Here is a 54,908-nt window from a genome sequence, read left to right as displayed (position 1 = left end):
GGTGGTTTCGCTTCCTTCTCTGCTGCGACCGGTGAACCGGGGACCGTGTGTCCCGGTTCCTTGTACTTCGTGTCCCGGTTCCTTGTACTTCGTACTTCCAGTGGATCTCCGCGCAGCGCGGGCCGGGCGTCCCTTGACGGACCCGATACGCGGCCGGCGGGATCCTTGACGGCCCCCTGACAGCCGCGCGCCCGGACGGCGGCTGTCACAGGCCGATGTCGCGCACGCTCATGTCCATCAGCGTCTCGCGGCGTACCAGGAGCCGGGCGCTGCCGTCGTGGACGGCGACGACGGGCGGGCGGCCCACCAGGTTGTAGCCGGACGCCATAGACAGGTGGTAGGCACCCGCGACCGGGACGGCCAGCAGGTCGCCGGGGCGGACGTCGTCCGGCAGTGCCGCACCGGCCGCGAGGACGTCACCGGCCTCACAGTGCCGGCCGACGACGGTGACCGGCCGCACCGGGGCGGTGGAGCCGCGGCCGATGAGCCGGGGCGCGTAGCGCACCCCGTACAGGGCGGGCCGCGGGTTGTCGCTCATGCCGCCGTCCACGGCGACGAAGCGCTGCCCGCCGGTGTCCTTGACCGACAGCACGCGGTAGACCGCGACGCCCGCGGGGCCGGCGATCGCCCGTCCCGGCTCGATGGTGAGCCGTGGCAATGGCAGCCCGGCGCGGGCGCAGCCGTCCGCGAGCTCGGTGCGGACCCGGGCGGCGAGCGCGGCCACGTCGAGGACGTCCTCGCCCGGCCGGTAGGCCACCGCGTGGCCACCGCCGAGATCGAGTTGCGGAAGCACGACGCCGTGGTCGTCCCGGATCCGGGCCAGCAGGCCGATCAGCCGGCGCAGCGCCGTGATGTACGGCTCGACTTCGGCTATCTGGGATCCGATGTGGCAGTGCAGGCCGACCAGTTCCAGCTCGGGCCGGCCGAGGATCCGGACGACGGCCTCCTCGGCGGAGCCGTCGGTGATCGACAAACCGAACTTCTGCCCGTCGGTGCCGGTTCTGACGGCCGCGTGGCCGCCCGCCGAGACGTCCGGCACCACGCGCACCATGACCTGCTGCCGGGTGCCCCTCGGCACCAGCACGGCCAGGTGGTTGATCTCCGAGGCGCTGTCGACGACGATCCGCGCGACACCCAGCCGTACGGCCGCGCTCAGGTCTTTGGGGCTCTTGGCGTTGCCGTGCAACACGATCCGCTCGGGCGGGAATCCCGTGGTGACGGCGAGCTCCAACTCGCCCGCCGAGCAGACGTCCAGGCCCAGACCTTCCTCCTCCACCCAGTGCAGCAGGGCGCGGCAGAGGAAGGCCTTGGCCGCGTAGATCACATCGGCCTCCGGAAAAGCGGCGCGGTAGGTGCGGCAGCGGTCGCGGAACTCGCCCTCGTCCAGGACGTAGAGCGGCGTGCCGAAGCGGTCGGCCGCCTCCGCCAGCGAGACGCCCGCGACGGTGACGTCGCCGTGCGCGGCGGACCGGGCGGAGGCGGGCCAGACGACGAGCGACGAAGGGTCCGCGGCCGGCGCCGTGGCCAGGGCCGGCACGAGCGAGGTGGCGGTCATGCGCAGCGCGCCCGCGTCGTGCGGTCCGCGTGGCGCCAGTTGTCCGGTGCCAGGGTCGTGGCGGGAGCGGGAGCGACGACGGCGGGGCCCGCGGCGGAGTACGCCGGGGCCGACCGGGCGCAGAGGGTGGTGCGGACGTACGGAGCCGGGTGGTCCGACGGCGCTGGGAGGAGAACGGATCCGGCCGCGAACGGTTCGGTCGGCTCGGGTTCGTCCTCGTACTGGCACAGGCACATGGCGGTCCTCCGGGGGGAGACGAGACGCTCTCCGGCGTGATCGCCGGGAGCACTCCATCGACGCTAAGCCCGCAGGTCCGGGCCCCGGCTCCGCCCTGACGCGGGCTTGACGCGCAGGCCGAAGCTTTGACGCCCTCCTGACGACGCACCCCTCCTGACGACGCGCCCCTCAGGACGCCGCTGGGCCGTGCCCGCCGTCAGGAGCGCGTCAAAGGGACCGGTGTCCGCATCAAGCACCCGTAAGGAGCGTGATCGACAACCCCTCGCGCGGGGATACCTTCATCGGAGCGGCGCCGGCGATCACGCCGGAGACCGCTTCGCCTCTCTCAAGGAGCACTGTGATGGTCGACCACCAGTACGCGGAGGATCCCGAACCTTCCGAACGCATCCCGGCCGGATCACTTCTCGTCCCTGTCCGGCCGGGTTCCGCGGGCTGTACCGCCCGCTTCTTCCGCACCCCGCTCGGCGACCGCACCGCCGTCGCCTTCACCACCGAGCGGCGGCTGGTCGCGGCGCTGGGCGCCGGCCAGGAGTGGATCAGCCTGTCGGCGACCGCGCTGCACGCCCTCGGGGCGCCGCTGGGCGTCACCGCCCTCACCGTCGATCCGTCGCTGGTCGCCCCCGCTCCCACACCCGTCGGAACCGCCACGCCCCTCGGAACCGCCGCGCCCGTCAGAACGGCCGGACCCGTCAAGGCCGCTGGACCCGCCAGAACCGTCGCGGCCACGGCCACCGCAGCGAGCGCGGCGCCCGCTCGGACATTCCGCTGAGGCGAGGAACGCTCTTCAGGCCGCCCGTGGTCAGGGACGCTCCTCGCGCCGCCCGCGCGGCACCACGAAGTCGGTCAGCAGGGCGGCGCCCGGCTCGAGGGCCGACCACGGTCCGCTCCAGGTGAGCACGGCGGTGCCGGACGTGGGGAACTTCGTCCGCGCGCGCTCCAGAGTGTCGCCGGCCGCCTCGCCGGCGAGCAGCAGGGCCAGTTCCTGGAGGCCGGGGTTGTGGCCGACCAGCAGCAACGTCCCGACGTCGGCGGCCACTTCGCGGACGACGTCGAGCAGGTCGTCGTCGTCCGCCGCGTAGAGGCGCGGTTCGTAGCGGACCGGTGGAGCGCCGTCCAGCTCGGCGGCGGCCAGTTCCCATGTCTGGCGGGTCCGGCGGGCGGAGGAGCACAGGACGAGGTCGGGCAGCCGGCCGGCCTCGCCCAACCACCGGCCGGCGGCGGGGGCATCGCGCAGGCCGCGCCGGTTCAGCGGCCTGTCGTGGTCGGGAACGCCGTCGGGCCAGGCGGACTTGGCGTGCCGCAGGATCACCAGTCGCCGCGTCCCGCTCATGCCGGTGCCCCGGCGGAGCGCGGACGGCCGATCTCTCGGACGACTTCCAGGCCGAGAACCCGGTCGAGATGGGCGAACGTCTCGAACTTGGCCCCGGCCGGTACCTCACCGGCCGTCTCCAGCCCGCGCAGCAGCCGCAGCACCTCGGAGGTGTCGAGGGTGTCCTCCAGCGCGGCCCGGGCCGTTCGCACCAGGTCGGCGGCCATCGGCTTGGACGGCTCCTCGGCCCAGTCGGCCACCGCGCGCCGCCAGCGGGCCAGCCGGCGGCCGGCCGCGGCGATCTCCTCGGACGTGACGGCGAGCGGTTCGTGGTGCGGGTGGCCGAGCAGCAGCACGCGCACGGCGAGCGCGTCCTGGTCCACCGGTTCCGGCCCTGTGGCGCTCGCCTCGCCGACCCGGAGGCCGGCGCCGCCCGCGCCCTCGTAGGCGCGATGGCTGATGTGCACGACCGGTGGGCCGCCCAGCGTCCCGGTGATCTCCTCGAGGGTGCCGGTGGCGTCGGCCGGACGGATGCCCGCCACGTCGGCCGTCGGCACCCGCGGTCCGGTCCACCCCATGAGCACGGCCCTGCCGCGCAACTCGACGACGCGCGCCAGCACGTCCGCGACGAGAAGCACCCGCAGTCCGGTCAGATCGCCCGGATCGCCGTCCTGTGGGGCATGGGCGCAGATCCGCAGCGGACCAGGGCCGGTCAGTTCATCCACGATGCTCAGCACAGGACCGACCCTAGGCGCTCCGGCGCCGTCGTGGCACGGGCTCGCACCGGCCCGTCCGGCCTGGATGCGCCGCCTGGACGGTCAGACGTCCTCGGGCGGCGGACCGCCGGCCCGGCGGCGCAGCTCCTCGTTGAGGCGCAGGGCCTCTTCGAGCTGGTCCTCCAGGATGACGATGCGGCAGGCCGTGTCGATGGCCGTGCCCTGGTCGACGAGTTCGCGCGCGCGGGCGGCGATGCGCAGCTGGTAGCGCGAGTAGCGGCGGTGGCCGCCCTCCGAACGCAGCGGGGTGATCAGCCGCGCGTCGCCCAGCGCCCGCAGGAAGGCGGGCGTGGTGCCGAGCATCTCGGCGGCCCGGCCCATGGTGTAGGCGGGGTAGTCGTCGTCGTCGAACTTGTCGGTCGTGTTCGTACGGGTTCTGGGGGTCATTGCACCTCTGCGGCGTACAGCCCACTTGGGGGGAGGCGACAGCCGGAGATCACCGACGTCCTTCATTACGTCAGAAAACCTAACAACCCGATCGGGAAATGTCTATCGTGGCCGAGACAGATTTACGCACGCCGGGAAGCCAGGTACGCTACCCTCGCCCAACCTCGCCACGGAGTCGGCCGACCCGTGGCAAGGCGGGGTGGGGGGCGACGTGAGCACACCCAGTATTTCCTCGATCTTGATCTTCGGGAGACGACCATGACTCGGCTGCAGGTGCGGCCCGTACGCCACGGCCAGGGGGATGTCGACGTACTCGCGCTGGCGGGCGAGCTCGACCTGGACAGCGAGGACGTCCTGGCGACCGCCGTGGCCGAGCTGCTCCGCGCCCGGCAGGACGGCCGGATCCGGAACGGCGAGCTGCCGGCCCAGCAGGACGGCGACGCCCGCCGGTCCCGCCTGGTGCTGGACTGCGCCGGGCTCACCTTCTGCGACTCCCGCGGGCTGGGCCTGCTGCTCACCATCCGGCAGACGCTGCAGGACCGCGGGGACGTCCTGGTCCTCGCCGACGTCAGCCCGCAGCTGCTGCGCACCCTCGAACTGACCGGTGCGGACCAGGTCCTGACGCTCGCCGACGGGGTGGGTGAAGCCCTGCTCCCGGTCGCTCCGCCCGAACCGCGCACCGACGACGCGTCCGCCTGACGGCGACAGCGAAAAGCCGGACCCCACTCGTCAGTGGGGCCCGGCGGTATTCCGGTGTCGCCGGCCAGCGGCCGGCAACGGTCAGACGGCGGTCGTACGGGGCCTGGAGGAACGATCCGGCGCACCGGCGCGACGGGCCTGGGCCGTACGGCTGCGGCGCCCGCGGGTCGAGGCGGCACTGCGCTTCGCGGCCTCGGACACCGGCGCGGTGATGACGACCGGAACGCCGGACGGGGCCTGGGCTCCGGTGATCCGCGTCAGCTCGGCCTCGCCGGAGCGGACCTGGGTCGTCTTCGGCGTGATGCCGGCGTCGGCCATCAGACGCGTCATGTCGCGGCGCTGGTTCGGCAGCACCAGCGTGACGACCACACCGGACTCCCCCGCGCGGGCGGTACGGCCGCCGCGGTGCAGGTAGTCCTTGTGGTCGCTGGGCGGGTCGACGTTGACGACCAGGTCCAGGTTGTCGACGTGGATGCCGCGGGCGGCGACGTTGGTCGCCACCAGCACGGTCACGTGCCCGTTCTTGAACTGCTCCAGCGTCCGGTTGCGCTGCGGCTGCGACTTGCCGCCGTGCAGCGCGGCCGCCCGCACCCCGCTGGCCAGCAGCTCGCGGGTCAGCAGGTCGACGGCGTGCTTGGTGTCCAGGAACATCAGCACCCGTCCGTCACGGGCGGCGATCTCCGTGGTGGTGGCGCGCTTGTCGGCGCCGTGCACGTGCAGCACGTGGTGTTCCATCGTGGTGACCGCACCGGCCGAGGGGTCCACCGAGTGGACCACCGGGTCGTGCAGGTACTGGCGCACCAGCTGGTCGACGTTGCGGTCCAGGGTGGCCGAGAACAGCATCCGCTGGCCGTCGGTGCGCACCTGGTCGAGCAGCGCGGTGACCTGCGGCATGAAGCCCATGTCGGCCATCTGGTCGGCCTCGTCGAGCACCGTGATGGCCACCCGGTCCAGCCGGCAGTCACCGCGGTCGATCAGGTCCTTGAGCCGGCCCGGCGTCGCCACGACGACCTCGGCGCCGCCGCGCAGCACGCTGGCCTGGCGGCCGATCGACATACCGCCGACGACCGTGGCCAGCCGCAGGTGCAGCGAGCGGGCGTACGGGGTGAGCGCGTCGGTGACCTGCTGGGCCAGCTCACGGGTCGGGACCAGGACCAGGGCGAGCGGCTGACGGGGCTGGGCACGCTGTCCGGCGGTGCGGCAGAGCAGCGCCAGACCGAACGCGAGGGTCTTGCCGGAGCCGGTGCGCCCGCGGCCGAGGACGTCACGGCCGGCCAGCGAGTTCGGCAGCGTCGCGCCCTGGATCGGGAACGGCTCGTTCATGCCCAGGCTGGTGAGCATCTTGAGCACCTCGACGGGCATGTCCAGCGCGCCGAAGGTGGTGACGGCGGGAAGCGCCGGGGTGATCGTGACGGGCAGGGCGAACTCGCCCTGCAGCGCGGCCGGCCGGCGTCCGGAACCGCCGGAGCGGTTCGGGGACTGCGAGCGGGAGCGGCCGGTGAACCCGGCGGTGTTGTTGCCGGAGCCGGCGGAGCGGCTGCTGTAGCTGCCGCCACTGCCCGAGCCGCCGGTGCGGCTGCTGCGGGAGTAGGGGCTGTTCGAGCGCGTGGTGCGGTTCATGCGGAACCTTCCTCGAGGCGGCGCGTGTCGAGGAAGACCCGGCGGCCGGCAGCCGCGCAAGGAATCGCAAGAAACGAACCGAAGCAAATGGCGAATGCGGAGTCCGGCGGAAATCTCCGCGCGGTGAACTCCGATGAAAACGGCGCCTACTGAGAAGTGGCGGCCGGAATGCCGGACCGATGAGGTCCGTGTGGTGAATGGTGCCCGGGGGGTCCTACGGAGTCCGGGCAACGGCCAGGGCCCGCACCGTGAGGTGCGGGCCCTGGCTCAGCTCTTGTCAGCGTCAGGCGGGAACGATGTTCTCGGCCTGCGGGCCCTTCTGGCCCTGCGTGACGTCGAAGGAGACCTTCTGGCCTTCCTGGAGCTCACGGAAGCCCTGGGTGGCGATGTTCGAGTAGTGGGCGAAGACGTCAGCGCCGCCGCCGTCCTGCTCGATGAAGCCGAAGCCCTTTTCCGCGTTGAACCACTTCACGGTGCCAGTAGCCATGTCAAATCTCCTCTGATAGGGGGCACAGCCGGAATACGCACTTCACGTGTTCCGCGTCGCCGCAATGAGCCCATCCGGAGATGACCGGAAAAACAAAATGCACCTGAGGGATGTAACCGTCAGGTGCACACAAAGTTTCATGGGTACCACAACTGCAACTGAGATCTACGATAGCACGTGGCCCGCATCCATGGCGGATGCGGGCCCTCCGGCGGCGCCCCGGGGGCGGAGCGCCCTTGTGGCACAAGGGCGGAAGCGGCCTGAGACCCGCGTCACGTCCGCCGCGCGCCGCGCAGGAACAGGGCCGCGAGGACCGCGCCGGCCAGCACGATGGCCGCGTTCACCAGGACCGCGTTCCCGATGCCGTCCAGTACCGCGCCCGTGCCGGACGAGACGGTGATCCCGGCGGTGGCGATGGCGCTCATGACCGGGGCGCCCATGGTGATGCCGACCTGCTGGGTCATGGTGGCCAGACCGGTCGCCATGCCCTGCTGGGCGTCGGGGATGCCGGAGGTGGCGGTCACCATGAAGCCGACGATCACCAGCATGTTGCCGATCCCGCCGAGGAAGGTGCCCGCCAGCAGCAGCGCCATCCAGCCGCGGTCGTCACCCAGCGCGACCAGCGCCACCGTGGCGACGGCCTGGACGGCACCGCCGGTCACGAGGGTCGCCCTGGTGCCGATCCGGCCGATCACCCGGGCCGCGACCAGACCGCCGGCGACGGTGCCCAGGCCCAGCACGCCGAAGGACAGGCCCGCCGCCAGCGGGGAGAAGCCGAGCACCTTCTGCAGATAGAGGGTCATGAGGAAGACCAGCGAGGTCTCGGTGACGAAGGCGATGAGGCCCGCGACGTTGCCCCAGATCACGGTGCGGCGCCGCAGCATCGCCACCGGCACCAGAGGGGCGGACGCGCCCTTCTCGACGACGTAGAACACGACGAGCAGCACGGCGCCGGTCGCCAGGGACACCAGGCACACCGGGTCACCCCACCCCTTCTCCCCCGCCGTGGTCAGCCCGAGGACCAGGGCGAGCAGGCCGAGGGTGACCGCGACCGCGCCGGGCACGTCCAGCCGCGGGCGGACCGCGGGGCGGCTCTCCTTGATCACCAGCGGGGCCACGATCAGCACCGCGACGGCGACCGGCACGTTGACGAAGAACGCCCAGCGCCAGGAGAGCAGCTCGGTCAGCACACCCCCGAGGACCGCGCCGGCGGTGAAGCCGGCCGACATCAGGGCGCCGTTGAGACCGAGCGCCTTGTCCCGCAGCGGGCCCTCGGGGAAGGACGAGGTCAGCAGTGACAGGCCGGCCGGGGTGACGGCCGCCGTCGCCAGCCCCTGGGCGACCCGGGCGGCCAGCAGCATGCCCGGGCTGACCGCGAGCCCGCCGACCAGCGAGGAGACCCCCAGCAGGGCCAGGCCCGCGAGGAACAGCCGGCGGCGGCCGACGATGTCGGCGATCCGGCCGAACAGCAGCGTGAACCCCGCGGCGGCCAGCGCGAACGACGTACCGATCCACTGCAGGTCCGCCAGCGGGAACCCGAGCCCCTGGCCGACCACCGGCAGCGCCACATTGAGGATCGAGAAGTCCACGGCCAGCATGAACTGCGCGACCAGCAGCACCACCAGGACCAGCCGCAGCCGGCCTGTCATCCGCCCGGGCACGGACTCCCGCACAGACCCGCCGACCGGCGCCTCCACGCCGGCCGGCACCCCTTCAACAATCGCCATCGTCCCGTTCCCTCCGGATACCGGGCCCGTCGCGCCGATCGCGCCACGGGCTCCCGGAAGGAATACTTCGCCGCCCGGCGCGGCCGACCCAGCCCCCCGTGCCACGTACGCACACGGCAGGTACCAGCGCGGTTCCTACCACTGGCGGGGTCAGGACCGGCCGCCCCGGAGGCACGGCACACGGCCGGAACGGATCAGGAGACGGGCACCAGCTGCCACTGCTGGTTGCCGCCGCCGTTCGCCGGCCACTGGACGACCGGCGCCTCGTCGGCGGTGGACGCGCCGCTGACGTCGGCGAGCTGACCGCTGTCGCGGCCCTCCAGCGTGTAGTAGCCGCCACCGCTGGGGACGATCAGCCACTGCTGGTTGGCGCCCCCGTTGGACGTCCAGAGGTCGAGTCGGGTCCCGGCGACCTTGGCGGCGCCGGGTACGTCGAGCGCCTTGCCACTGGCCACGCCGGTGACGGTGTAGTAGCCGCCCGGGGCCTGAGCGATCCTCCACTGCTGGTTGCCGCCGCCGTTGCGGGTCCACTGAATGATCGGCGTGCCGTCGGCGGTGCCCTGCTTGGCCGCGTCGAGCGCCTTGCCGCTGTTGCGGTTGACCAGGGTGTACGTCCCCGACAGGACGGCCGGGGAGCCGGGGGTGACGCTGAGGTTGTCGAACTGGGCGGCCACGTACCCGGCGGTGCCGATGCCGACCTGGCCCGCCCCGTAGGAGTCGTCGCTGACGGAGCCGGCTTTCGTGCCGTCGATCGTCGCGGTGATGGTGCGGCCGGCGAAGGTGAGGGCGAGCCGGTGCCAGCTGCCGGTGCCGGGCGCGGCGACGGTGCCGGAGGCGAGGGTGGCGACCGCTCCGGTGGCGCTGTTGCGCAGGATGGACCAGGCCCCGGTGTTGGTGAGTTTGAGGTAGTAGGCGTTGATGCTGCCCGGGGAGAAGCCCTTCTGGGTGCCGACCCGGCCCATCAGCTGGACCGCGCCCGCCTGTTCGAGCATCGCGTCGGCCGACACGGTGTAGTCGGACCAGCTCAGGTCACCCAGCGTCGCGTACGGGTCACTGCCGTCGTCCCAGGTGATGGGGGTCGTCGTGGCCATCTGCCGTATGCAGGTGCCCGTGCGGCCCGCCCCGCAGGCCGCGCCCTCGAAGGAGCCGTTCATGTCGGCCAGATACCGGGCCTCGCCGCCCTGCCGGGTGGACTGGAAGTCGTCGGAGTAGGGCAGTGCGAGCAGCCCGCGGGTGGGCGAGGCGGCCGTTCCCGCGCCCTGTCCCGTGGTGGTGGTCACCGAGTACACCCGGCCCGGCTGCAGGGTCAGCTGGTAGGCGCCGTTGACGGGTGTGAGGTCGGCGGTGTGCACGAGGTAGTCGCTCTGCCGGCCGGAGGCGAAGTCGCTGGACCAGACGTGCACCGTGCCGCCGGGCAGTCCTCCGGCGGTTTTGAGGCTGACGGTCTGCGCGGCCGTGGCGTCGAGGGTTTCGAGAACGGTGCTCCAGGCGGTCTTTCCCGGTGACCTGTAGCTGACGTAGCTGCCGTTGGCGCGGTCGCCGCCCAGGTAGCCGCTGCCGGAGTCCAGGTACTGCCAGCCCGGCTGGGTGAACTGGGTGGTGTGCGCGGTGGCCCAGGTGCTCTTTCCGACGCTGTACGTGCCGGACCAGGGCTGGGTGGCGGTCAGCATGCCGTCGGTGTTGTACGGGAGGTTCTGGTAGAGCGCGGCGGCCAGCGGCCAGTTGATGAACGCGGAGAACTTGGCGTCCAGATAACCCCTGTTGATGGCGCGGGCGATGGGCGCGCCGCCGGTGTTGTAGTCCTCGGAGCCGTTCTCGCTCGCCCACAGCTGCTTTCCGGTCGCCAGGGCGTCGGAGGTGGTGGAGCACGACGTCATCGCGGACATGTAGCCGCAGGGGTAGTGCGCGCCGACGATGTCCACGGAGGCGGCGAAGGCCGCGTCGCCGCGGATGTCCCCGGCGACCGACCAGTCGGAGTCCGCGCCGACGATCTTCGTCGATCCGTAGCCCTTCGCGGCGAGGGTGGCGTGCAGGTTCTCGTACCAGGCCTTGTTGTAGCCGCGCTCGTTCCAGCCGCCCAGGTAGTCGATCCTGAGTCCGTGCTGGGTGGCGCAGCCCATCCAGGCGATCAGGTAGTCGATCATGTCCTGGGACCAGAAGTTGCCGTTGCCGATCCAGCCGGGCGCGCCCCAGGCGAGCCCGTAGAGCTTCACCGCTGGATTACGGGCCTTGGCCTGTTCCATCAGCCACCACTCGTATCCGGTACCGCAGTCGACGGTGCCGCGGGTGTGCTCGTGACTGGGTTCGGCACCGTCGGTGGAGTTGGTGTCGCCGCCGATCTCGACCTTGAAGATCTGCAGGGCCGCGCCGTAGCCGGGCTTGAACAGGTAGTCCAGGATCTGGCCGCGCTGCGGCTCCGGATAGTCCGCCAGCAGCCGCGAGTTGCCGCCGCCGCCGCTGATCGCTCCGACTCCGTCGAAGATCCGGCCCGGGGAGTTCCCGTCGACGGTGATCGCGGTGTTCACCGCCGCGTGGGCGGGCGGGGCCTGGAGGACGGCGAACGCCGCCATGACGAGCACGAGCAGTACGGTCAGGGGCGTTCGCAGGGTGCGTAAGGTGCGCGGGGGCGCTACGGCGCGCAGTTGCGGTACGGCGTGCTGGCTTCGCATACGCGGGGCTCCTTCTTCGCGGCCGGGCACAGACGGCCGTTGAGGTTTGTGGAGAAGGGTTGCGAAAAGCGAACAGAAGACAACTCAGTCCACCGCCATCGGACGGTAGAACTGTGACCGTGTCCCGTCAACAGTTCGGACAACAGCGGATGCGTCCCCGAACGGGGGTATACGGCCCGCAGAGAAGCCCGTACCGCGCACCCGGCGGTTAACCTGGCGCCTTCCTGATGTACCGCGCCACCTACACCGACAGGGAGGACGAAGATCATGCCCGGCACCACCAGCGGCCCGAGCCAGTCCACCGACAGTCCGCAGCAGAAGCCCGCGCCCGTACCCGTCCAGCGCTCCGACTCCGCCCAGTCGGCGCACCGCCGCTTCATGCAGCGCTCGAAGTGGTAGGACGCGGCGCTCCGCGCTGACCCGCGCCCCGCGCACCGGCCGCGCCCCTGGCCGCGCCCTCGGCCCCCGGCCGCGCCCCGGCGAACGGTCAGATGTGATCACGCGATGACCAATCGCGACCCTTCCTGAAAACGGAAGGGCAACTTCCTTACGCCATCGTTCACTTCCGTCGGCGCATGCCGCGCCCGGAAGCAGACTCGCTAGCTTTGCCACGACTCCGGTCCGCGGGAACAGCGGTACGGGTCGCAGAAAGCGAGGGGCGATGCCTGTCTGGGATGAGGTCCATCCCGCCACGATCTCCGTGCAACGCATGCGAGCTGGCGACCACTGCTTCGTCAGTTACGGCGACGACGAGTCGAACTGGGACGTGCTGACCACCTTCGCGTGGACGGGTCTGGCCCGCGGCGAGAAGGTGATGGTCTTCGCGGCCCCCCGGGTGAGCGATGACGAGGTGTGGTCCCGGCTGGAGGCCGACAGCCCTTCGATGGCCCGGGTCAGGGCCCGCGGCCAGCTGGTGCTGACCAGCATGCGGTCACTGATCCGCCCCGACCGCGACTTCACCCCCGAGCGGCAGTGGCAGCGGATCCGCGAGGAGACCGCCCTCGCGGGCCGGCAGGGGTACACCGGGCTGCGCACCTTCATCGACATGCACTGGGTGCCGGATCTGGACGCCGACATCGATGTGATGACGCATCGCGAATCCCACGCCGGGCATCTGTTCACCGACGGCTCCTACAGCGAGATCTGCGCGTACGACCGCCGCTGGTTCGACGAGGACGTCCTGGCGCGGATGTGCCGGGCGCATCCCGTCAATCTGCTCACCCGGCTCGGCGAACTGCGGGCGGTGTACGGGGACGGCTCCCTGCGGCTGATCGGCGAGGCGGACCTCGCCACCGGCGAGCAGTTCGGCGCCGCCGTCGGCGAAGCGCTCACGCGCACCGCGGATGCCGGGAAACTCGTCGTGGATCTGACGCGGTTGAGCTTCCTCAGCGTCCGGTGCGCCGACGACCTCCTCCGGCTGGTCCGCGCCGCCGACGGCCACGACCGCGTCGAGGTCTGCTGCGAGAGCGGCCAGCTCCGCGTACTGCGCGCACTGGGCGAGCACGGCTCGGCCCGCCTGGTGCTGACCGGAACGGAGCGCCGATGATGACCGGGCCGGCCGGCGGCCCTGCCGGCGAACCGGCGGAGTGCCTGCTGCAGGTCGCGTTCACCGGCGAGGACCTGCCGCGGCTGCGGGTCCTCATCGAGCAGCGCGCGTCCCTGGCGGGGCTGTCGGAACCGCGCCGCGGCGAGTTCGTCCTCGCCATGGACGCGCTCGCCTCGAACGTGGTCGAGCACGCCGGCGGGGACGGGGCCCTGGCGCTGACCAGGGTCGGCGACGAACTGGAGTGCCGCATCAGCGATTCCGGGCCCGGCTTCTCCGAGGACGTCATCCCCGAGCTGGCGCCCGGGATCAACGGCGGCCCGGTCGGCCGCGGGCTGTGGCTCACCCGCCTGCTCACCGACCGGCTGGTGATCGCCACGGCCTCCCCCGGCGCCGTCGTGACCTTCGCGATGCGACTGGCCTGAGCGGAACCGGCCCCTCGCATCGCGGCACGACCGGCGAGCTACAGGGCCGCGACGGCCGGCTCCAGCGCCAGCTCGCGGACCACGCCCATGTCGCTGAACGGGAGCAGCTCGTCCCCGATGATCTGGAACGGCTCGCTGCCCTTGCCCGCGACGAGCACGACGTCGTCGGGACCGGCGACGGACAGCGCGTAGCGGATCGCGTCCCGGCGGTCGGTGATCCGCTGGAACGGGATCCCGGTGTGGACCAGGCCGGGGGCGATCTGGTCGAGGATGCCCTCCGGGTCCTCGTAGCGCGGGTTGTCCGAGGTGAGGACGCACAGGTCGGAGAGCTCGCCGGCGATGGTGCCCATGGCGACGCGCTTGGTGATGTCCCGGTCGCCGCCGCAGCCGAAGACGGTGATGACCCGGCCGGTCGCGAAGCTGCGGATGGTGGTGAGGACCTTCTCCAGCGAGTCCGGGGAGTGCGCGTAGTCGACGATCACGCAGGAGCCCTGCGGGGTGGTGTAGCGCTCGAAGCGGCCCGGGGTGGGCGGCATCCGGTCGAGAGCGCTGACGAGGCCCTGCAGGTCATGGCCGAGCAGATGGCACGCCGCCACGGTGGCCAGCGCGTTCGCCACCGAGAAGCGGCCGGGCACCGGGATGGCGGCCGGGTACTTGCGGCCGGCGTGGTGCAGCGTGAAGCGGCTGCCCGCCGCGTCCACGACCAGGTCGGTGGCGCGGTAGTCGGCCGGGGCGTCCAGGGCGTACGTGGTCACCGTCTCCGGCATCAGCGCGATGATCTCGGCGCTGACCGGGTCGTCGGCGTTGACCACCGCGCGCCGGCAGAGCCCCTGGAACAGCCGCATCTTGGCGTTCTTGTAGTGCTCCATCGTGCCGTGGTCGTCCAAGTGGTCCTGGGTCAGGTTGGTGAAGACGCCGACGTCGATGAACACGCCCTCGACCCGGCGCTGCAGCAGGCCCATCGAGGTCGCCTCCAGCACCACGCTGGGCGTCGCGCGGTCGCGCATGTGGCCGAGCAGGTACTGCAGGTCCGGCGCCTCGGGGGTGGTCAGCACCGACCTCGGCATCGGGATCGACTCGTCGCCGATCCGGCTGCCCGAGGTGCCGATGACCCCGACCTTCACGCCCTCGGCGATCCGCAGGACCGCCTCGACCATGTACGAGACCGAGGTCTTGCCGTTGGTGCCGGTGATCGCCACGACGTCCATCGCGCGGCCGGGCTCACCGTAGTAGCGGGACGCGACGACCGCGGCCAGCGCCCGGATGTCGGTCACCCGGACCACGCAGACCGCCGCGGGCAGGCCCGCGAGGTGCGGTGCGTCGCCCTCGGCCAGTACCGCGACGGCGCCGAGCTCCAGCGCCCGCCCGATCAGCTCGGGGCCGCCGTCCTCGTGGCCCGGTACGGCGATGTACAGCGAGCCGGCCGTCACCCGGTGGGCGTCGAAGCTCATTCCCGCGGTGATCGGCGTCGCCAGGTCGCCCTGGAGTACGTGGTGGTCGTGCCCGTCGAGCAGTGCACTGAGTTTCACAACTATCCCCTCGGAAGCGGCCGGTGGTGCGCTGCGGGTGGCCCGGCCTGTCGGCAGGGGTGAGGGCAAACCGGATACCGCGATGATGACCATGACCCGGCGTCCCGGCACCGGTCGTCCGGTGCCCGGCTGCCGGGGATCGTGCTGTCGGCCGGGTGCGGACCCGCTCCGGCGCAGTGCGGTGCACATGCGACGCGGAAGCCGGGGCACCGGCGGTGGTACGCGTGAAGGCGAGCGGTCCCCACAGGGGGGCGATCTGCGTGCGGACCGAAGGGCCGGATCGGCCGAGGACCGCTACCTGTCACTGCGCAACAACTGCGGCATGCGTCCGGACCGGCTCAGGACCCGTTCTGGGGTCGGCCGAAATCCGGGCGGCAGCACTCTCTGGTCTGGCCGCAGACGGTTGGATACAGGTGGTGCATACAGGTGGCCGGGCGGAGCAGGGACCTGCCCGACACCACTTCAGTGTACGTCCGACCCTGCCACCTGCGGCCATGGTGCCAAATGCTGACATTTCGCCATGCTGGATTTCCCTCGCCGAGTTGCCGCGGGAGCGTCCCGGCCTGCCCTCAGCGGTCGACCGCGGTGAGGTCCACCCGCCAGTCGTTGCACCGGATCGGGTTCCCCGGCGGGTACTCGAAGTCGCAGACGGAGACCAGGGTGAAACCGGCCTTGCGGCAGATCGCGTTCGAGGCGGGATGGTCGACGGACGGGTACGCGTGCAGGGATTCGTGCGTGCGCCGGGCAGCGGCGTCGGCGATGACCGCCGTGGCGGCCGCCACCGCGATCCCCCGGCCCTGGTACTCGGGCAGCACGCCCCAGCCGGTCTCGTACACCGGTTCGCCCTGCCAGACCCGGTCCCAGTACCCGATGGTGCCGACCGTCTCGCCCTCCGGGAGCAGGACGACGCTGAACATCCGTCCCGTTCCCGCAGCTTCGGTGTCCAGGTAGCGCCGGTGGCGTACGAGCAGCTTCTCCTCGGGCTCGGGACCGCCCAGGTGCTCCGTCATCTCCGGGGAGTTCGTCAGCCGCAGCAGCTCCAGATCCCGCTCCGCCCAGGTCTCGAGCCGCACCCGCACCCCGGCGACCGCGTCGCGCCGTTCGGGCATCCCGCCGGTTCCTCTCCCCGGATCCTGAGCCGTCACCCGCCCGCCCGGTGCTCCTGGGGGCGGATGCCGCGGACCCGCTTGAAGGCGGTGCTCAGGGCGAACGCGCTTCCGTAGCCTACCTTTCTGGCCACGGAACCCACCGTGGCATCGGGCTCCCGCAGCAGGTCGGCGGCGAGCGACAGCCGCCATCCGGTGAGGTACGCCATCGGCGGCTCGCCGACGAGTTCGGTGAACCGCCGGGCGAGCGCCGCGCGCGACACCCCGGTCTTCGCCGCGAGCGTGGCCACCGACCACGCGTGCGCCGGGTCGTCGTGGAGCAGACGCAGCGCCCGGCCCACCACCGGGTCGGCCAACGCCACGTACCAGGTGGGTGCTTCGGCCTCCGGACGGGAGAACCACGCCCTGACGATGGCGATCAGCAGCAGGTCCAGCAGCCGGTCGAGGAAGACCTCCTGGCCCGGCTCGTCCCTGACGATCTCCTCGCTCAGCAGGGCGACGAGCGGGCAGTCCCAGGAGTCGGCGGACAGCACCAGGAGCGTGGGCAGGGCTTCCAGCAGCCGCCGGCTGATCTCGCCGTCCATCGCATAGGTGCCGGAGAACATCATCGTCGCGCCGTCCGGGCGATCGCCCCACATGCGCAACCCCAAGTCCATGACCCCGCAGAGCGTTTCGCCCGCCGGGGTGGTGGAGAGCTGGCCGGGGTGGATCACGATCTGCGGGGGTGTGTCCGGGGTGTCCGCGACGGTGTACGGGTCCGGGCCGCGGACGACGGCGACATCGCCGGCGCGCAGGCACACCGGGGCGCCGTGCTCGGGCAGCACCCACGCCTCGCCGCGCACCAGGGAGAGCAGCGTCAGCGGAGCGTGGTCCTCGATCCGCAGCGACCACGGCGGGTCGAGTATCGACCGCATCAGGAATGCGCCCCGGGCCCGGGGCCCGTCCAGGAGACCGGCGAGTGCGTCCATGGCTCTCAGCCTAGACGCCCAGGTGGACGCACGCGTATGGAGTTGAGGGTCTGAATCATGGCCGGTCCCGGCCGTTGCGACTTGACTTTCCTCATGACCGATCAGCCGCACGGCGGTCCGGCGGTCCGCTGAGGGAGGTTCGACGATGGACGAGTTCCGCACGGTGGCGCTGGTGGCCGCCACGCTCACCACCGGGTTGATCGCGGGCCTGTACTACGGCTTCGCCTGCGCCGTCATGCCCGGTCTGCGCAGGACCGGCGACCGGACGTTCGTCGACGCCATGCGGTGGATCAACGTCCGGATCCTCAACGGCTGGTTCGCCCTCGGTTTCGGCGGCTCACTGGTGCTCACCGTCCTGGCCGGGGCGCTGCACCTGCCCGGGGACGCCCCGGACGGTCCGCTGCCCTGGATCGGCGGCGCGGCCGCCCTGTACGTGCTGACGCTGGTCTCCACGTTCGCCGTGAACATCCCGCTCAACGACGAGCTCGCCGCGGCCGGCGACCCGGGATCGGCCGGCGCCTCCGCTCTGGCAGCGGTCCGCGAGCGCTTCGAGACGCGGTGGGTCCGCTGGAACCTGCTCCGCGCGGTGGCCGCCACGGGCGCGCTCGGCTGCCTGATCTGGGCGCTGGTGCTCTACGGGCGGGCCACACCGTAGGTCCTGTCGCGGGCCGGGGCACCGACAACCGGGGTCGGTCAGGGCGGCGACCGCGAACGGTGCGGTGAAGGCCATGTCGTGGCCGCTGTCGAACGTCGATCCGTTCAGGTGGTAGCCGGTCACGATGCCGGCGGGGTTGCCGCCGGTCTTGGTCCTGATCCAGGCGTTGAGCTTACGGGCCGAGGCGAGGGACGCCGGGAGAACCGTTGGCCGATCGCGGCGAACGGCCCTCCCGGGGCGCCCCGCTACCCCACGTCCAGATGGTCGAGATCGGGTGCGCCGGTCGCCGTGGTCGCGGTCACCCGGACGGTGTTGGTCCCCGCGTGCAGCGCCGCCGTCAGCGTCGAGTCGGCCCAGGTGTTCCAGTCCCCGGTGCCGTTGAACGCCCTCGCGGACACCACGGTCGTGCCGTTGACCGCGATGTCCATCGGACGGTTGACCGTGGTGCCGTTGGCGTAGCGGACGGCCAGCGGTACGTTGCCGGCGGCCGCCGCGTCGACCGTCCATTCCACGTAGGCGCCGGACGCGTTGCCGGTGTTGACGAAGCCGGTCCCGGTGTACCCGGTGTGATCGGAGTCGACGGTGCTGCCCGCGGAGAAGGCGGCGGTCTCCGCCTCGTAGCGGGCCGGCGGCGGACCGGTGCTCGCGGTCGCGTACCCGGACCCGATCCAGGTCTCGTCGATCCGCAGCCGCTTGTAGCGCGCGGTGTCGGTCGAGGCGGCGTAGGTGCTGGTCACTTCGAGGCGGACATGGCGGGTGCTGACGGCCGGGATGTCGATGGTCGCGACCCCGCGGGCGCTGGGCAGGGTGCCGGACTTCACCGGGCTCCCCACGTGCTGCCGTCGCTGCTGACGTACACGTTGTAGCCCTTGATGCGCGCCGACTGCTCGGTGGCGGAGCGGGCGTAACTGACCGAGTCCTCCCGCTGGTTGATGCCGACGTAGCGCACCGGCTTCGACGCTCCGAGGTCGAAGTCGAGCCGGACGGGCAGCGTCTGGTTGCTGTCCCAGTACGTCAGATAACTGCCGTCGGCCGCCGCCTGAGCGCCGTGTCCGCTCGCCGAGGCGCTGGCGCTCATCGTGTATGAGGAGGCCGGTTGGATCCCCGTGCGGCCGTCGGCGGTCACCTTGAAGACCGTGTCGTACGGGTCCCAGCCGCCGAGCCCGGTCAGCGTGAGACTGCCGCCGGACTGGCTGAAGGCGATGGGCGCGCCGGTGCGCAGGTTGCTGACGGCGGAGATCCGGTACCCGTTGTCGCGCAGCCGCAGGGTGCTCGTCGACGGCGGGGTGATCACGTGGATGTACTGCCGGCCGGGGTCGGACGTGCTGATGGTCGTGACGCCGCGGGCGCCGTCGTTCCAGGCTCCGGGCTGCAGGCCGCCGTACAGGTAGCCGCCGCCCTCGGTGCCGTGCAGCGATTCCCAGATCGGGTTCAGATAGCCGTTGGCGAAGGTGTTGAAGGCCTCCTGGTTCGACGGGAACCTGCCGTTGACCTGCGCGGTCTCGGCCATCAGCGCCTTCACGGACGATCCGGCGTTGGTGACCAGCCGGCCGAGGGTGAGGGCCCGGTCGACGGCGGGGTTGGAGCCGTCGTACCACCAGGCCCCGGTGGAGGGCAGTTTGAAGTCGGCCTCGGTCAGCCGGGGGCCGGCGGTGTAGAGCGCCTGCGGGTAGTCGTACGCCGGGGACATGCCGGTCTTCTGCTCGTTGCTGATCATGTCCATGATGGGCGTGTCTTCGTTGTTGTTGCTGATCGTGTAGTTGGGGCGCTGCTGGTAGATCTGGGCGTAGAGGTCGTGGCTCTCCCAGTAGGCGTTGTCGTTGTCGATCCAGAAACCGCCCAGCGTGGGATAGCGGTTCATGACCTCGAAGAAGTTGTCGTAGGAGAACTCTCCGAAGCCGTCACGGGTGGTGAGGTCGACGGTCTTGCCCTTGTACGCCGAGTACGCGCCCGAGTTGAGCCACTCATGGCCGCCCTCGGAGTGCCACTGCGGGTCGTCGGACATGTAGAGGATGACCTTCAGGCCCTTCGCGCTCGCGGCGGTGATCAGCTCGCCGAGGAAGTCGCGGTGGGTACTGCAGCTGCCCGGGATCGCCGACGGCCACGGCCGGGCGTAGCCGAGCCGGCTGTGGAACGTGGCGAGCACCAGGTACTGCGCATGCAGCTTCTGGGCCTCGTTCACCCAGTACGCCGGGGTCCAGCCGCCGTTGGTGACATCGGACTCCCACTGGGCGCAGTCGGTGTGCGCCGGGGCGGTGCGCTCGCCCCAGTGCAGGAACAGCCCACTGGTCGAACTGCGCAGGAAGTCCTGCCGCGGGTTCTGCAGATCGGCGCGCGCCGCGGTGCCGGGCAGCAGCAGGGCGCCGAGGATCAGCGCGACCACGGCCAGCAGCCGCACGAAGGTCCTCCGGTCCGTCCTCCGGTCCGCGTCTCTGTGCATCGCGTTCATACCGGACCGTCCAGGTAGTCGAGGTTGGGGCAGCCCGCCGCGGTCGTCGCGGTGGCGCGGATGGTGTTGGCTCCCGCGCGGAGCGGGACCGCGACGACGGCGGTGTGCCAGGTGTTCCAGCTGCCGGTGCCGCCGAAGGACGTGCCGGCCGGAACCGTGGCGCCGTTGACGGTGAGGTCCATCGGACGGTCGGCCGTGGTGCCGTTGGCGTACCCGAGGGTGATGTCCGCGGTGCCCGCCTGCGCCGCGTTCACCGTCCACTGGACGTAGGCGCCGTCCGCGTTCGCCGAGTTCACGAACCCGGTCCCGCTGTAGCCGGTGTGGTCGGTGTCGACCGTGCCGCCCGCGGAGTACGAGCCGTCCTCCGCCTCGTACCGCGCGGCGGACGGCGGCGCGCAACCCGTGGTCGAGCCGGTGGCGTTGACGCGCAGCGCCCCGCCGGTGGTGTTGGCGCTGTTGGTGACGCAGTACCCGGTGAGGCTCTGGAAGCCGAGGTCGTAGGGGCTGTTGGTGCCCCGTTGGGCGGTGAAGTGGTCGAACGTCACCGTGCTGCCGGTGTTCGCCAGGACGGCGGGCCGGCCGTCGTTGGCGGCGAAGCGCACCGAGCTGTCGGTGAAGGTGATGTGGTCGGCGTTGTGCAGGTACCAGCCGTAGGCGGGGCGGGTGCCGATGCTGTTCGGGTTGTAGTCGGTGGGGTTGTTGGACGGGACGGTGACCGCCGTGGTGCCGCTGCCGCCCGGGACGGTGATGTTGACGTTCCGGAATGTCACGCCGTCGATGTGGTTGCCGCCGGACTCGCCCCACAGGGTCGGGCTGAAGGCGGACGAGGCGCCGGTCGCGGTGATGTCGTCGTAGGTGATGTCCCTGATGTGACCGACACCTGGGCTGTTGCCGCAGCGTTTTCTCGTGCCGATCTTCTGCATGATGGGTGAGCGCACACCGGTCATGGTGATGTCGCGGTAGTGGACGTCGGAGATGTCGGCGCCGTCCATGGAGACCATGCCGAGGCCCGACTTGTCGGCGCCGGTGATCGTGATCGCCTGGAACCGGTAGTCGGTGAAGTCCCCGCAGGTCTCGGAGCCGAACATCAGGGCGTTGCAGCAGCGCGCCGACAGATGTGAGTCCTGCACGACGACATGGCCGTTGGGGAGCTTCGCGCCGAGCGCGTAGTCGCTCTTGAAGACGAGCGCGTCGTCGTTGGCGGCGATGTCGGCATGGGTGATGACGGCGTTGGTGGTGCTGATGATGTTCCAGCCGTCCCGGTCGCTCGCGGTGTCGATCGTCAGACGGTCCGAGGTCACGTTGGAGCAGCCGTTGATGAGTGCGGCGAAGTGGCCGCCGCGGCGCAGGGTGATCCCGCTGAGGGTCAGGCCGTTGCAGCGCGTCAGCGAGACGATCTTGTCTGCCTCGCCCGCCTTCGGATTGCCGGTGATGAGGTTGCCGCCGCCGTCGATCGTCCCGGATCCGGTGAAACCGATGTTGGTGAGCCGGTCGCCCCAGATCATGGCGTCGTGGAAGTGGCTGTGCCCGAAGTCCTGGTACCCGTCGTAAGGGTTGGACTCCGCCGCGTCGTAGGTGTCGGCGCTGGAACCGGTGAGCGTGGCGCCCGAGTCCAGCTGGAGGGTCACATTGCTCTTGAGATGGATCGAGTTCGCCGACTTGTAGCTGCCCGAGGGGAAGCGGACGGTGGCTCCGCCGGCGGCGTTGGCGGCGGTGATCGCCTTGTTGACGGCGGCGGTGTCGTTCGTCGAGCCGTTGCCCGTCGCGCCGTAGTCGCGGACGTTGAACTCGGCGGCCACCCGGGCCGCCGCGCCGGGTGCGGAACCGGGTGCGGAACCAGGTGCGGAACCGGCCGGGCTTCCCATGGCGGGTGCCTGCGCCAGTCCGAGGAAGACGAACAGGGCGAGTCCCACCAGAACAGCGATGCGCTTCATCACGTCACTCCCCGGCCTTCGGCGAGCCGCTGCCGGTGGTCCTCCGGAGCTGCTCGTTCATGATCAGGAAGGCGCCGAGGCCGTGGAAGTCGTTCGTGGCCCGGGTGCGCCCGATGTAGTAGGAGTAATCGCCGACATTGGTCCCGATGGAGACGTCGGAGAGGTCGGTCCGGCCGTCGCCGCCGAGCGCGACCTTGGCCAGCACACCCTGGTAGCCGCGCTGCGCCACCGCCGCGTAGTGCGGGTCGATGTAGCCCTGCTCCGCCGCGCGGGACAGGGTGAAGGTGAACATGCTGGAGCAGGACGTCTCGGTCCAGTCGTCCGCGTGGGTGCCCTTGTCGGCGACCTGGAACCAGCGTCCGGTGGCCGGGTCCTGGTAGTGCTCGATACCGGCCGCCAGGTTGCGCAGGATGGTCAGCAGCCGGTCCCGCCGCGGCTGGTCGGCCGGGATGGTGTCGAGGACGTCGACGGCCGCCATGCCGTACCAGCCGACCGCCCGGCACCAGTACTCCGGGGCCAGTCCGGTGGACGGGTTCGCCCAGCTCGCGGTCTTCGACTCGTCGTAGGCGTGCTTGAGCAGGCCGTTCGGCTGCTGGAGGTGGGTTCCGTAGACCACCAGTTGCTTCGTCGTCTCGTCGTCGGCGTACGCGGCGTCGTTGAACTCCCGCCCGTACTCGACGAGGAACGGGTTGACCATGAACGTGCCGTCGGCCCAGAGCTGGTGGGCGCGGCTGTCCGAGGTGGAGTGCCAGAAGCCGCCGTCGGAGGTCCTGGGGTACGTGGCGAGCCGGTTGCGGATCTTGGTGGCGGCCGTCTTGTACTTCGCCTGGCCGGTCTCGTGGTGCAGGATCACCAGCAGCCGGCCGGCGAGCATGCTGTCCAGGTTGTTGAAGCTCTGGCCGATGGTGCCCTTGCTGTCGACGAACCGGTCCACCCAGCTCTTGATGTACGCCAGGTCCTTCGGGTTGTGGGTGCGCTGGTAGACGAGGTACTGGCCGTAGAGGTAGAGGCCTACGGGGTACGACCAGCCGCCGATCTGGCCGGGAGTGAAGCGCGCCATCGTCGAGTCGGTCATCGCGACCGACCAGTCGGTACCGGCGGCGGAGACGCCGGGGGCGGACATCGAAGCCGGGGCCAGGGCCGGAGCCGGGGCCAGGGCCGGAGCCGGGGCCGAAGCCGGCTTGGGTACAGCGGCCGCCGGTGGACCGTTCAGCGCGACAAGCGCGGCACAGGCCGCGAGCGCGGCCGTCAGAGCACGTAATCCGTTCATGATCCCCTCACCCTGAATCCCCTGCATTGGGGGCCGATCGGGTAGCAAAGGTTGGACCTTTAAGCGGAATCTAGCAGCGCTGAAATATCTGTCAATAACCCTAACAATTATCGTCGAACCAACAACTGGCTGGATCTTTGACCCTTGGAGTGACCCCTGAGACGAACCAGCGCCTCGATGATTCGGACATGCCAGACATCAGATGTCGGATGTATTACCAAGAACCATAAGTCGCCAGAAATGCGACGCGCGGGGACGATGAGTTCTGCGGCAGCGGGTCGTCTACCTCACAGACGGCCGCGCCCGAACTCCGCGCCGGGCAGGCACCGCGAACAGCTGGAAGGAACCCCCCATGCTCTCCACCGACTACGTCCCGGGCGCGCCGAACTGGCTCGACCTCGCCAGCCGCGACATCCCGGCGTCCGCCGCGTTCTACAACGCGGTCTTCGGCTGGGACTTCCGGTCCGCCGGCCCCGACGCCGGCGGCTACGGCATGTTCGTACTCGACGGGAAGACCGTCGCCGGCGTCGGACCGATCATGGCCGAGGGCGTGGAACCGCGCTGGACGCCGTACTTCATGTCGCCCGACGCGGACGCCACCGCCAAGACCGTGGAGCAGGCGGGCGGCGCCGTGCCGTTCCCGGCGATGGACGTCTTCACGATGGGCCGGATGGCCGTCTTCACCGACCCGGCCGGCGCCGCGTTCAACGTCTGGCAGCCCGGTGACAACAAGGGCCTCGACCTGGTGACCGCCGACAACGCGCTGTGCTGGGTCGAACTGCACACCACCGACGCGGCCGCCGCGAAGACCTTCTACCACCAGGTCCTCGGCTGGGACTACAACGACGCCCCGATGCCCGGCATGACCTACACCCTCATCCGCCCGGCGGGCACCGACGCCGAGGCGGAGCACGGCGGCCTCATGGAGCTGCCCCCGGGCGGCACCGGGCCCGGCAGCACCCCGAACTGGCACCCGTACTTCGGGACGGCCGACTGCGACGCGACCTTCGCCACGGCTGTCGCGCACGGGGCCACCGCCATCATGCCGCCGGACGACGCGCCCGGGGTCGGCCGGCTGGCCATGCTCCTGGACCCGGCGGGCGCCCAGTTCGCCCTGCTCACCGGCGAGGCGCCGGACGCCGGCTGACCACACCCACCGACGGCCGTCCCACGGCAGGAACGCTCACCGGCACCCGCTCCCACGGGGGAGGGGGTTCCGGTGAGCGTTCGCGTCGCGGGCCATGCGGTCACGTGCCCGGATGCCGTCCACATCAGCCGTGCCGGTCCCGTCAGCCGTCTCTGTCCCGTCAGCCGTGCCGGTCCCGTCAGCCGATCGGCAGGCCGGTGTAGTTCTCGGCGAAATCGGTGGCGGCGGCCGTGGACCCGGCGATCCGGTCGAGCTGGGCGGTCTGCAGCCGGGTGGTGAACGGCGACTGTCCGGGCTCGTTGTGCAGTGTCGTCGTCAAGAAGTACGAGAAGTGCTCCGCGCGCCACACCCGGCGCAGACAGGTCCGGGAGTAGGCGTCGAGCAGCTCCGACGACCCGGTGTCCCGCAGCGCCGCCAGCGCCCGCGCCAGGACGATCACATCGGCGGCGGCCAGGTTCAGGCCCTTCGCACCGGCCGGGGGCACGATGTGCGCGGCGTCCCCGGCCAGCAGCACCCGCCCGTACCGCATCGGCTCGGTGACCGAACTGCGCATCGGCAGCACGGACTTGGCGGTGATCGGCCCCCGATCCAGCTTCCAGTCGCCGTCGATCGCGAAGCGCGCGTCGAGCTCGTCCCAGATCCTCGCGTCCGGCCAGTCGGCGGGATCCTCGCCGTTGGGCACCTGCAGATACAGCCGGCTCACCAGGGGCGAGCGCATGCTGTGCAGCGCGAACCCGCGCGGTGAGTGGGCGTAGATCAGCTCGTCGCACGACGGCGCCACGTCGGCCAGGATCCCGAGCCACGAGTACGGGTACACCCGCTCGAACGTCTGCCGTACGCCTTCGGGGATCGCGTCGCGGGCGACGCCGTGGAAACCGTCGCAGCCCACCACGTAGTCGCACTCCAGGGTCCGCTCGCGGCCCTGGTGAGTGAAACGGATGACGGGCGTGCCGGTGTCCGCGCCCTCGACGGCGGTGGCCCGCGCCTCGAACAACAGCGGTGCGCCACCGTCCAGTCGCAGGGCTATGAGGTCCTTGACCACCTCGGTCTGGGCGTAGACCATCACCCGGCGCCCGCCGGTGAGGGACGGAAAGTCGATACGGTGCGCCCGGCGGTCGAACCGCAGCTCGACACCGTCGTGGACCAGCCCCTGCCGGTCCATCCGCTCCCCCGCCCCGCACGCGCGCAGCGCGTCCACGGTGGCCTGCTCGAGGATTCCCGCGCGCTGCCGCTGCTCGACGTAGGCGCGGTCGCGGGCCTCCAGGACGACGCTGTCGACGCCTGCCAGCTGGAGCAGCCGCGCCAGCAGCAGTCCGGCGGGACCGCCGCCGATGATGCCGACCGTGGTGCGCATCAGCGCTCCAGGACCAGGGCGAGCCCCTGCCCCACCCCGATGCACAGGGCCGCGAGCCCGGTACCGCTGCCCGCGGCCTTCAGCTGGTGGGCGACGGCACCGGCGATACGGGCGCCGGACGCGCCAAGCGGGTGGCCGATCGCGATGGCGCCACCGCGCGGGTTGACGACCGCCGGATCGAGGCCGGGCCATTCCGCGAAGCAGCCGAGGGCCTGGGCGGCGAACGCCTCGTTGAGCTCGAAGGTGCGCAGGTCGCCGAAGCCCCGGCCGGCCCGCGCCAGCGCGCGGTTGACGGCCTCCACCGGGCCGAGCCCGAAGTACTGCGGTTCGATGCCGGACACGGCGCTCGCCCGGATGCGGGCCAGCGGCTCGCGGCCGGTGGCCGCCAGCCCCTCCTCGTCGGTGATCAGCAGAGCGGCGGCGCCGTCGTTGAGCGGGGAGGCGTTGCCCGCGGTGACGGTGCCGCCCGCACGGAAAACCGTCTTGAGCTTGGCCAGCGATTCCACCGAGGTGTTGTCGCGGATCGTCTCGTCCCGTACGAGGGCGGTGCCGTCGACGGGGACGACCTCGGCGTCGTACAGCCCGTCCTTCCAGGCGCGCGCCGCCTTCTCATGGCTCGCGACGGCGAAGGCGTCCTGCTGCTCGCGGGTGATGCCGTGCTTGTCGGCGATCAGTTCCGCGCCCTCGCCCAGCGGAATCGTCCACGCGGGTTCATGGCGCCGGTTGACCATGCGCCAGCCGATGGTCGTGGAGTACATCTCCTGATGGCCGGCCGGGAAGGCACGGTCGGGCTTGGGCAGCACCCACGGAGCGCGGCTCATCGACTCGACGCCACCGGCGACGGCGATCGACACGTCCCCGAGGGCGACCGCCCGGTACGCCTGGACCACCGCTTCCAGCCCGGACGCGCACAGCCGGTTGACGGTCACGCCCGGCACCGAGACCGGCAGGCCCGCGAGCAGCACGGCCATCCGCGCGACATCGCGGTTCTCCTCGCCCGCGCCGTTGGCGTTCCCGAGGAAGACATCGCCGATCCTGGCCGGGTCCAGTTCCGGCGTGCGGTCCACCAGCGACCTGAGGACGTGTGCGGCCAGGTCGTCGGGGCGGACGCCGGACAGCGCGCCGCCGTACTTCCCGACGGGGGTGCGGACGGCGTCGACGATGTAGACGTCACGGGTGTTCGACACGTTCGGCACGCTCGCCATATGGGTCACCGGTCCCTTCCTGCGGCCTTCGGGGCGCGGCGCGGAGAGTTCTTCGCCGGCGTCGGGTGCAGGATACCGAGCCGGGTGATCACCACGACCGGCGCCCGGCGACCGGATCCGCGGAGGCTCACGCCGGTTGGCCGCGGACTGCCGGCGGCGCAGCGGCGACCTGGCGCGCTACATCACCACCGACCAGACGGTCCGCGACATGGACCTGTTCCGTTCGCTGCTCGGCGTCCGGAGGATCACGTACTACGGGCCCTCGTACGCGACGATGATCGGCGCCTACTACGCGACGGAGTTCCCCCAGCGCGTCGAACGGGTCGTGCTCGACAGCAACATCGCGTTCACCGGCAGCTGGGAGGCGTTCATGACAGGCCAGCCGATGAGCTTCCAGCGCCGCTTCGAGCAGGACTTCCTGCCCTGGCTCGCGCTCCACGACTCCGTCTACCACTACGGCACCACCGCCGCCGCGGCGAAGGCCCACTGGGAGGACTCGCCTTCGCCGCCACCTGCGCGGCCTGGCCGTCGCCCCCGGCACCCGAGGTGAAGGTCACCGGCGCGGGACTGCCGACGATCCTGATGGTCAACTCCGTGCACGACCCCGCGACGTCCTACGAGGGCGCCGTCGCGGCACACCGGCAGCTGCGGGGCTCACGCCCGGTGACGGTCACCGGCGGCGGTGACCACGGCCAGTACCTGAACGGCAACGCGTGCGTCGACGGCATCGTCACCGGCTATCTGCTCACCGGCGCCGCTCCGGCCCACGACACCAGCTGCCCGGCGAACCCGCTCCCGGCGCCGGGCCCGGCGCTGACGAACTCGTACGCCCTCAGCTGAGCGGCCGCAGCACCTCGGCGACCTGTTGGATCCCGGTCCTGTGGGTCTTGACCCGGTCCACCAGATCGCCGAGGGCGACCGTGTCCGGCAGCGTCTTCCAGCCCGCCGCGGCGCAGTACGAACGGGTCATGGCCATCGCGTAGAACTCGTTCATCGGCGATTCGAGCGGCGGGCACACGGTCAGGGTGTGCAGCAGCGCGGCGGCCCGCCAGGCCGTGTCGTGGCCGGGGCTGTCGGGCGCCATGACGAGGTCTGAGGCATGACGCGCTATGGCGGCCTCGATGCCCGAAGGGTCCCAGACCGTGGGGTCGGACGGCAGGTGATGGGCCAGGACGTTCCAGGCCCAGGTCAGGTCGATCTTCACCGAATTCCTCCGAGGATGCCCCGGCATTGAGACCGGGGAGGGATCGGACTCCTGCGGAGCAGGTCAGGAGACGGGTACATCGCCGTCAGGGCGATTCATCATCTGCCTGGGGTTGCCACGCTGAACCTCCAGGCGATGAAGGATTTCGGAGTTGAGGGACCGTCGGGCCTTCTTTGCCTCCGCGGCCAGCCATGCGTGGAGGGCTGCGGGGAGCCTGAGCGTGATACGCACTTCGTCATCCACGCACCCGATCGTAGTAGTAGTTTGGTGTCATGGCGACACCACCGGAGGCGGCGGGTGCCGGGTACGCCCGGTACACCTACCGCCTACGCGTGTCGTCCACCGCGCTTGCCGCCTTGTCAGGGGAATGGGAGCGCTGCCGATGGGTCTGGAACGAATGCTGCGCCCGCTCCCAGAAGGCCGACCGGGAGGGCGAGAAGTGCGGTCCGGCCCGGCTTGACACCATGCTGACCGAAGCGCGCAAGGGCTTGGAATGGCTTCGTGAGGGCAGCAGCGTTCCGCGGCAGCAACTCATCCGCGACTTCGGAAAGTCCCGCGCCAAGGCCTTGAAGGACATCAAGGCGCGGCTACCGATGCGCCGGCGGGCCGGGATGCCGAAGTACAAAAAGAAGAACTCGGAGGATCCGAGCCTGAACTACACGCGGCGCGGTTTCCGCCTCAAGAGCGGGAAGCTGTGTCTTGCGGGCGGCATCACCCTGACCGTGGTCTGGTCGCGGGATCTGCCCGCAGATCCTACGAGCGTGCGGATCTACCGGGACAGGCTCGATCACTGGTACGCCTCGTTCGTCGTCCCTGTCCAAGTGCAGCGGCTTCCCGCCACGGGCAACGTGCTCGGCATCGACTGGGGAGTGAAGGAGACCACGACCAGCGACCTGCACGACCTCCCCTATACCGGGCATGAGAAGAAGGCCGCCAGGAAGCGGCCGACGCGGCTATCTCCTCGACGAAGCGCGAGCTGATCAACATGGCGCGCAAATACGGCCGCATCGTCCACCTGGTGCACCCCGCTCACACCAGCATGGACTGCGCGCAGTGCGGAGCGAGAACCAAGCACGCACTGCCTCTTTCGGAACGTACCTACACCTGCACCGCCTGCGGAGCCGTATCCCCCAGGGATAAGAACTCCGCCCGCGTGATGCTGCTCCGGGCTGGCCTCAACCCGGCTGGTGCTGATCGTGCAAGACCTGACGGACCGCCGGTCCACAGGCAACGTGAGCCGGCAATCCCCCTCCCCTAGGAGAGGGAGGAGTCAAGACTTGGGGCCGAACCTCTCCTGGACGTACGCCCAGTTCTCCTCGTTGTTGAAGTCCGCCGCCGCGGCCAGGAACCGGTCACGGTTCTCGTCCAGCTCGCGCCTGGCGGCCTCGGTGATCAGAGCGGTGACCGTGGTGCCCTGCTCAGCGGCGCGGACCTTGAGTCGCTCGAGGAATTCCTCGTCAAGGCGGATCGTCACATGCTTCGACATTGCACCAGCGTACAGCGATAGTGCTGTACGCGGCGAGGGGATCGTCACGCGCGACGCGGCGAGGCCAGCAGGAAGCGGCCGGCCGCGCCGGCCGGATGCTCGGTGACCTGCCAGCCGGCCTGCTCCAGGGCGGTCGCGCAGGTGGCCGTAGCGAGCGCGGCGGACTCGGCGTCGCCGCCGGTCCACTCCACGCGCACGGCCTCGGGCTGCTGCGCGGGGCCGACCCGATATCCGCCCTCGCCCGCCACCGCCGGGGAGCAGCCGGCCGCCTCCAGTGCCAGGGCGGCGCCGGAGACGAGGTGGGCGCGTTCCCACGGGCAGGGCTGGTCGGTGATCCCTCGGTTGGTGACGCGGCGCAGCTCCAGGAGGCCTTCCCAGGCGACGGCGACCTCCCGGGTCCGGCGCGGATCGTCGGCCGTCGCCGGCTCGTCGCCGGTGCGCGCGGCGAACGTCTCCACCTCGGGCGGCGGGTCGGCGGGGCGCTCCGGCGGGGGCGCGAGCAGTTCGGTGCGCAGTGCGAGTCCGGCCGGGGTCAGATAGCAGCGATGGGGCGCGCGTGGGTGCTTCACGGCGAGCCCCTGGCCGCAGAGCGCGTCGAGCAGCGCCTGCGAGCCGCGGAGCAGCCCGGTGTTCGGGTCGGCGGCGGTGATCAGGCGGCGCTGGGCCACGGTCGGCTGCTTGGTCATGTCCACCCCCGTCCGGAGTCGGTCGTGCGGCGGGACGCGCGCCGGTGCTGCGGCCCGCTGTCCCGTGCGATGACAGTACCGACCGGCCGGCCGGACGCCTGTCCCGGCCGACTGTCCGAGGGGCGGAGCACACTGGAGTCATGTGCCGAAGCATCAAGACCCTCCGACCCCCGATGACCCCCGACGTCGATGACGACGACATCAGGGCGGCGGCGTTGCAGTACGTCCGCAAGATCTCCGGATTCCGCGCCCCGGCCGCCCACAACCGCGAGGTCTTCGACCAAGCGGTGGACGCGGTGGCCGAGGCCACCCGGCAGCTCCTCGCCGAGCTGACCGTGCGCGGCGCCCCGACGCCGTAACCCGACCGCCGCCGCGGCCGGCATCGCGGACAGCACCTGACCGCGATGCCTCCTGGTGTCAGACCCACAGGTAGCGGGTGATCCGCCGCCCGCCCGCGGTACGGGCGGACGGGCGGCGTACAGCGGAGGCCGGAACTCCGGTGGTCGGGGCGTCAGCCGATGGTGAGCCCGTGCCCGAAGGGGAAGAGCGGGTCGCCGGAGTCGTTGGGCATGTCCTCGTGGCCCGCTTCGACCTGGGCCATGGACCGGGGCAGTTCGAAGGGCAGCCGCCCCTCGGGCACGGCCCTGCCGAAGAGCACGTCCAGCACCGCCGCGTCGGAGGCCCCGAAGTTGCCCACCAGGGCCGCCGCCTGCTCCGCGATGCCGGGGATCACCGCCGGCCGGTCGAGGAAGATGTCGACGACCGTGGGCACCGCCGCGGCCACGTCGAGGATCGGACGGAGCTCGTCCTCGGTGAAGTCCAGCCGCCCGGCGCGGAAGAAGGATTCGAAGCCTTCGGTGCGCCGGTCGAACGGGGTCGCTATGCGCAGCACCGCGACATCCGCCTCCTGCGGGGTGGCGACCACGGTGCCGTAGCGCGCCGCGACCTCGGGGGCGACGCCCTCGGTGTACAGCCGCAGCCCGGCGGTGAGCGGCAGCAGCGGTGCGGCGGACGCGGCCGGGCGGTCGGTCAGTACGGTGACCGAGCGGCTCTGCGCCGCGGTGCCCGCGTCGCTGAACTCCTGGCTGCCGCAGATCCGGGCGGCCTCGTCCGGGTCCACGAACGGATCGTCGAACAGGCCCAGGACGAACTTCTCGCGCAGCAGCCGGACCGCCGACTCGTCGATGCGCTCCTCACTGATCCTGCCGCCGCGCACCAGCTCGATCACGAGTTCCGGGCAGGCCTCGCCGCCGAGCTGGTCGGCGCCGGCGTCCAGGATGCGCTCGACGCGGGTCAGCCGGTCCAGGTGCTCGGCGCCCCAGGCCCGGGCGGGGAAGGGCGCGCCGAAGATCTCGGAGTCGGTGACCAGTCCCCAGTCGGTGCAGACGATGCCGTCGAACCCGTAGGTGCCGCGCAACAGCCCGGTGATGACGCCCTTGTTGAAGCCGAAGCCGATCTCCTCGTACTCGGTGCCGACGGGCATCGCGTAGTACGGCATGATCTGCGAGGTCCCCGCCTCGAACGCGGCCTCGAAGGGGATCAGGTGGTGCTTGAAGTTGTCGCCGGGGTAGACCTGCTCACGGCCGTACGCGAAGTGCGCGTCCTCTCCGTTGAGCTGTGGTCCGGCGCCAGGGAAGTGCTTGGTCATCGCCGCGACGCTGGTGGTGCCGAGAGTGTCGCCCTGCAGCCCGCGGATGTAGGCGGCGACCATACGGGCGGCCAGTCCCGCGTCGGATCCGAAGGTGCCGACGACGCGCGCCCAGCGGGGCTCGGTCGCCAGGTCGGCCATGGGGTGCAGGGCGAGCCGGATACCGACGGCGAGGTACTCACGGCGGACGATGTCCGCGTGTCGCCGCACCAGTTCCTCGTCACCGATCGCGGCGAGCCCCGGCGGCTCGGGCCACAGCGAGAAGCCTTCGGTGTGCACGCTGGCGGCCGGGTTGTCCATGAACCCGTTGCGCGGGTCGGTGGAGATCGTCACCGGAATGCCGAGCCGGGTGGTCGCGGCGAGTGCCTGCAGGCGGTTGTTCCACTCGGCCATCCGGCGCGGGGCGGCGGCGCCGAACAGGTTGAAGTGGTTCATCAGCTTGCCGGTCACCATGCGGGAGGTGGAGGCGCGCATCGGGTCGTCGTCGGCGGCGCCGCTCTCGGGCTCGACGAGGGTGCCGTCGGGGTTGATCCCGACCATCGTCTGGAAGAGCAGCCCCGCCTTCTCCTCCAGCGTCATGCGACCGACGAGGTCGGCCGCCCGTTCGCCGGCCGGCAGCCGGGGGTCCTCGTACGGTTCCATGACGCCGTTGCCGTTCAGGTCCCGGAAGGGTGTGCCGTCGGGTGCCTGGAGCAGGGGTGCGCGGGTCGGTGGGCGGGTCGTCGGGTGCTGGGACACAGGGTTCGTTCCGTTCTGTCAGCTCGGTCGGCTCTGTCAGCTCTGTCGGCTCTGTCGCTTCGCACGCCGAGCACGAGCGCCGCCCGCCGTGCGGAAGGCCCGTCGGGTCGGCAGTGGGGCGCGCCGCCTTCCGGCCCGCGCATGACGGTGGTGCGGTCCGAGGGCACCGGCACCGGCACTTCCCCTCCGGAGTGCCGGGGCCGGTGTCCTCGTCCGGCCGCTGAGGTCAGGTCAGCGGCCGGTCCTGACGAAGTGTTCGAGCCGCCCGGCCTCGCGGCCCTCGAACGTCCGGTCAGGAGTGATGGGGGTGACGGTGACGTCGCCCTGCTGCAGCAGCCGGTAGTCGGCGTCGCGCTTGGTCTCGGGACGGCACTTGGGGTTGTCGGCGGCGCAGAGGGCGCCGCCCACGGTGAACGTGTCGCCGTTCGGGGCGGTCTGGGCGTAGCTGGGCTGGATCAGCTTCTGGCTGCCCACCGACGACCAGACGGTGCTCCGGGGCCGCTGTCCCTCGGCGAGGTACGGGTAGTTGACGTTGACGACGAAGTCGGTGGTCAGCAGCCCGCGATGGTGGAGGGAGGCGATGAAGGCGGCACCGAAATCGGCCGTCTGCCGATAGGTGCGGTCGGCGACCTCCAGGGAGGTGGTGACCGTCGGGTCGTAGGAGCTGTTGAGGGCGACGGCGGGCGTGCCCTCCTCGATCGCGGCGAGAGCGGCGCTGACGGTGCCGGAATCGTTCACCACCGAGGCGACGTTGGGACCGAAGTTGCTGCCCGTGACCACGAGGTCGGGGGCCTTGGTCCAGCCCGCCTTGGCGGCGAGGCCGCCGTTCAGCGCGAGCCGGACGGTGTCGACCGGGGTGGCGCTGACGCTGGTGGCGTCGCAGGCGGTGGCGCCCTTGCACACCCCGAAGACGGCGCCGGCGGCGGGCGCGCCCGCGCAGTCCTGGCCGTATGCGGCGGGCAGGACCGTACGCCGCTGCACGGTGAGCGCGCCGCTGCCGGCGGCGCCCGTACCGGCGCCGCTCTGGTTGGCCCAGGGCGCCATGACGACGACGTCGGCTCCGGCGGAGCACAGCGCGCGGCGCACCTCGTAGAGGCCCTTGCCGTCGGAGGCGTTGGGGCGGGCCATCTGCATGGAGTCGTCGTTGCTCATCAGGATCCGCATCCCGGCGAGCGGCCTGCTGTCGTGGTGGTCGCCGGTTCCGGCGTTCGCGCTGCCGCTCAGCGGCAGGACGAGCGTTCCGGCGGCGAGCAGCGTCGTGACGGTGCCGCGGTGGTCACGGAGTCTCATCGCACACCCCGCACGCGCAGCACGAGGACGGCTCCCGCGAGGGAGACGACGGCGGCCACCGGGAACAGCGCCTCGTACCCGGCGGCGCTGACGATCCAGCCGGCGACGGTCGGGGCGAGGATCTGCGGGCCGGCGTTGGCGATGTTGATCAGGCCCATGTCCTTGCCCGCGTCCGCGGTGGCCGGCAGGACCTTGGTGATCAGGGCCATGTCGACGGCCATGTAGACGCCGAAGGCGACGCCGCCCGCGACGTTGTAGGCGACCATGCCGCCCTCGGTCGGCGAGATCATCGGAATGGTCAGCGCCAGCGCCGCCCCGATGCCGGAGGCCAGCACGAACGGCTTCATCCGGCCGACGCGGTCGACGAGCGGCCCGATCAGCACCACCGCGGCGATCGTGCAGACCGCGTTGACGATCATCAGGAACCCGACCGTCGGCAGCAGGTCCTGCGGCGGGATCTTGATGTAGTCGGCCAGCAGGTACATGTTGTAGGTCAGGACGACGAAGTAGCCGAGCATGACCCCCAGCCGGGACAGGAAGGCCCAGATGAAGTCGGGGTGTTCCTTCGGGTTGACCCAGAAGTTGGACAGGAAGGCCCGCAGGTCGAACTTCTGCCGCGGGAGGTCCCGGGCGGAGGCGTCGGGCGACACGACGGTGAAGATCAGCGCGGCCACGACGACACACGCCGCGATCAGGTAGTAGCCCTTCTCCCCCGCGAACCGGCCGCCGAAGCCGCCGATGACCCCGTCGAGTCCGAACTTGCTGCCCGGCACACCGCCGATGACCAGCGCCGCGACGATGGTGCCGAGCGGCACGCCGAGTCCGACGAGGGCGGAGAACGTGCCGTACTTGGACTGCGGGACCCGGTCCGGCATACAGGCGGTGAGCGCCGCCTGGTAACCGTTCATGATGAACTGCACGACGCCCCAGCTCAGTCCGAGCATGGCGATCGAGTTCGCGTGCGCCTGGCCGATCAGTGCCAGCGCGCCCATCCCCGCGCAGAGCAGGATCCACGGGGCGCGGCGCCCGAAGCGCGATCGGGTGCGGTCCGAGAGCTGGCCGAATATCGGGTTGCCGACGGTCGCCAGGATGGCGCCCGTGGTGCTCGCCGTGGACAGCGCCCCCGTGTCGTTCGTGCCGGTGATCTGCGCGACCTGGATCGGCAGCAGGAAGCTGCCCACGCCCAGCCACAGCAGGTACAGGGCGACGTTCGCGAGCGGCAGCGTGACGTACAGCGGGCCCAGGCGGTAGCGGTTGACGGGGCGCATGACCTCGTCTGGACCTCCGGTCATGAGGACCGAAGACCCTTCTTCGGGAAGCAGTGTGCTCATCGGTGGACCCTTCAACGGAAGAGACAGCGGAACGGGGGCAGAGCGAGGAGAACGCGCGCCAGTAGTCGAACCGACCGGCTCCGGAAGCCGCGGCGGGGGCGTTGTCGGTGAGCGTAGATGACACGTGTCAGCAATGTAAGAGGTCGGTTCACGAAGCAATGGATCCGTGATGCACGACTGTGTGTTCAAGAAGTGAACACATCATTGCCACAGCGCCCGTTCCCGGCCCTGCTGTCCCCGCCCCCGTCCGAGCCCCTTCCAGGGTTCGGGCTACCCGATCGGAGCCGCGTCCTGCGGCGGCGCGGCGGCCAGCCGCCGCAGGGTCCGGCCGCAGTGGCGGGCGTAGAGGCGCTGGCAGGGCGGTACGAGCGGCCCGGCCAGGCGGGTGTACCAGCGGCCCGGGCGGCTGAACGCGGTGACGGTGAACCGTACGGACTCGTCGGGAAGGAGCTCCACGACGAAGGACTCCTCACCGCACTCCGGATGCCCGGTCAGCGTTCCGTAGGCGAAGCCGATCCGCTGGGCCTCGTAAGCGGTCCACACCACGCGGCAGGGAGCGGCGACCCGGAACGGCCCGACGCCGATCGCGCATTCCACCGCGATCCCGGGCTCCGCGCGCAGCGCTCCGGCCCGGATCCGGACACCGGCCGCGCGGTGCATCCGCCAGCTGGTGACGGCGGCGCCCGCCCTCTCGAAGACGTCCCGGCCCCGTCCGATCACGACCTGGTGGCGCAGGTGGTGGTATCCGTCGGGCAGTTCCTCGTGCCGGGTGGCGCCGAACTCGGGATAGTTCGGGACCGGGTCCCGACCGGGACCGGCGTTCGTGACGGGCTTCCGCCCGGGGTTCCGCGTCATGCGGGGGTACCCGCCGTCGGAACGCTCCGCACGGCACCGCCGCGGGCCGGTTCCGGCCCGCCGTCCGGCTCCGGTCGTCCACCGGGTACCAGCCGTCCGTCCGGCCGATCCGCCGTCCGCTCGACCGGTTGTTCATCCCGCCGCTCATCCGGCTGTTCGTCGCGCAGGCGGCGCCAGGCGAGCACCGAGCACAGCGCGAAACCGAGGGCGTTGCCGAGGCCGTGGGTCGCCGCCATCCAGGTCAGCGTGGGGTGCGGAATGCCGGTGGCCTCTCCCAGGGCCCAGCTCAGGGCGAGCAGCATCGTCACCAGGAGGACGGCCGCCGACGTGCCGAGCAGACCGCGGGTGAGCCGGTCGGGGGCGCCGGTGCGGATCTCGCGCCAGGTGAGCAGGCCAACGAGCCAATGCCGGCGGTGAGGACGACCGCCCCGGCGAGCTCCGCCCAGTCGTCGATGAAGTAGCCGGCCAGGACGAGCAGCGTTCCCACCGGCACGCTCAGCGCGGCGAGCCGGCCCGTGACCCGGTCAGGGGTGGCGCGGCAGACCAGCCCGGCCATCAGAGCGGCGGTGAAGCCGGCGAAGTGGAAGTGCGGCACGGTGAGCTCGAGGATCTTCAGATCGAAGCCGAGGAGCCGGTGGCCCGAGCGCTCGGCGACCAGCGCCAGTCCCGCCACCGACGGGGTCACGAGCGCGGTGAGGACCGCGATCTCACGGGGTGCGAGCGACCGGGTGCGGGCCAGCCGCAGCGGAGCGGTGACGGCGAGGACCACGGTGGCGGCCGCGTAGACGGCGGCGAGCCCGGTCGCCGGACCGCCGCGCGGCAGCCACAGCGCCACACTCCCCGGCACGGCGCCGACCAGCCAGAACGTACGGACCGTGGTGATGCCCGGCCCGTGGATCAGCGTGAGTCCGCACGGGACCACGACGAGCATGCCCAGCATGACGATCAGGTTCACCAGAGCCGTCACGGCGCCCCACCCCTACGTTGAACGCGTTCAATTCTCCCGTACGACGCCGACTGTACGCCGCGAACTGAACGCGTTCAACATGGCGTGGACGAAGCACCCGGACACCGCTCCGACGGCGTACCAGAACAGGTCGGGCGCGTTGAAGGTGGAGCCGAGGACCAGCCGCGCGAGCGTGCTGCGCGCGGACAGTTCGCCCGGCACCGGGCTGAGCTGCGAGAACTCGACGGCCCAGCTGACGCCGAGCGCGACCGCGGCGGCTGCCGGCGGCCTCACCCGGGGCGCGGCGAGGACGACCAGTGCGTGGAGCAGCACGGTGTACAGCGCGTCTCCGGCGTACTTGCCGACCGCACCCGACGCGCCCGTGGCACCCGTGGCGCCCGCCCTGATGCCCAGGGCCACCGCGACCGTGAGAACGGCGGCGCCGGCCGCGAGCAGCCGGGTCGACAGTGGTCCGCCGCGTCTCCAGGAGTCGTTCATGCCGGAGACCCTATGCGGCGTGAGGGGCGGCGGGCGGCGGACGGCCGCCCCGCAGGCCGGCGCCCGCCGGACCGGGATCGGGTCGGCGCCGGCCTGGGGTCGGATCGGCGCCGGACCGGGCCCCGGATGTCGCGTGCCCGCGCGACGGGGGCCCGGTTCGGCTACAACGACGCGGTCGTCCCGAAGACCCCGTCGTGGTGCACCAGCCCGGGGCCGGTGGCCGGGCCGCCGCAGGTCTCGACTTCGCCGACGACCTGCAGATGGTCGCCGATCCGCTGCCGCAGCGTCACCCGCGCGGTGAGCCAGGCCGGAACGCCGCCGAGGATCGGGACGCCTTGGGGGGACTGCGTCCAGGGGACCCCCGCGAACCGGTCCGTGCCGCTGCGGGCGAACTGCTGCGCCAGCGCGGCGTTCCCCGGGCCGAGCACATGTACGGCGAAGTGCCCGGCCTCCTGGACGGCGCGGGCGGTGGAGGCGGTGAGCCCGAGGTAGAAGGTGACCAGTGCCGGATCCAGCGAGACCGAGGTGAAGGACGTCGCGGTGAATCCGGCGGGACCGGGGACGGTGATCACCGTGACTCCCGCGGCATGCCGCCGCAGCGTGCGGCGCAACAGCGCGGCGGCGTCGGCCGCGCCGGCGGTGGGGGCGGACGGGACCGCGCGTTCAGTGGTGACGGTCATTCCGGGATCCTTCCGAGGACGTGGTGCGGGTCGGTCTCGACGGTGAGAACGGGGCTCAACTCCGCTCCCCCGCGCAGGCGTTCGAGCCACTGGACGACGGCTGCGGCCACGGTGCGGTGCGACGCGTCGTTCAGTACGTCGTGCAGTCCCCCGTGGACGATTCCGACGACCGCCCGCGGGAACCCCTCGGCCCGCCGCCTCGCCTCGTCGGCGGGGGTGAGCGGGTCGGCGTCGCCGTGCAGGACGAGCGCGGGGAGGGCGCGCGCCGTCAGCGACGTCGGTTCGAGCAGCTCCGCGCCGACGGGCGCGGACAGCGCTCCCCTGACGAACTCCGGGTCCGAGCAGAGGCGCTGGCGGTGCACCGGACAGGCGGTACGGGCACCGAGTTCGTCCTGCCAGCCGGGCCCGTCGCCGGGCCGGTAACCGGCGGAGTCCCCGCTGGACACGATGCCGGACACGGCGGGCTCGGCGGTCCGGCCGGGGACGGCCACGGCAGGTTCGGCGGAGGCGATTCCCGCGAGGACCAGTCCGTCCACCGGCAGCCGCGGGTCCCCGGCGGCCCGCAGCGCCAGCAGCGCCCCGGTGTCCGCGCCGACCAGGACCAGCGGAGCGACGGGATCGGGCCCCGCCGCGTCCAGCAGCGCCCCGCCGACGCCGTCCGGTGTGTCCTCCAGGCCCGGGCCCGTCGTGTGGACGGCGTACCCGTCGGCCGCGAGACGGCGGCCGAAGCGTTCGTAGACGCCGCCGTGTTCGCCGCGTCCGGGCAGCACCAGGAGGGTGCCGCGGGTGGTGACGCCCCCCGGTGGGTGCCAGCTGTGCGTGACCGAGGTCGCGGTGGTGGTCAGGACGTCGGTCATCGCGCGCTGCCCGCGGTCGCGAGCGCGGCCGGCTCCGTACCCGCCGGAACGGTGCCGGTCGAAGCATTGGCGGCCTCACGGCGGGCGAGTTCCCGGCGGACCAGCGGGATGAGGTGGCGTCCGTAGTCGATGGCGTCGTCGAGCGGGTCGTAGCCGCGGATGAGGATGGTCGTGACGCCGATGTCGATGTAGTCGAGCAGGGCCTGCGCGACGGTCTCGGGGGTGCCGACCAGGGCGGTGGAGTTGCCGCCCGCGCCGGTGGCCTTGGCCGGAGCCGTCCACAGCGCCCGGTCGTGGCGGTCCGCCTTGGCGGCGGCCGCCAGCAGCCGCTGGGAGCCGACGTTCTGCGGTCCCTGGTCGCCGGTGAAGCGCCGGAGCTTGCCCACGAACGAGCCGCCGTTGCCGCCCTTGATGGTGTCGAGGATGCGGTGCGCGCGGTCCCAGGCGAGTTCCTCGGTCGGGCCGAGGATCGGACGGAACGAGACGCTGATGCCGGGGACGTCGGTGCGGCCCGCCTCGACGGCCGCCGCCCGGACGGACGCGATCTGCTCGGCGGTCTCGGCCAGCGGCTCGCCCCACAGCGCGAACGTGTCGGCGTGCCGGCCGCCCACCCGGTACGCAGCTTCGGAGGAACCTCCGAAGAACAGTGGTATGCCGGAGGCGCGGACCGGCAGGACGTCGCTGCGGTAGTCCTCGAACCGGTAGTGCTCACCCTCGTGGCTGAAGGCCTCGCCGGAGGTCCAGGCGCGGCGCAGGATCCCGAGATATTCGTCGGTGCGCGCGTAGCGGTCCTCCTTGCCCAGGTAGTCGCCGTCGCGGCGCTGCTCGGTGTCGTGTCCGCCGGTGATGGTGTGGACGGCGACCCGGCCGCCGGAGAAGTGGTCCAGCGTCGCGAAGCTGCGGGCCGCCAGCGTCGGCGCGATGAAGCCCGGGCGGTGCGCGATGAGCAGGCCGAGGCGGTCGGTGCGGGCGGCGACGTGCGCGGCGACCTGAACACCGTCGGGGCTGCCGGAGCTGTAGCCGATGAGGATGCGGTCGAACCCCGCGTCCTCGTGGGCGCGGGCGAAGCGGACGGTGTAGTCCGTGTCGATGGCCGGGCCGTGGGCGGGCCGGGTCTCGGAGACGTCCTGGGTGCCGATCATGCCGATGAATTCGACGGACATGGGGATCAGTTGCCTTTCGGTGCGGCGGAGGGTGCGGAAGCTGCGGAGGATGAAGGGGAGTCGGAGGGCGCGGGTTCCGGGCGGTGGCGGGCGAGTGCGGTCCGGCCGGCGGCCAGCAGGACCGAGTCGTCCTGCGGGGTGTGCACCCGGCCGCAGAGGACGTCGCGGAAATGACGTTGCAGGGGGTTGTCGAGGGTGAGGCCGTGATTGCCGATCAGGGCGACGGCCTGTTCCACCGCGGTGATCGCGGCGCGGACGCCGAGGAGTTTGGCGATCCCCGCCTGTCCGACGGCTTCGGTGTCGCCCGTGTCGATCCGCGCGGCGAGCGCGTCGACCAGTGTGTCGGCCCCGACGAGAGCGGCTTCGATCTCGCCGACCGCGCTCCGGAAGCGCGGCAGGGTCGCCAGCGGCGCGCCGAGTGCGGTGGGCACGCGTTCATGGAGGAAGCCGGTGAGCCAGTCGCGGGCGGCGCCGGCGACGCCGAGGTAGAGGGCGGCGAGTCCGAGCGCGCCCCAGGCGCCGGCCACCGGGTCCGGGGCGGCGGGCCCGGGTTCCGCGAGCACGACGACGTCGCCGAGCGGGACGCGGACGGAGTCGAGGAGCACGTCGTCACTGCGGCTGGCACGCAGCCCGAGGTGGTTCCAGGTCCGCTCGACGGTCAGGCCGGGGCTTCCCGCCCGGACGATGAAGGAGCCGACGCGTACCGGGTCCTCGTCGGTGCGCGCCCAGACCAGCAGCCGGCTGAGCCCCACCGCCCCGGTGGAGTAGATCTTGTGTCCGGTGAGCAGCCAGTCGTCGCCGTCCCGGCGGGCGGTGGTGGCGGGCAGACCGCCGCGCACCGGGCTTCCCAGCTCCGGCTCGACCCGCAGCGCGTTGACGAGGGCGGGACCGGCGGCGGCCTCGGCCAGCAGCTCCGCGTACCCGGCCCGGGGCCAGTTCGCGGAGCGCGCCTCGGCGGCGTGGGTGAACAGCGTCATGGCGGTGACCAGGGCGACGGCCGGATCGCCGCCGCCCAGCGCGCGCAGGATCCGGACGGTGTCGGCCAGTCCCGCGCCGGGGCCGCCGTGCCGGGTGGCCACGGTGGCGGTGAGCAGGCCCGCGTCATGAGCGAGCGCGAAGCCTTCGGTGGGGAAGGAGGCGTCCCGGTCGTGTTCGGCGGCCCGCAGGGCGAGCCGGGCGCGGATGCCGGGAAGCCGGTCGAGGTCCAGGGGCGGCAGGGCGGTCGGTGCGGCGGTGGTGGGCACGGTGCCTCCTTCCGGTCGGGGCGGGTGGTGGACATACGGCGGATGGGGAGGCGGGAGGCGACGTGGGACGGGATCAGACGAGCTCGCTGCGCCAGGTCGTGGCGTGATGGCAGGCGACCGAGCGCGCCCCGGGCCCGTCGGAGTCGACGGTGCCGAGCCCGTCGGACAGGGCGGTCCCGGGCCCGTCGGACCGCACGGTGGCGGGCCGTTCACGGCACTCCGGTCCGGCGAAGCGGCAGCGCGGCGCGAACGCGCAGCCCACCCCGTCCGGCCAGCGATCCCGGTCGCCGGTGGCGCGCAACTGCGCGGGCAGCAGCCGGTGTTCACGCCGGACGCTGGGGGCGGACGCGGTGAGCAGCGCCGTGTACGGGTGGCGCGGGTCCTCCAGCACCTCGCTGATCGGTCCCTGTTCGACGAGTTGGCCCCGGTAGAGGACCGCGACCCGGTCGGCGATCCCGGCGAGTGAGCTGAGGTCGTGCGAGATGACGATGATCGCGAGGTCGAGTTCCCGGCGCAGCCGGTCCAGCAGGTGCAGGACGAGGTTGCGGTTGGAGGCGTCCAGCGCGCTGACCGGCTCGTCGGTGATGAGCAGCCGCGGACGGGTGACGATGGCGCGCGCGACGCAGACCCGCTGCCGCTGACCGCCGGAGAGCCGGCCGGGGGTGCGTGCTCCCAGGGCGGCGGGGTCGAGCCCCACGCGGCTGAGGGCCTCCGCCACACGGGCGGCGCGCCGGTCGCGCGGGACACCGGCCACGACGAGCGGCTCCCCGACGATGCGGTCGACGGTCAGCTCCGGGTCGAGCGAGCCCAGCGAGTCCTGGAAGGTGAACTGGACCTGCCCGGTACGGCGGAAGGCGCGCAGCGCGCCGCCGCGCAGGGCCGCGAGGTCCTGGCCGTCGAAGCCGATCCGGCCGGCCTCGGGCCGCACCAGGCCGACGGTGGCACGGGCCAGTGTGGTCTTCCCGGAGCCGGTCTCCCCGATGATGCCGAGGATCTCGCCGGACCGGGCCGCGAGGTCGACGCCGTTCAGGACACGGGTGTTGGCGCCGCGGCGGCCGTACGACACGCTCAGCCCGCGGATGTCGAGCAGCGGCGCGGCAGTGGTGCCGGGTGCGACGGCGGGGGCGCTGTCCGTGGCGGTGCTCATACGGTGGCTCCTTCCTTGTACGTCGCGGCCCGCGACGTCTCAGCGGATCCGGACCCAGCTCCGGATCCTGACCCGGATCCCGCCTCGGCCACGCGCAGGCAGCGGGACCGGTGGCCGTCGCCCGCGGTGTGCAGGGGAACGGGTGCCGCGGTGCAGGCGGCGGTGGCGTAGGCGCAGCGGTCGGCGAAGCGGCAGCCGGGCAGTTCCGCGCCGGCCTCGGGTGGCCGGCCGGGGATGACGTCCAGTTCGCGGCGTCCCCAGGTGCCGAGCGAGGCGACGCGCAGCAGCGCCTCCGTGTACGGGTGCGAGGGCGCGGCGAGTACGTCCGCGGTGGGTCCGTCCTCGACGATCTCGCCCGCGTACATCACCAGAATCCGGTCGCAGACCTCGGCGACGACGGCGAGGTCGTGGGTGACCAGCAGCAGGGCGAGTCCGTGCTCGGTGCGCAGCCGGTGCAGGAGTTCCAGGATCTCCGCCTGGACCACGACGTCGAGTGCGGTGGTGGCCTCGTCCGCGATGAGCAGTTCGGGGTCGCAGGAGATCGCGATGGCGATGAGGACGCGTTGCAGCATGCCGCCGGAGAGTTCGTGCGGGTACTGGTGGTAGACCTCCTCGGGGTGGTGCAGCCCGACGTCGGTGAAGAGCTCGACGGCCCGGGCGTGCGCGGCGGCGCGGGACAGCCGCAGGGTGACCCGCAGTTGTTCGGTGAGCTGGCGGCCGACGGTGAGGGACGGGTTGAGGTAGGACGCCGGGTCCTGGAAGACCGCTCCGAGGCGGCTGCCGCGGACGCCGTCCCACTGACGGCGGGTCAGCGCGGTGAGTTCGACGCCTCCTTCAGCGCCTTCGGCGGAGCCGTCGGCCGCGGTCCCGGTGAGGACGACCCGTCCTCCGGCGACCTCGCAGCCGGGCGGCAGCACGCCCAGCACGGAGCGGCAGGTGAGGCTCTTTCCGCTGCCGGACTCCCCCACCAGCCCGACGGATTCGCCGCGCGCCACCGAGAAGGACACCTCGCGGACGGCCCGCGAACGGCCGCCGCCGACCGTGACGGTGAGCCCCTCGACGGACAGCGCCGTCGCGCCGCGCTCGACAGCGCTCGCGGTACCTCGTTCGGTGACGCGCTCAGGCGACGGGGACTGCGGCATCGGCCTGCTCCTTCCTGCTGGTGCGGGGCTCCTGAACGGCGGTGCGGAGGTCCGGCACCGGCTCGTCCCGGCCGGTGGGTCCAGCGGGTGCGGCGGGTGCGGCGGCCGGTGCGTCCCGCGGCGGCTCGGTGGCGGCGCCGCTGTCGCGGATCGCGTCGGCGAGGACGTTGAGCGCACCGACGGTGATCATGATCACCGCGGCGGGGAGCAGCGGGGCCCAGGGCTGCTGGGCGAGGAAGCCCAGGTCGGCGGCGAGCATGCCGCCCCAGGTCGGGGCGGGCGGCTGGACCCCGAGGCCGAGGAAGGTGAGGGAGGCGACGACGAGGAGGGCCTGGCCGACGGCCTGGGCGGTGGTGACGGCGACGGTCGGCAGGATCTTGCCCCAGATGTGGACGCGCAGGATCCACCAGCGGGAGGCGCCCACGAGTTCGGCGGCTTCGACGTACTGGGCCTGCTTCAGGCCGAGTGCGGCGGCCCGGGTGACCCGGAAGAACAGCGGGGCGAACAGCACGCCCAGCGCCAGCATCGCCTGGTGCATCCCGTTGCCGAGCGCCCCGACCACCGCGATGGCGAAGACCGTGAACGGCAGCGTCATCAGGGCGTCGACCGCCCGCAGCGCGGTCCACTCGACCCCGCGGCCGAGCCAGACCGACGCCAGGCCGGGCAGGATGCCGAGCGCCATCGCGGCGCCGACCGCCTCCAGCGCCCCCGCCACCGACAGGCCGGTGCCCGACAGCAGCCGGCTCAGCACGTCGCGCCCCAGGTAGTCGGTGCCGAGCCAGTGCGCGGCGCCGGGACCGTGCAGCATGTTCGCGGTGTCCTGGGCCAGCGGGTCGTAGGGGCTCAGCGCCCCGCCCGCGACGGCCAGCACGGCGACACCGGCCAGGACGAGCAGGGCCATCCTGGCCGCACGCACCCGCCACGCCCGGCGCAGTGACCTCATGATCCGTTCCCTTCGACGGCCGGTGCGGCCCGCCGGGCCGCCGGGTTGAGGGCGGTCAGTGCCGCGTTCACCGCGACGTTGGCGATGAGCACGACGGTGACGGTGACGAGCAGGGTGCCCTGGATGACGGGGATGTCGTGCTGCTGGGCGGACTGCAGCGAGAGTTGTGCGATCCCCGGCAGATTGAAGATCCGCTCGGTGACCACCGCCCCGCCGAGGATCACCGGCACGCTGATTCCGAGGACGGTGAGCGCCGGTCCCGCCGCGTTGCGCAGTACGTGCCAGAACAGCACTCGCCGTGCGGAGAATCCGCGCATCACCGCGCCGGTCACGTAGTTCTCGTCGAGTGCGCCGACGAGTGAGGTCCGCAACTGCCGGGCGATGGACGCTGCGGCGTCGACGCTCAGTGCGAAGGCGGGCAGGATCGCGTAGCGCAGCCAGCCGGCCGGGTCGGCGGAGAAGGCGACGTAGCCGCCGCTGGGCAGGGCGCCCAGTTGGACGGAGAACACGACGATCAGCGCGATCGCCACCACGAACGCGGGCAGCGTGCCCAGGACCGAGCAGACCAGGGTGACCCAGCGGTCGATCCGGCCGCCGGCGTGCAGCGCGGCGGTGATTCCGGCGGCGCCGCCGAGCAGCACCGCGATCAGCAGGGCGAGTCCGGCGATCGACAGGTCCACCGGCAGCGCCTGACCGATGCTGTCGGACACCGGGAGGGTGGTGAACCAGGAGCGCCCCAGGTCACCGGTGAGCGCATGGCCCAGCCAGCTGAAGTACTGGACGATCAGCGGGCGGTCGAGACCGAACTGGTGCTGCATGCGGCTGATGTCGGCGGGGGTCGCCGTCTCCCCCAGGACGGCGGCCGCCGGGTTGGCGCCGGACAGCGCGCCCAGGCCGAAGGTGAGGAACGAGGAGAGCAGGAAGACGGTGCCGCTGACGGCCAGCAGCCGGCCGAGCGGCCGCGGGGCCGCGGCGGCCCGGCGCGCGAGCCGCGGCAGCGATGCCCGGAAGGCAGGCGCTGAGGCGCTCATGACGCGGTGACCCCCTCGAAGCGCTGCACCACGGTGAAGGCGGGGATCTCGGAGACCTTCGGGCTGCGGGCCAGGATGCGCGGAACGGTGTAGAGGAAGACGTTGGGCATCGACCGGACGGCGATGGAGGTGGCCTTCTGCAGCAGCCCGGGATAGTCCGGGGACTCCAGCGGAGTGCGCCGTACGACGTCGAGCGCCGCGGTGAGTTCGGGGTCGACGGTGCGGCCCGGGTTCATCAGGCCCTGTTCGCCGAAGAGCACTTGGAAGGCCTGCACGGCGGAGTCACGTCCGGCGAACTGGTCGGTGAACAGCGCCCGCGAGTGCTGGATGTAGATGATCTGGGTGGCCTGGGCCGCCGGTATCACCTCGATCTTCGCGGTGATGCCGACCTTCTTCAGCTGCGCCTGGACGAGTTCGGGCACACCCTGCGCGGCCGAGGTCGTGATGGTGAGTTCGACGCCGTCGGCGTGCCCCGCCTTCGCGAGCAGTTCCCTGGCCTTCTGCGGGTTGTACGGGTAGAGGTCGTCCAGTTCGTCGTTGTGGCCGACGTAGCCCTTCGGGAAGGGCTGGTAGCTGACCTCTCCATGGCCGAACGCGGTCGCCTTCAGGAGTTCCTGCCGGTCGATGGCGTACTTCAGCGCCAGCGCGACATCCGGGTCGGTGAAGGGCGCCTTCTTGATGTTGACGTCGAGTGTCGCCACCACCAGCGACGGAATCACCTGCACCTGGAGCCCGGCGGCCTTCGCCGCCTCGACCTGACTGCCGGGGATCTGCGCGACGTTGTACTGCCCCGACTGCAGGGCCGCCACGACGGTGGAGGGTTCGGGCAGCGGATAGACCTCGAAGTTCTCCGTCTTGATCCGGGCGGCGTCCCAGTAGGTCGGGTTGCGGCGCAGTACGGCGCGGGAGTTCTGCACGTACGAGGTCAGGGTGAACGGTCCGGCGCCGGCCGGCTTGGTGGCGAGTGCGGCGGCGTCGGCTCCGGCCTCGAAGGCCTTCGGGTTGACCACCATGCCGGTCTTGCCCGCGAACAGGGCCGGGAGTTGGAAGTCGGGCCGCGCGAGGGTGATGGTGACGGTGCCGGCGTCGGGTGCGGTGACCGTCTTGATGTTCGCCAGCTGTGCGGCGATGAGTGACTTCGGGTTGTCCCGGCCGCGTTCGATGCTCTTCTTGACGGCGGTGGCGTCGAGCGGGGTGCCGTCGCTGAACGTCGTCCCCTTGCGCAGTGTGAAGGTGACCGAGGTGCCGTCGGCGTTGTACTTCCAGGACTCGGCGAGGGCGGGAACGGGGTCGCCCTTCTCGTTCTCCTTGGTGAGTCCGGCGTAGACGAGCGACAGGACGTGCACGTCCCAGCCCGCCGAGGACGTCACCGGGTCCCATGAAGTGGGCAGCGCCCAGCCCCACTTGAGGGTTCCACCGGTGCCGCCGGCGGTGGCCGGGGTGGCGTCCGAGCCGCAGGCGGCCAGGGTGAGGACGGCGCCCGCGCCGAGGGCGAGCCCGAGGAACGAGCGTCTGCCGAGGCCCGCGGGGAGCGTGCCGGGCCGGTCGGCGTCTGCGGTGGTGGAGGGGGTGCGGAAGATCTGCATGGGCGTGCGCCACCTTTCTCGGCCGTGCCGGACATGCCGGGCGGGGGCATGGGGGCAGGGCCGTACGGCGCCTCGTCGGGTACCGAGGGCGCGGAAGGATTCGGAGTGAGGGTGTGCGGAACGTGCGGAATCGGCGGACGGATGCGCGGGTGCACGTGCAGCGGTACGGCGACGAGGAGGGGCCTGGAGCAGGCGGCAGCGGCGGCGCCGTCAACAGGGGGAACGGGGACGCCACAGGACTCGCACGGACGGCCGTCCGGCGTCCGGTGGGCGGCCGGCCCGCGTCAGCGGGTCAGATGCCGGTCGGGCTTCGCCGGGGCTGGGGGCCGGGTGGAGAGGGCGGGGTCAGCGACAGAGTGCGCTGGAGGTACGCCGGTAGTCCACGTATCGGCACACCACACCGGGGTGCGTCGGGTTCATGCGCACATACTGGCGGCGGGTCCAACGCGCTGTCAATGGACACCTTCTGGTGTCTCATGGGCCGAGATCTCGCCAACCAGGCACATCACGCCACCCCCGACACCGCCGGGTGGGTACGCGCCTCGTCCGGGTGCAGCCACAGCGGCCCGTTCCCCGTCACGATCCGCACCGCGCCCCCGGGCGCCCGGCCATCCCCGGTGAGCAGGCGCAGTTCCGCCTCGGTCAGGGTGCGGTAGCGCTCCAGCGCCTCGTCCGCGGCCATCAGGTCCGCGGACAGTGTGATCCCGGGCGCGGCCCGCAGGACCGCGTCCGCGTACTCCGCGTAGGGCCGCCAGCCGGGCACATGGACGCTGCCGCCGGGTCCGGTCAGCCGCAGGGTCGGCAGGGCGTAGCGGTGCCGGCCGTTGACCAACTTCGCCCGGCCGCCGTGCGGTCCCGGCCCGTCGGTCTCCAGCACACAGCGCGCCGGGGCGCGGGTCTCCCGCCAGTCCCGGCGGACCGCCAGTACGGTGGCCGGATCCCGCATGTCCCGCAGCAGCCGCTCCGGATCGAGTTCGGGCACCCCGGTGACGGTCTCCCGCACACCGCGTTCGCTGTCCGCGGGCGTCCCGACGACGAACGTGGACTCGCGCAGCCGTCGCAGCACCCGCTCCGCGACCAGTGCGCCCTGCGCCTCGGCCGACTTCGCCGCGAGCGACGCCGGCCAGCTGCTGACGGCCACGCGCTCCAGCCGGTGCGCGAACGGCGCGGCGGTGTGCTCGGCGATCCCCGCGACGAACTCCCGGTACCAGCGTGCCTCCGCCTCGGGGTCGGGAGCGGGGTCGTCGCCCTCGTCGAAGAGGATTCCGCAGACCCGGCGCCAGGAGACGTGCCCGGCCTCCTCCGCGCCGCTCAGCGCGTGCCGCAGCCTGCGGAATGTGGGTTCCGAACCCCAGGCCCAGGGGCAGGCCGGATCGGTGAACTCCACGATCTCCAGGGTCGTTCCGGTGCCACGCGTCACGCCGGTGCCACCGCACCCGCGCGCGGCGCGAACAGGTCCACCGGCCCCGGCCCGGCCGCCGCTCCCCCGTCCAGCAGCTCGGCGACGGTGATCCGCCCGAGCAGGTCCTCCGCCGCCGCCTGGACCGCGCGCCACACCGAGGGCAGCTGCCGGGCCGCGCCCGGATAGTCCAGTGCGTCCAGGCGCTCGCCGCGCAGGGTCATGAAGTCGCCGTCGACCGCGACCATCACCTCGGCCAGGGTGATCAGCCCGGCGTCACGGCCGAGCCAGTAACCGCCCTCGCAGCCGCGCTGGCTGCGGACCAGTCCCGCCCGGCGCAGATCGCCGAAGACGGACTTCAGGAAACGGAACGGAATCTCCTGCGAGGAGGCGATGCCCTCACAGGTCAGCGGCCTCCCGCCGTCGGCGGCGAGCTCCACGAGCGCCCGCACCGCGTAGTCCGTCTTGGCCGAGATGTGCATGGGTACCGTCTTCCTCGTGAGGGTGCGTCCCTGAGCGGCAAGGGGCCCCGGCAAACGGCGTACCGCCAGGCCGGCGCTAATGGACACATCTTGACATCCATTCAACCCGCTCTCTACGGTCGGGGCCAGGGCCGCCGGGCCCCGCCGTTCGCCCACCGCTGCCGCCTCGTGGAATGTCGGCAACGCCGGCCGCCGCGCCCGCATTCCTGGACGGCGGCCCGACCGCGCGGCGCCGTCCGCATCCGAGCTGTCGAACCCCGGGCAGGAACCACGATGACCTCGCACGCGCACCACCCTCCGCAGCCGGATCCGGCACGCACGCCGGAACGGACGACGGAAACCGGCCCCGGATCCGGCCCCGGATCCGGCCCCGGATCCGCGTCGGCCGCCGCTCTCGACGGCTTCCACCCGGATCTGCCCGACCCCGGTCCCGCGGCGGGAGCCGACAGCTCACTGCCGCTGCACGCCCGGCTGCACCACATCCGTGCCGGCTCCCTCGACGGCGACACCGCGCAGACCGGCGGCATGCGCCGCTTCGCCGCCATCAGCGGCCGCACGGTCGGTTCAGAACGCATCTGGATGGGGCAGACGCACGTCGCCCCCGCCACCGCGTCCTCCGACCACCACCACGGCGCCTCCGAGACCGCGATCCATGTCGTCAGCGGCCACCCCGAGTTCGTCTTCCTGGACGAGTCGAACGGCGTCAGGGAAGAGGTCAGGCTGCGCACCTCCCCCGGCGACTACATCTTCGTGCCGCCCTTCGTCCCGCACCGCGAGGAGAACCCGAGCGACGACGAGGAGGCCGTCGTCGTGATCGCCCGCAGCACCCAGGAGGCGGTCGTCGTCAACCTCCCGGGGCTGTACGTCCTGGGCGACCCGGGCACCGAAGCGGCGCCTTGAGCCGTGGGCCGCACGGCCCGCCGGATCAGACCGGGAGCATCTGTTGGGGCAGGAACTTCGCCTCGGTGAGGTACTTGCGGGCACCGAGGATCGCGGAGGACATCGGATCGGCCGCCGGGAGGACCGGCATGCCGACCAGTTCGGCGAGCAGTTCGCGCAGGCCGCCCATGAGCGAGCCGCCACCGGTCAGCACCAGACCCTGGCGCGCGATGTCGTCGGCGACGCTGGCGGGGCTCTGTTCGAGTACCGCGCCGACCGTCTCGGCGATCATCCGGACGTAGGGCGCGACGACCTCGGTCAGCTCGGCCCTGGTCACCTGTACCGTACGGGGCCGCCCGGTCTCGCCGTCGCGGCCGGTCACCGACAGCGAGGCCGGGCCCGGGGCGCCGGCGGTGCCGCTCAGTTCGGTCTTGATGTCCTGCGCCCAGCGGACGCCGAGCGCCAGCCCGTGCCGGCTCTCCAGGTGCGCGGCGATCACCTCGTCGAAGGTGTCTCCGGCCGCTGCGGTGGACGACGACGCGACCATGCTGCCGAAGGCGAACCCGGCCACGTCGGTGGTGCCCGCTCCGACATCGACGACCATGCACCCGTCGCCGTCCCACACCGGCAGCCCGGCGCCGAGCGCGGCGGCCATCGGCTTGGGCAGCATCCGCACCTGCCGGGCGCCGGCCGCGTGCAGCGCGTCCTGCAGCGCCCGGCGCTCCACCGAAGTGGCCAGGACCGGGACCGTGACCATCACCCGGGGCGGCGCCCACGCCGTCCACTGCCGTCTGCGTCCCAGCACGTGCCACAGCAGCCGCGACGCCGCCTCGAACTCGGTGATCGCCCCGTGGCGCAGCGGGGAGGTGGCCACGATGCCGGGCGGGGTGCGGCCGAGCATCTTCCGGGCGTCCTCGCCGATCGCCAGCACTTTGTTGGTCCCGGTGCGTACGGCCACCACCGAGGCGCCCTCGCTCACCGGGCCGTTCCTGCTGTGCACCCGGGTGGTCGCCGTTCCCAGGTCCACCACCAGGTCGAGGGCGCCGGAGGCCCCGTGCGGGACGGGCGAGTCGGTCTGCTGCCGGCTGGTGAAGACGTTCAGCAGCTGAGGGAGCGTCATGGTGACTCCTCGGAGGGATACCTGGGACGGGCCTGACCTGTCGTCATGAAGGCATGCCCGCCTTCACGCGCGCGGTGGTGCCCGTTGCGTGTTGTCCCTCGAAAGAGTGAATCCCGTCGCCCCGGCGGCCGATGGCCGTGCCGGGACGGCCCGGCGCCGGGTGCCCGCGGTCCGGCCGGCGTCAGATGCTGACGCCGTGTGCCCGCAGGTAGGTGAGGGGGTTGATGTCCGAGCCGTACTCGGGCCCGGTGCGGATCTCGAAGTGCAGATGCGGTCCTGTGGCGTTGCCGGTGGAACCGGAACGGCCGATCTGCTGACCGCGGTTGACGGGCTGCCCGGCCCGTACGGACAGTTGCGACAGGTGCCCGTACTGGCTGTACCTGCCGTCGGGGTGCCGGATGACGACCTGGTAGCCGTACGCGCCGCCCCAGCCGGCGGAGACGACCGTCCCGTTGCCGACGGCCTTCACCGAGGTGCCCGTGGAGACCGGGAAGTCGACGCCGGTGTGGTAGCCGCTCGACCAACTGGCGCCGGAGGCGTGGTACGGGGTGCTCGGGCTGACCCCGCTGACCGGTGCCATGAAGGTCTGCGATCCGGACTGCGCCGGCCTCTGGGCCGGCTTCTGCGCCGCCTTGTGGGTCGCCACCGGCTTGGCGGGGGCCTGGGCGGGTGCCGCTTTCGCGTGCTGCTGCGGCTTCGCGGCGGGCGCCTGGGTCCTGGCCACCGGTCCCTTGGTACCGGTGAGGCTGAGGTGCTGGCCGGGGAGGATCAGGTCCGGGTCGCCGCCGACGACCTGCCGGTTGGCGGAGTACAGCTGGGGCCAGCCGCCCTTGGTGTGATGGTCCGCGGCGATACCGGACAGCGTGTCGCCGCTGACGACCACGTACGCGTCGGCCGTGGTCCTGCCGGGCGTCGCGGGCGAGGAGGGCTTGGCGGCCGGCGCCGGCTTGGCGGGCGCGGCCTTGGTGGAGACCTTCACCGGTGTCTTCACGGGGGTGGTCTTCTTCGGGTGCGCCGGGGCCTGTTGCGGGGCCGCGCTGTCGCGGGTGAGCCCGGCCCGGGGGCCGCACACCGGCCATGCTCCCGGTCCCTGGCCGCGCAGCACCTTCTCCGCGACGGCGATCTGCTCGGACTTCGACGCGAGGTCGGCGCGGGAGGCGTACGCGGTGCCGCCGTAGGCCTTCCAGGTGCTCGACGCGAACTGCAGCCCGCCGTAGTAGCCGTTACCGGTGTTGATGCTCCAGTCCTGGGTACTCTCGCACTGCGCGACCTTGTCCCAGGTGCTGAGCGGCGCGGCCGCCGCGCCGCTGACGCTGATCAGCGGCAGGGCGAGACCCGCTCCGCCGGCGGTGACGGTCAGGGAGGCCTGCGAGACCCGGCTGGGCCGGTAGCGGCGGTGACGACCACGTAAGGGCATAGACCTCGTCCTCTTCCACGACCGGGGGCCGGACTGGCGCCCCACAGGGTAGACGCAACGATTTGGCCACCACAAGGGGCGCACGTGGAGCGGCTGTTGGGGCGGGCCGCACCGGATGGCCTCCGGTGCGGCCCGCCCCGCCGTCGATCAGTTGGCGATGTTGTAGCTGTCGCCGTAGACCTTCCAGCTCAGCGGCGGGTTGAGGTCGAAGTTGCCCTTCTGGAGGAAGACGCGCTGTTCGGTGTCGACACGGCTGGTGTCGCTGTGCGCCTCCTCGGTCTTCATCGCGGCCTTGCGGGCGTCGAGGAAGGCATTGAGGTACGTCGTCTCGTTTCCGCCCTGGGCGGGGGTCTTGGCCTTCTTCATGGCGGTCTTGCGGATGCCGCCGAAGCTGGTGCTGTCGTCGCCCGGGCCGTGCATCACGATCGCGTCGTAGTAGGCGAACTGGCCGAGCGCGCGCAGCCCGTCGGACTTGGCCTGGTTGACGGCCGGGTTGAAGTACACCCGGTCGCGCTCGTCGTTCTGCGCGGTCTGGAACGCGGCGTCCTTGGCGGCGGTCTTCCAGGCGCTCTCGAAGGCGGAGCCGAGGCCCGAGTGCGATTCGGTGCCGTTGACCTTGCGCAGCGCGGGGAGGTACTTGGCGAGGGCGTTGCCGGGCTTGCGGTCCGTGTACAGCTGAACGAGGTCCAGCATGTCGCCGGTGCCGGAACAGAAGCCGATGATGCCGGCGGTGTAGCCGCGGCCGTCGCCGATGTCCTCGATGTACTTGTACTGCGACTTCCAGTCCAGCGAGGAGTTCTCGGCGCTGGAGACCAGCTGCATCGCGATGTCCTTCTTGTGGGCGTCGTCGAGACCGACGCCCGCCGCGGCCTTGACACCGGCACTGTGCGCGGCCACCGGCGTCGCGGCGTTGCCGTTGGCCGCGATCACCAGGGGGGTGGCGCCTGCTGCCAGCAGTCCGGTGGCTATGAGAAGGGTCAGGCGCTTACGGGATCGTCCTGCGCGGTGGTCGTTCACGTGCTCTCCGCTTCCGGCCGGGGGGCGGCCACTTCGGGGCTCGGGAGGTTACTCACGCCTTAGTTAGGAAACTTTCCTAACCGGGCGGGTGTATTCAAGCACCGCAACGAAGGAACGCCAAGATGCAGTTCGATGATCAATTCCGGATCCGTTCGGGTTCGGCCCGAAATCGGCTCCGGATCGGCCCCGAATACGATCGGGGCCGACTCCGGTTCAGCTCCTGCGCAGTTCCTCGAACCAGCTCAGGATCTGCGGATAGGCCACGAACGGCGTCGACAAGTGCCCCGCATCGCCCGCAGGGAGGAGGGGCGCGTGCACCCCGTTCGCCCGCAGCTGCGCCTGGCAGTGCTCGCTGTTGGCGACCGCCACGTCCCGGTCGGTGCCGGAGGCGAAGATCCGCACCGGCACCCGCGGCGTCCAATCCGAGCAGGTGGAGTCCCCGACGCGCAGCGCCTCGGCGAAGGCCCCCGTGGGGTGCCGCAGTGTGTCGATGAAGGCCGGGGTGAACAGCTTGCGCGGGTCGCCGGGCAGCGCCCCGAGGATCTCCGCGTCGCTGTGGCTGCCGTCGAAGAGCTGCTCCACGGTCCGGTCGTAGGGCGGCAGGAACGCCTCGGAGGTCGAACCGTAGAGCGGGTGCAGCCGGTTCCAGGACGTCGTGAAGTAGCCGAGGTAGTAGGCCGCGATGGCCGGGTCGAGGCGGCCATCGAACGCGGCAGGAAGCTCCGCGCCGCGCGCGTCGAACGGGCCGCTGACCGGGGCGAGCGCCTGCAGCCTGAAGTACGGGTCGGCCCCGCCCTGCAGCGCCCGGCCGAGCCCCATCGTGGCCACCCCGCCCTGGGAGAATCCGGTGACCAGCACCTGCCGCTCCAGCGTCCGGCCGTGGCCGGCGGCGAACGTGCGGGCCGCGCGCAGCATGTCTAGCGAGGCGCTGGTCTCCGTGCCGATGTCCATGTACGGGTGGTGTCCGGGGCCGGTGCCCAGTCCGAGGTAGTCGGGGGCGACGGCGGCGAACCCGGCGCCCGCGAACAGCACCGCGACCGCGCGGTCCGCGGTGTCCGGGTCCGTGGA

At 71.9% G+C, this 54,908-nt stretch carries 53 protein-coding genes and 2 pseudogenes (1 of these 55 cut by a window edge); 12 read left to right on the top strand and 43 right to left on the bottom strand.

What is annotated here, in order from left to right:
• Window positions 1–205: 205 nt before the first annotated feature.
• Both lysA and LNW72_RS36465 read right to left on the bottom strand, forming a co-directional pair.
• Entirely contained in the window at window positions 206–1,555 is a 1,350-nt protein-coding gene (gene lysA, locus LNW72_RS36470) for a diaminopimelate decarboxylase (protein ID WP_250979312.1), read from the bottom strand.
• On the bottom strand, window positions 1,552–1,791 hold the full coding sequence (locus LNW72_RS36465; protein WP_250979311.1) for a hypothetical protein: 240 nt from the start codon (window positions 1,789–1,791) through the stop codon (window positions 1,552–1,554). Before LNW72_RS36465 ends, lysA begins: the two co-directional genes overlap by 4 nt.
• A 341-nt stretch (window positions 1,792–2,132) precedes the next feature.
• Between LNW72_RS36465 and LNW72_RS36460 the strand changes: the two genes are divergently transcribed.
• Window positions 2,133–2,561, top strand: coding sequence for an SAV_915 family protein (locus LNW72_RS36460; protein ID WP_250979310.1), 429 nt, complete (start codon window positions 2,133–2,135; stop codon window positions 2,559–2,561).
• A 30-nt stretch (window positions 2,562–2,591) separates the two neighbouring features.
• On the opposite strand, the gene LNW72_RS36455 is transcribed toward LNW72_RS36460, so the two are convergent.
• The 3 genes from LNW72_RS36455 to LNW72_RS36445 all read right to left on the bottom strand — a co-directional run bounded on the left by LNW72_RS36455 (window position 2,592) and on the right by LNW72_RS36445 (window position 4,264).
• Window positions 2,592–3,122: a histidine phosphatase family protein gene (locus LNW72_RS36455; protein ID WP_250979309.1), complete on the bottom strand. Its 531-nt coding sequence runs from the start codon at window positions 3,120–3,122 to the stop codon at window positions 2,592–2,594.
• Complete coding sequence (locus tag LNW72_RS36450) at window positions 3,119–3,838, bottom strand: hypothetical protein (RefSeq protein ID WP_250979308.1); 720 nt, start codon at window positions 3,836–3,838, stop codon at window positions 3,119–3,121. Before LNW72_RS36450 ends, LNW72_RS36455 begins: the two co-directional genes overlap by 4 nt.
• Before the next feature lie 81 nt (window positions 3,839–3,919).
• Window positions 3,920–4,264, bottom strand: coding sequence for a MerR family transcriptional regulator (locus tag LNW72_RS36445; RefSeq protein ID WP_250979307.1), 345 nt, complete (start codon window positions 4,262–4,264; stop codon window positions 3,920–3,922).
• 258 nt (window positions 4,265–4,522) lie between these two features.
• On the opposite strand from LNW72_RS36445, the gene LNW72_RS36440 reads away from it, so the two are divergent.
• Window positions 4,523–4,963, top strand: coding sequence for an STAS domain-containing protein (locus tag LNW72_RS36440; protein ID WP_250979306.1), 441 nt, complete (start codon window positions 4,523–4,525; stop codon window positions 4,961–4,963).
• A gap of 81 nt (window positions 4,964–5,044) precedes the next feature.
• Here LNW72_RS36440 and LNW72_RS36435 read toward each other — a convergent pair whose 3' ends face one another.
• The 4 genes from LNW72_RS36435 to LNW72_RS36420 form a co-directional block, all read right to left on the bottom strand.
• Window positions 5,045–6,583: a DEAD/DEAH box helicase gene (locus LNW72_RS36435; RefSeq protein ID WP_250979305.1), complete on the bottom strand. Its 1,539-nt coding sequence runs from the start codon at window positions 6,581–6,583 to the stop codon at window positions 5,045–5,047.
• A 283-nt stretch (window positions 6,584–6,866) separates the two neighbouring features.
• Window positions 6,867–7,070: a cold-shock protein gene (locus tag LNW72_RS36430; RefSeq protein ID WP_037915390.1), complete on the bottom strand. Its 204-nt coding sequence runs from the start codon at window positions 7,068–7,070 to the stop codon at window positions 6,867–6,869.
• 272 nt (window positions 7,071–7,342) lie between these two features.
• Window positions 7,343–8,719 carry an MFS transporter gene (locus tag LNW72_RS36425; protein ID WP_250980445.1) on the bottom strand — a complete coding sequence of 459 codons (1,377 nt, stop codon included), beginning with the start codon at window positions 8,717–8,719 and terminating at the stop codon, window positions 7,343–7,345.
• Window positions 8,720–8,991: 272 nt separating this feature from the next.
• The gene (locus LNW72_RS36420; RefSeq protein ID WP_250979304.1) at window positions 8,992–11,466 is read right to left on the bottom strand and encodes an RICIN domain-containing protein; all 2,475 of its coding nucleotides are present in this window, start codon (window positions 11,464–11,466) and stop codon (window positions 8,992–8,994) included.
• Window positions 11,467–11,733: 267 nt separating this feature from the next.
• Here LNW72_RS36420 and LNW72_RS41410 point away from each other — a divergent pair, with 267 nt between their 5' ends.
• The 3 genes from LNW72_RS41410 (at window position 11,734) to LNW72_RS36410 (ending at window position 13,434) form a co-directional block, all read left to right on the top strand.
• Complete coding sequence (locus LNW72_RS41410; RefSeq protein ID WP_285369875.1) at window positions 11,734–11,865, top strand: hypothetical protein; 132 nt, start codon at window positions 11,734–11,736, stop codon at window positions 11,863–11,865.
• A gap of 310 nt (window positions 11,866–12,175) precedes the next feature.
• Entirely contained in the window at window positions 12,176–13,012 is an 837-nt protein-coding gene (locus tag LNW72_RS36415; RefSeq protein WP_250979303.1) for an MEDS domain-containing protein, read from the top strand.
• Entirely contained in the window at window positions 13,009–13,434 is a 426-nt protein-coding gene (locus tag LNW72_RS36410) for an ATP-binding protein (protein ID WP_374117375.1), read from the top strand. Before LNW72_RS36415 ends, LNW72_RS36410 begins: the two co-directional genes overlap by 4 nt.
• A gap of 38 nt (window positions 13,435–13,472) precedes the next feature.
• Here LNW72_RS36410 and LNW72_RS36405 read toward each other — a convergent pair whose 3' ends face one another.
• The 3 genes from LNW72_RS36405 to LNW72_RS36395 form a co-directional block, all read right to left on the bottom strand.
• On the bottom strand, window positions 13,473–14,963 hold the full coding sequence (locus LNW72_RS36405) for a UDP-N-acetylmuramoyl-L-alanyl-D-glutamate--2,6-diaminopimelate ligase (RefSeq protein ID WP_250979302.1): 1,491 nt from the start codon (window positions 14,961–14,963) through the stop codon (window positions 13,473–13,475).
• Between the two features lie 569 nt (window positions 14,964–15,532).
• Window positions 15,533–16,072 carry a GNAT family N-acetyltransferase gene (locus LNW72_RS36400; RefSeq protein ID WP_250979301.1) on the bottom strand — a complete coding sequence of 180 codons (540 nt, stop codon included), beginning with the start codon at window positions 16,070–16,072 and terminating at the stop codon, window positions 15,533–15,535.
• A 32-nt stretch (window positions 16,073–16,104) separates the two neighbouring features.
• Complete coding sequence (locus LNW72_RS36395; protein WP_250979300.1) at window positions 16,105–17,037, bottom strand: AraC family transcriptional regulator; 933 nt, start codon at window positions 17,035–17,037, stop codon at window positions 16,105–16,107.
• 145 nt (window positions 17,038–17,182) lie between these two features.
• Between LNW72_RS36395 and LNW72_RS36390 the strand changes: the two genes are divergently transcribed.
• Window positions 17,183–17,692, top strand: coding sequence for an anthrone oxygenase family protein (locus LNW72_RS36390; RefSeq protein ID WP_250979299.1), 510 nt, complete (start codon window positions 17,183–17,185; stop codon window positions 17,690–17,692).
• A 245-nt stretch (window positions 17,693–17,937) separates the two neighbouring features.
• Here the strand turns inward: LNW72_RS36390 and LNW72_RS41825 are convergent, their stop codons facing one another.
• The 4 genes from LNW72_RS41825 to LNW72_RS36375 are packed head-to-tail and all read right to left on the bottom strand — an operon-like array spanning window position 17,938 to window position 23,345.
• Entirely contained in the window at window positions 17,938–18,513 is a 576-nt protein-coding gene (locus tag LNW72_RS41825; RefSeq protein WP_308402092.1) for a carbohydrate-binding protein, read from the bottom strand.
• A complete protein-coding gene (locus LNW72_RS36385) occupies window positions 18,510–20,132 on the bottom strand; it encodes an alpha-L-fucosidase (RefSeq protein WP_308402090.1) in 1,623 nt (540 codons plus the stop codon). The genes LNW72_RS41825 and LNW72_RS36385 overlap by 4 nt, the downstream gene beginning before the upstream one ends.
• Window positions 20,133–20,137: 5 nt before the next feature.
• The gene (locus LNW72_RS36380; RefSeq protein WP_250979298.1) at window positions 20,138–22,075 is read right to left on the bottom strand and encodes a glycosyl hydrolase family 28 protein; all 1,938 of its coding nucleotides are present in this window, start codon (window positions 22,073–22,075) and stop codon (window positions 20,138–20,140) included.
• A gap of 4 nt (window positions 22,076–22,079) precedes the next feature.
• On the bottom strand, window positions 22,080–23,345 hold the full coding sequence (locus LNW72_RS36375) for a glycoside hydrolase family 88 protein (protein WP_250979297.1): 1,266 nt from the start codon (window positions 23,343–23,345) through the stop codon (window positions 22,080–22,082).
• A 352-nt stretch (window positions 23,346–23,697) separates the two neighbouring features.
• Between LNW72_RS36375 and LNW72_RS36370 the strand changes: the two genes are divergently transcribed.
• Window positions 23,698–24,492: a VOC family protein gene (locus LNW72_RS36370; RefSeq protein ID WP_250979296.1), complete on the top strand. Its 795-nt coding sequence runs from the start codon at window positions 23,698–23,700 to the stop codon at window positions 24,490–24,492.
• 178 nt (window positions 24,493–24,670) lie between these two features.
• On the opposite strand, the gene LNW72_RS36365 is transcribed toward LNW72_RS36370, so the two are convergent.
• Entirely contained in the window at window positions 24,671–25,846 is a 1,176-nt protein-coding gene (locus tag LNW72_RS36365; protein ID WP_250979295.1) for a 4-hydroxybenzoate 3-monooxygenase, read from the bottom strand.
• Window positions 25,846–27,051, bottom strand: a complete 1,206-nt coding sequence (locus LNW72_RS36360; protein WP_250980443.1) for a thiolase family protein — start codon at window positions 27,049–27,051, stop codon at window positions 25,846–25,848. The genes LNW72_RS36365 and LNW72_RS36360 overlap by 1 nt, the downstream gene beginning before the upstream one ends.
• Before the next feature lie 136 nt (window positions 27,052–27,187).
• On the opposite strand from LNW72_RS36360, the gene LNW72_RS36355 reads away from it, so the two are divergent.
• Together LNW72_RS36355 and LNW72_RS36350 are read left to right on the top strand one after the other, a co-directional pair.
• The gene (locus LNW72_RS36355) at window positions 27,188–27,601 is read left to right on the top strand and encodes an alpha/beta fold hydrolase (protein WP_250979294.1); all 414 of its coding nucleotides are present in this window, start codon (window positions 27,188–27,190) and stop codon (window positions 27,599–27,601) included.
• Entirely contained in the window at window positions 27,598–27,891 is a 294-nt protein-coding gene (locus LNW72_RS36350) for an alpha/beta hydrolase (RefSeq protein ID WP_250979293.1), read from the top strand. The genes LNW72_RS36355 and LNW72_RS36350 overlap by 4 nt, the downstream gene beginning before the upstream one ends.
• Here LNW72_RS36350 and LNW72_RS36345 read toward each other — a convergent pair.
• Together LNW72_RS36345 and LNW72_RS36340 are read right to left on the bottom strand one after the other, a co-directional pair.
• Window positions 27,884–28,255: a hypothetical protein gene (locus tag LNW72_RS36345; RefSeq protein WP_138355235.1), complete on the bottom strand. Its 372-nt coding sequence runs from the start codon at window positions 28,253–28,255 to the stop codon at window positions 27,884–27,886. The two genes, LNW72_RS36350 and LNW72_RS36345, sit on opposite strands and share 8 nt — an antisense overlap.
• Window positions 28,256–28,318: 63 nt before the next feature.
• Complete coding sequence (locus LNW72_RS36340; RefSeq protein ID WP_374117438.1) at window positions 28,319–28,486, bottom strand: Arc family DNA-binding protein; 168 nt, start codon at window positions 28,484–28,486, stop codon at window positions 28,319–28,321.
• A 41-nt stretch (window positions 28,487–28,527) separates the two neighbouring features.
• Here LNW72_RS36340 and LNW72_RS36335 point away from each other — a divergent pair.
• Window positions 28,528–29,513 (top strand): annotated as a pseudogene (locus tag LNW72_RS36335) (RNA-guided endonuclease InsQ/TnpB family protein).
• Between the two features lie 12 nt (window positions 29,514–29,525).
• On the opposite strand, the gene LNW72_RS36330 reads toward LNW72_RS36335, so the two are convergent.
• Together LNW72_RS36330 and LNW72_RS36325 are read right to left on the bottom strand one after the other, a co-directional pair.
• Window positions 29,526–29,741 carry a ribbon-helix-helix protein, CopG family gene (locus LNW72_RS36330; RefSeq protein ID WP_138355234.1) on the bottom strand — a complete coding sequence of 72 codons (216 nt, stop codon included), beginning with the start codon at window positions 29,739–29,741 and terminating at the stop codon, window positions 29,526–29,528.
• A 44-nt stretch (window positions 29,742–29,785) separates the two neighbouring features.
• Window positions 29,786–30,427 (bottom strand): hypothetical protein, encoded by a 642-nt coding sequence (locus tag LNW72_RS36325; RefSeq protein ID WP_250979291.1) that lies wholly within the window; start codon window positions 30,425–30,427, stop codon window positions 29,786–29,788.
• 140 nt (window positions 30,428–30,567) lie between these two features.
• Between LNW72_RS36325 and LNW72_RS36320 the strand changes: the two genes are divergently transcribed.
• Complete coding sequence (locus LNW72_RS36320) at window positions 30,568–30,786, top strand: DUF2277 domain-containing protein (protein ID WP_250979290.1); 219 nt, start codon at window positions 30,568–30,570, stop codon at window positions 30,784–30,786.
• 152 nt (window positions 30,787–30,938) lie between these two features.
• Here LNW72_RS36320 and LNW72_RS36315 read toward each other — a convergent pair whose 3' ends face one another.
• From LNW72_RS36315 to LNW72_RS36235, 17 genes and pseudogenes are all read right to left on the bottom strand, one after another.
• The gene (locus LNW72_RS36315; protein ID WP_308402089.1) at window positions 30,939–32,813 is read right to left on the bottom strand and encodes a glycoside hydrolase family 3 N-terminal domain-containing protein; all 1,875 of its coding nucleotides are present in this window, start codon (window positions 32,811–32,813) and stop codon (window positions 30,939–30,941) included.
• Window positions 32,814–33,044: 231 nt separating this feature from the next.
• Window positions 33,045–34,103 (bottom strand): 5'/3'-nucleotidase SurE, encoded by a 1,059-nt coding sequence (locus LNW72_RS36310; RefSeq protein ID WP_250979289.1) that lies wholly within the window; start codon window positions 34,101–34,103, stop codon window positions 33,045–33,047.
• Window positions 34,100–35,395: an MFS transporter gene (locus LNW72_RS36305; protein ID WP_250979288.1), complete on the bottom strand. Its 1,296-nt coding sequence runs from the start codon at window positions 35,393–35,395 to the stop codon at window positions 34,100–34,102. The genes LNW72_RS36310 and LNW72_RS36305 overlap by 4 nt, the downstream gene beginning before the upstream one ends.
• Window positions 35,396–35,704: 309 nt before the next feature.
• Window positions 35,705–36,289: a DUF1990 domain-containing protein gene (locus LNW72_RS36300; RefSeq protein WP_250979287.1), complete on the bottom strand. Its 585-nt coding sequence runs from the start codon at window positions 36,287–36,289 to the stop codon at window positions 35,705–35,707.
• A 155-nt stretch (window positions 36,290–36,444) separates the two neighbouring features.
• Window positions 36,445–37,256: pseudogene (locus LNW72_RS36295) on the bottom strand (YndJ family protein); the annotation flags it as partial.
• Between the two features lie 27 nt (window positions 37,257–37,283).
• Window positions 37,284–37,733 carry a DUF2809 domain-containing protein gene (locus tag LNW72_RS36290; protein ID WP_250979286.1) on the bottom strand — a complete coding sequence of 150 codons (450 nt, stop codon included), beginning with the start codon at window positions 37,731–37,733 and terminating at the stop codon, window positions 37,284–37,286.
• A 161-nt stretch (window positions 37,734–37,894) separates the two neighbouring features.
• Window positions 37,895–38,413 (bottom strand): flavin reductase family protein, encoded by a 519-nt coding sequence (locus tag LNW72_RS36285; protein ID WP_250979285.1) that lies wholly within the window; start codon window positions 38,411–38,413, stop codon window positions 37,895–37,897.
• Window positions 38,410–39,270 carry a serine aminopeptidase domain-containing protein gene (locus LNW72_RS36280; RefSeq protein ID WP_250979284.1) on the bottom strand — a complete coding sequence of 287 codons (861 nt, stop codon included), beginning with the start codon at window positions 39,268–39,270 and terminating at the stop codon, window positions 38,410–38,412. The genes LNW72_RS36285 and LNW72_RS36280 overlap by 4 nt, the downstream gene beginning before the upstream one ends.
• The gene (locus LNW72_RS36275) at window positions 39,267–40,433 is read right to left on the bottom strand and encodes an LLM class flavin-dependent oxidoreductase (RefSeq protein WP_250979283.1); all 1,167 of its coding nucleotides are present in this window, start codon (window positions 40,431–40,433) and stop codon (window positions 39,267–39,269) included. Before LNW72_RS36275 ends, LNW72_RS36280 begins: the two co-directional genes overlap by 4 nt.
• A 5-nt stretch (window positions 40,434–40,438) precedes the next feature.
• Entirely contained in the window at window positions 40,439–41,677 is a 1,239-nt protein-coding gene (locus tag LNW72_RS36270; RefSeq protein WP_250979282.1) for an acyl-CoA dehydrogenase family protein, read from the bottom strand.
• Between the two features lie 73 nt (window positions 41,678–41,750).
• On the bottom strand, window positions 41,751–42,824 hold the full coding sequence (locus LNW72_RS36265; protein ID WP_250979281.1) for an ABC transporter ATP-binding protein: 1,074 nt from the start codon (window positions 42,822–42,824) through the stop codon (window positions 41,751–41,753).
• Window positions 42,821–43,966, bottom strand: a complete 1,146-nt coding sequence (locus LNW72_RS36260; protein ID WP_250979280.1) for an ABC transporter ATP-binding protein — start codon at window positions 43,964–43,966, stop codon at window positions 42,821–42,823. Before LNW72_RS36260 ends, LNW72_RS36265 begins: the two co-directional genes overlap by 4 nt.
• Complete coding sequence (locus tag LNW72_RS36255; RefSeq protein ID WP_250979279.1) at window positions 43,944–44,909, bottom strand: ABC transporter permease; 966 nt, start codon at window positions 44,907–44,909, stop codon at window positions 43,944–43,946. The genes LNW72_RS36260 and LNW72_RS36255 overlap by 23 nt, the downstream gene beginning before the upstream one ends.
• On the bottom strand, window positions 44,906–45,940 hold the full coding sequence (locus LNW72_RS36250) for an ABC transporter permease (RefSeq protein ID WP_250979278.1): 1,035 nt from the start codon (window positions 45,938–45,940) through the stop codon (window positions 44,906–44,908). Before LNW72_RS36250 ends, LNW72_RS36255 begins: the two co-directional genes overlap by 4 nt.
• Window positions 45,937–47,526, bottom strand: a complete 1,590-nt coding sequence (locus LNW72_RS36245) for an ABC transporter substrate-binding protein (RefSeq protein WP_250979277.1) — start codon at window positions 47,524–47,526, stop codon at window positions 45,937–45,939. The genes LNW72_RS36250 and LNW72_RS36245 overlap by 4 nt, the downstream gene beginning before the upstream one ends.
• 505 nt (window positions 47,527–48,031) lie before the next feature.
• Complete coding sequence (locus LNW72_RS36240) at window positions 48,032–48,946, bottom strand: DsbA family protein (protein ID WP_250979276.1); 915 nt, start codon at window positions 48,944–48,946, stop codon at window positions 48,032–48,034.
• Complete coding sequence (locus LNW72_RS36235; protein WP_250979275.1) at window positions 48,943–49,407, bottom strand: Rrf2 family transcriptional regulator; 465 nt, start codon at window positions 49,405–49,407, stop codon at window positions 48,943–48,945. Before LNW72_RS36235 ends, LNW72_RS36240 begins: the two co-directional genes overlap by 4 nt.
• A gap of 273 nt (window positions 49,408–49,680) precedes the next feature.
• Here LNW72_RS36235 and LNW72_RS36230 point away from each other — a divergent pair, with 273 nt between their 5' ends.
• Window positions 49,681–50,307 carry a cupin domain-containing protein gene (locus tag LNW72_RS36230; protein WP_250979274.1) on the top strand — a complete coding sequence of 209 codons (627 nt, stop codon included), beginning with the start codon at window positions 49,681–49,683 and terminating at the stop codon, window positions 50,305–50,307.
• A gap of 25 nt (window positions 50,308–50,332) precedes the next feature.
• Here the strand turns inward: LNW72_RS36230 and LNW72_RS36225 are convergent, their stop codons facing one another.
• From LNW72_RS36225 to LNW72_RS36210, 4 genes are all read right to left on the bottom strand, one after another.
• On the bottom strand, window positions 50,333–51,406 hold the full coding sequence (locus LNW72_RS36225) for a rod shape-determining protein (RefSeq protein WP_250979273.1): 1,074 nt from the start codon (window positions 51,404–51,406) through the stop codon (window positions 50,333–50,335).
• A gap of 181 nt (window positions 51,407–51,587) precedes the next feature.
• Window positions 51,588–52,823, bottom strand: coding sequence for a transglycosylase family protein (locus tag LNW72_RS36220; protein WP_250979272.1), 1,236 nt, complete (start codon window positions 52,821–52,823; stop codon window positions 51,588–51,590).
• Window positions 52,824–52,970: 147 nt separating this feature from the next.
• On the bottom strand, window positions 52,971–53,840 hold the full coding sequence (locus LNW72_RS36215) for a chitosanase (RefSeq protein WP_374117374.1): 870 nt from the start codon (window positions 53,838–53,840) through the stop codon (window positions 52,971–52,973).
• A 213-nt stretch (window positions 53,841–54,053) separates the two neighbouring features.
• Window positions 54,054–54,908, bottom strand: partial view of a lipase family protein gene (locus LNW72_RS36210; protein WP_250979271.1) — the 3' portion only. 432 nt of this gene lie beyond the right edge of the window; only the last 855 of its 1,287 coding nucleotides appear in the window; the start codon falls outside the window, past its right edge; the stop codon is at window positions 54,054–54,056.

Source organism: Streptomyces sp. RKAG293, from assembly GCF_023701745.1.
Lineage (GTDB): Bacteria > Actinomycetota > Actinomycetes > Streptomycetales > Streptomycetaceae > Actinacidiphila.
This window is presented reverse-complemented; position numbering and strand designations above follow the sequence as displayed.

Coding starts and splice junctions, on each gene's coding strand:
- lysA (WP_250979312.1), bottom strand. CDS start 1,555: ATGACCGCCACCTCGCTCGTGCCGGCCCTGGCCACGGCGCCGGCCGCG.
- LNW72_RS36465 (WP_250979311.1), bottom strand. CDS start 1,791: ATGTGCCTGTGCCAGTACGAGGACGAACCCGAGCCGACCGAACCGTTC.
- LNW72_RS36460 (WP_250979310.1), top strand. CDS start 2,133: ATGGTCGACCACCAGTACGCGGAGGATCCCGAACCTTCCGAACGCATC.
- LNW72_RS36455 (WP_250979309.1), bottom strand. CDS start 3,122: ATGAGCGGGACGCGGCGACTGGTGATCCTGCGGCACGCCAAGTCCGCC.
- LNW72_RS36445 (WP_250979307.1), bottom strand. CDS start 4,264: ATGACCCCCAGAACCCGTACGAACACGACCGACAAGTTCGACGACGAC.
- LNW72_RS36440 (WP_250979306.1), top strand. CDS start 4,523: ATGACTCGGCTGCAGGTGCGGCCCGTACGCCACGGCCAGGGGGATGTC.
- LNW72_RS36435 (WP_250979305.1), bottom strand. CDS start 6,583: ATGAACCGCACCACGCGCTCGAACAGCCCCTACTCCCGCAGCAGCCGC.
- LNW72_RS36430 (WP_037915390.1), bottom strand. CDS start 7,070: ATGGCTACTGGCACCGTGAAGTGGTTCAACGCGGAAAAGGGCTTCGGC.
- LNW72_RS36425 (WP_250980445.1), bottom strand. CDS start 8,719: ATGACAGGCCGGCTGCGGCTGGTCCTGGTGGTGCTGCTGGTCGCGCAG.
- LNW72_RS36420 (WP_250979304.1), bottom strand. CDS start 11,466: ATGCGAAGCCAGCACGCCGTACCGCAACTGCGCGCCGTAGCGCCCCCG.
- LNW72_RS41410 (WP_285369875.1), top strand. CDS start 11,734: ATGCCCGGCACCACCAGCGGCCCGAGCCAGTCCACCGACAGTCCGCAG.
- LNW72_RS36415 (WP_250979303.1), top strand. CDS start 12,176: ATGCGAGCTGGCGACCACTGCTTCGTCAGTTACGGCGACGACGAGTCG.
- LNW72_RS36410 (WP_374117375.1), top strand. CDS start 13,009: ATGATGACCGGGCCGGCCGGCGGCCCTGCCGGCGAACCGGCGGAGTGC.
- LNW72_RS36400 (WP_250979301.1), bottom strand. CDS start 16,072: ATGCCCGAACGGCGCGACGCGGTCGCCGGGGTGCGGGTGCGGCTCGAG.
- LNW72_RS36395 (WP_250979300.1), bottom strand. CDS start 17,037: ATGGACGCACTCGCCGGTCTCCTGGACGGGCCCCGGGCCCGGGGCGCA.
- LNW72_RS36390 (WP_250979299.1), top strand. CDS start 17,183: ATGGACGAGTTCCGCACGGTGGCGCTGGTGGCCGCCACGCTCACCACC.
- LNW72_RS36385 (WP_308402090.1), bottom strand. CDS start 20,132: ATGCACAGAGACGCGGACCGGAGGACGGACCGGAGGACCTTCGTGCGG.
- LNW72_RS36380 (WP_250979298.1), bottom strand. CDS start 22,075: ATGAAGCGCATCGCTGTTCTGGTGGGACTCGCCCTGTTCGTCTTCCTC.
- LNW72_RS36375 (WP_250979297.1), bottom strand. CDS start 23,345: ATGAACGGATTACGTGCTCTGACGGCCGCGCTCGCGGCCTGTGCCGCG.
- LNW72_RS36370 (WP_250979296.1), top strand. CDS start 23,698: ATGCTCTCCACCGACTACGTCCCGGGCGCGCCGAACTGGCTCGACCTC.
- LNW72_RS36365 (WP_250979295.1), bottom strand. CDS start 25,846: ATGCGCACCACGGTCGGCATCATCGGCGGCGGTCCCGCCGGACTGCTG.
- LNW72_RS36360 (WP_250980443.1), bottom strand. CDS start 27,051: ATGGCGAGCGTGCCGAACGTGTCGAACACCCGTGACGTCTACATCGTC.
- LNW72_RS36330 (WP_138355234.1), bottom strand. CDS start 29,741: ATGTCGAAGCATGTGACGATCCGCCTTGACGAGGAATTCCTCGAGCGA.
- LNW72_RS36325 (WP_250979291.1), bottom strand. CDS start 30,427: ATGACCAAGCAGCCGACCGTGGCCCAGCGCCGCCTGATCACCGCCGCC.
- LNW72_RS36320 (WP_250979290.1), top strand. CDS start 30,568: ATGTGCCGAAGCATCAAGACCCTCCGACCCCCGATGACCCCCGACGTC.
- LNW72_RS36310 (WP_250979289.1), bottom strand. CDS start 34,103: ATGAGACTCCGTGACCACCGCGGCACCGTCACGACGCTGCTCGCCGCC.
- LNW72_RS36305 (WP_250979288.1), bottom strand. CDS start 35,395: ATGACCGGAGGTCCAGACGAGGTCATGCGCCCCGTCAACCGCTACCGC.
- LNW72_RS36300 (WP_250979287.1), bottom strand. CDS start 36,289: ATGACGCGGAACCCCGGGCGGAAGCCCGTCACGAACGCCGGTCCCGGT.
- LNW72_RS36290 (WP_250979286.1), bottom strand. CDS start 37,733: ATGAACGACTCCTGGAGACGCGGCGGACCACTGTCGACCCGGCTGCTC.
- LNW72_RS36285 (WP_250979285.1), bottom strand. CDS start 38,413: ATGACCGTCACCACTGAACGCGCGGTCCCGTCCGCCCCCACCGCCGGC.
- LNW72_RS36280 (WP_250979284.1), bottom strand. CDS start 39,270: ATGACCGACGTCCTGACCACCACCGCGACCTCGGTCACGCACAGCTGG.
- LNW72_RS36275 (WP_250979283.1), bottom strand. CDS start 40,433: ATGTCCGTCGAATTCATCGGCATGATCGGCACCCAGGACGTCTCCGAG.
- LNW72_RS36265 (WP_250979281.1), bottom strand. CDS start 42,824: ATGAGCACCGCCACGGACAGCGCCCCCGCCGTCGCACCCGGCACCACT.
- LNW72_RS36260 (WP_250979280.1), bottom strand. CDS start 43,966: ATGCCGCAGTCCCCGTCGCCTGAGCGCGTCACCGAACGAGGTACCGCG.
- LNW72_RS36255 (WP_250979279.1), bottom strand. CDS start 44,909: ATGAGGTCACTGCGCCGGGCGTGGCGGGTGCGTGCGGCCAGGATGGCC.
- LNW72_RS36250 (WP_250979278.1), bottom strand. CDS start 45,940: ATGAGCGCCTCAGCGCCTGCCTTCCGGGCATCGCTGCCGCGGCTCGCG.
- LNW72_RS36245 (WP_250979277.1), bottom strand. CDS start 47,526: ATGCAGATCTTCCGCACCCCCTCCACCACCGCAGACGCCGACCGGCCC.
- LNW72_RS36235 (WP_250979275.1), bottom strand. CDS start 49,407: ATGCACATCTCGGCCAAGACGGACTACGCGGTGCGGGCGCTCGTGGAG.
- LNW72_RS36230 (WP_250979274.1), top strand. CDS start 49,681: ATGACCTCGCACGCGCACCACCCTCCGCAGCCGGATCCGGCACGCACG.
- LNW72_RS36225 (WP_250979273.1), bottom strand. CDS start 51,406: ATGACGCTCCCTCAGCTGCTGAACGTCTTCACCAGCCGGCAGCAGACC.
- LNW72_RS36220 (WP_250979272.1), bottom strand. CDS start 52,823: ATGCCCTTACGTGGTCGTCACCGCCGCTACCGGCCCAGCCGGGTCTCG.